This is a genomic window from Ignavibacteria bacterium (assembly GCA_013177855.1).
Lineage (GTDB): Bacteria > Bacteroidota > Ignavibacteria > Ch128b > Ch128b > Ch128b.
In genome coordinates this window covers 115,343-173,013 of sequence record JABLYA010000006.1, presented here as the reverse complement: position 1 = coordinate 173,013, position 57,671 = coordinate 115,343, and the positions used below count along the sequence as shown (strand labels likewise).

At 26.9% G+C, this 57,671-nt stretch carries 50 protein-coding genes, 5 tRNA genes and 1 pseudogene (2 of these 56 running past the window's edge); 33 read left to right on the top strand and 23 right to left on the bottom strand.

Translation table 11 applies throughout. The features are described from left to right. From HPY57_14615 to HPY57_14560, 12 genes are all read right to left on the bottom strand, one after another. On the bottom strand, positions 1–559 hold the 5' portion of the coding sequence (locus HPY57_14615; GenBank protein NPV12996.1) for a hypothetical protein. It extends 413 nt beyond the left edge of the window; 559 of the gene's 972 nt are visible here — the first part of the coding sequence; the start codon lies at positions 557–559; the stop codon falls past the left edge of the window. Between the two features lie 67 nt (positions 560–626). Further along, entirely contained in the window at positions 627–1,901 is a 1,275-nt protein-coding gene (locus tag HPY57_14610; protein ID NPV12995.1) for a CCA tRNA nucleotidyltransferase, read from the bottom strand. A gap of 1 nt (position 1,902) precedes the next feature. Beyond that, positions 1,903–2,112 carry a hypothetical protein gene (locus HPY57_14605; GenBank protein ID NPV12994.1) on the bottom strand — a complete coding sequence of 70 codons (210 nt, stop codon included), beginning with the start codon at positions 2,110–2,112 and terminating at the stop codon, positions 1,903–1,905. A 52-nt stretch (positions 2,113–2,164) separates the two neighbouring features. Continuing rightward, on the bottom strand, positions 2,165–4,360 hold the full coding sequence (locus HPY57_14600) for a hypothetical protein (protein NPV12993.1): 2,196 nt from the start codon (positions 4,358–4,360) through the stop codon (positions 2,165–2,167). Positions 4,361–4,487: 127 nt separating this feature from the next. After that, positions 4,488–5,285 carry a hypothetical protein gene (locus HPY57_14595; protein ID NPV12992.1) on the bottom strand — a complete coding sequence of 266 codons (798 nt, stop codon included), beginning with the start codon at positions 5,283–5,285 and terminating at the stop codon, positions 4,488–4,490. A 91-nt stretch (positions 5,286–5,376) separates the two neighbouring features. After that, on the bottom strand, positions 5,377–6,537 hold the full coding sequence (locus HPY57_14590; protein NPV12991.1) for a 30S ribosomal protein S1: 1,161 nt from the start codon (positions 6,535–6,537) through the stop codon (positions 5,377–5,379). A 215-nt stretch (positions 6,538–6,752) separates the two neighbouring features. Continuing rightward, positions 6,753–7,139 (bottom strand): hypothetical protein, encoded by a 387-nt coding sequence (locus tag HPY57_14585; GenBank protein NPV12990.1) that lies wholly within the window; start codon positions 7,137–7,139, stop codon positions 6,753–6,755. A gap of 25 nt (positions 7,140–7,164) precedes the next feature. Next, a complete protein-coding gene (locus tag HPY57_14580) occupies positions 7,165–7,701 on the bottom strand; it encodes a hypothetical protein (GenBank protein NPV12989.1) in 537 nt (178 codons plus the stop codon). 415 nt (positions 7,702–8,116) lie between these two features. After that, positions 8,117–10,225: a hypothetical protein gene (locus tag HPY57_14575; GenBank protein ID NPV12988.1), complete on the bottom strand. Its 2,109-nt coding sequence runs from the start codon at positions 10,223–10,225 to the stop codon at positions 8,117–8,119. Between the two features lie 48 nt (positions 10,226–10,273). Next, positions 10,274–11,032, bottom strand: coding sequence for a hypothetical protein (locus tag HPY57_14570; GenBank protein ID NPV12987.1), 759 nt, complete (start codon positions 11,030–11,032; stop codon positions 10,274–10,276). A 154-nt stretch (positions 11,033–11,186) separates the two neighbouring features. Further along, on the bottom strand, positions 11,187–11,702 hold the full coding sequence (locus HPY57_14565) for a hypothetical protein (GenBank protein NPV12986.1): 516 nt from the start codon (positions 11,700–11,702) through the stop codon (positions 11,187–11,189). Positions 11,703–11,726: 24 nt separating this feature from the next. Continuing rightward, positions 11,727–12,035: a hypothetical protein gene (locus HPY57_14560; protein ID NPV12985.1), complete on the bottom strand. Its 309-nt coding sequence runs from the start codon at positions 12,033–12,035 to the stop codon at positions 11,727–11,729. Positions 12,036–12,146: 111 nt separating this feature from the next. Between HPY57_14560 and HPY57_14555 the strand changes: the two genes are divergently transcribed. Further along, positions 12,147–15,443 carry a hypothetical protein gene (locus tag HPY57_14555; GenBank protein ID NPV12984.1) on the top strand — a complete coding sequence of 1,099 codons (3,297 nt, stop codon included), beginning with the start codon at positions 12,147–12,149 and terminating at the stop codon, positions 15,441–15,443. Positions 15,444–15,532: 89 nt separating this feature from the next. Further along, complete coding sequence (locus HPY57_14550; GenBank protein NPV12983.1) at positions 15,533–16,075, top strand: hypothetical protein; 543 nt, start codon at positions 15,533–15,535, stop codon at positions 16,073–16,075. Here HPY57_14550 and HPY57_14545 read toward each other — a convergent pair. Then, entirely contained in the window at positions 16,072–16,737 is a 666-nt protein-coding gene (locus tag HPY57_14545) for a hypothetical protein (protein ID NPV12982.1), read from the bottom strand. The genes HPY57_14550 and HPY57_14545 overlap by 4 nt on opposite strands. A 228-nt stretch (positions 16,738–16,965) precedes the next feature. Between HPY57_14545 and HPY57_14540 the strand changes: the two genes are divergently transcribed. The 10 genes from HPY57_14540 to HPY57_14495 all read left to right on the top strand — a co-directional run bounded on the left by HPY57_14540 (position 16,966) and on the right by HPY57_14495 (position 28,795). Continuing rightward, the gene (locus tag HPY57_14540; GenBank protein ID NPV12981.1) at positions 16,966–18,714 is read left to right on the top strand and encodes a hypothetical protein; all 1,749 of its coding nucleotides are present in this window, start codon (positions 16,966–16,968) and stop codon (positions 18,712–18,714) included. Continuing rightward, a complete protein-coding gene (locus tag HPY57_14535) occupies positions 18,714–19,265 on the top strand; it encodes a hypothetical protein (protein NPV12980.1) in 552 nt (183 codons plus the stop codon). The genes HPY57_14540 and HPY57_14535 overlap by 1 nt, the downstream gene beginning before the upstream one ends. Positions 19,266–19,276: 11 nt before the next feature. Continuing rightward, a complete protein-coding gene (locus HPY57_14530; protein NPV12979.1) occupies positions 19,277–19,513 on the top strand; it encodes a hypothetical protein in 237 nt (78 codons plus the stop codon). 251 nt (positions 19,514–19,764) lie between these two features. Beyond that, positions 19,765–20,058, top strand: a complete 294-nt coding sequence (locus HPY57_14525) for a hypothetical protein (protein ID NPV12978.1) — start codon at positions 19,765–19,767, stop codon at positions 20,056–20,058. 306 nt (positions 20,059–20,364) lie between these two features. Continuing rightward, entirely contained in the window at positions 20,365–21,762 is a 1,398-nt protein-coding gene (locus tag HPY57_14520; GenBank protein NPV12977.1) for a hypothetical protein, read from the top strand. Between the two features lie 206 nt (positions 21,763–21,968). Then, the gene (locus HPY57_14515) at positions 21,969–22,445 is read left to right on the top strand and encodes a hypothetical protein (GenBank protein NPV12976.1); all 477 of its coding nucleotides are present in this window, start codon (positions 21,969–21,971) and stop codon (positions 22,443–22,445) included. A gap of 306 nt (positions 22,446–22,751) precedes the next feature. Then, the gene (locus tag HPY57_14510; GenBank protein NPV12975.1) at positions 22,752–23,267 is read left to right on the top strand and encodes a hypothetical protein; all 516 of its coding nucleotides are present in this window, start codon (positions 22,752–22,754) and stop codon (positions 23,265–23,267) included. After that, a complete protein-coding gene (locus HPY57_14505) occupies positions 23,264–27,526 on the top strand; it encodes a T9SS type B sorting domain-containing protein (GenBank protein NPV12974.1) in 4,263 nt (1,420 codons plus the stop codon). Before HPY57_14510 ends, HPY57_14505 begins: the two co-directional genes overlap by 4 nt. Positions 27,527–27,595: 69 nt before the next feature. Continuing rightward, a complete protein-coding gene (locus HPY57_14500; GenBank protein ID NPV12973.1) occupies positions 27,596–28,396 on the top strand; it encodes a hypothetical protein in 801 nt (266 codons plus the stop codon). 144 nt (positions 28,397–28,540) lie between these two features. Continuing rightward, complete coding sequence (locus HPY57_14495) at positions 28,541–28,795, top strand: hypothetical protein (GenBank protein NPV12972.1); 255 nt, start codon at positions 28,541–28,543, stop codon at positions 28,793–28,795. 162 nt (positions 28,796–28,957) lie between these two features. Here HPY57_14495 and HPY57_14490 read toward each other — a convergent pair whose 3' ends face one another. The 8 genes from HPY57_14490 to HPY57_14455 all read right to left on the bottom strand — a co-directional run bounded on the left by HPY57_14490 (position 28,958) and on the right by HPY57_14455 (position 37,539). Further along, positions 28,958–29,371 carry a hypothetical protein gene (locus tag HPY57_14490; protein ID NPV12971.1) on the bottom strand — a complete coding sequence of 138 codons (414 nt, stop codon included), beginning with the start codon at positions 29,369–29,371 and terminating at the stop codon, positions 28,958–28,960. A 23-nt stretch (positions 29,372–29,394) separates the two neighbouring features. Further along, on the bottom strand, positions 29,395–29,748 hold the full coding sequence (locus HPY57_14485) for a hypothetical protein (GenBank protein NPV12970.1): 354 nt from the start codon (positions 29,746–29,748) through the stop codon (positions 29,395–29,397). A 161-nt stretch (positions 29,749–29,909) separates the two neighbouring features. Next, positions 29,910–31,730 carry a hypothetical protein gene (locus HPY57_14480; GenBank protein NPV12969.1) on the bottom strand — a complete coding sequence of 607 codons (1,821 nt, stop codon included), beginning with the start codon at positions 31,728–31,730 and terminating at the stop codon, positions 29,910–29,912. 15 nt (positions 31,731–31,745) lie between these two features. After that, positions 31,746–33,431, bottom strand: a complete 1,686-nt coding sequence (locus tag HPY57_14475; GenBank protein NPV12968.1) for a hypothetical protein — start codon at positions 33,429–33,431, stop codon at positions 31,746–31,748. 9 nt (positions 33,432–33,440) lie between these two features. Beyond that, a complete protein-coding gene (locus HPY57_14470) occupies positions 33,441–34,901 on the bottom strand; it encodes a hypothetical protein (GenBank protein ID NPV12967.1) in 1,461 nt (486 codons plus the stop codon). Further along, entirely contained in the window at positions 34,898–35,350 is a 453-nt protein-coding gene (locus tag HPY57_14465; GenBank protein NPV12966.1) for a hypothetical protein, read from the bottom strand. The genes HPY57_14470 and HPY57_14465 overlap by 4 nt, the downstream gene beginning before the upstream one ends. A gap of 43 nt (positions 35,351–35,393) precedes the next feature. Further along, positions 35,394–36,977, bottom strand: a complete 1,584-nt coding sequence (locus tag HPY57_14460; GenBank protein ID NPV12965.1) for a hypothetical protein — start codon at positions 36,975–36,977, stop codon at positions 35,394–35,396. A gap of 181 nt (positions 36,978–37,158) precedes the next feature. Beyond that, positions 37,159–37,539 carry a hypothetical protein gene (locus HPY57_14455; GenBank protein NPV12964.1) on the bottom strand — a complete coding sequence of 127 codons (381 nt, stop codon included), beginning with the start codon at positions 37,537–37,539 and terminating at the stop codon, positions 37,159–37,161. Positions 37,540–37,699: 160 nt separating this feature from the next. Here HPY57_14455 and HPY57_14450 point away from each other — a divergent pair, with 160 nt between their 5' ends. From HPY57_14450 to HPY57_14415, 8 genes are all read left to right on the top strand, one after another. Next, complete coding sequence (locus tag HPY57_14450) at positions 37,700–38,905, top strand: hypothetical protein (GenBank protein NPV12963.1); 1,206 nt, start codon at positions 37,700–37,702, stop codon at positions 38,903–38,905. Positions 38,906–38,934: 29 nt separating this feature from the next. Continuing rightward, positions 38,935–40,260 (top strand): hypothetical protein, encoded by a 1,326-nt coding sequence (locus tag HPY57_14445; protein NPV12962.1) that lies wholly within the window; start codon positions 38,935–38,937, stop codon positions 40,258–40,260. A gap of 19 nt (positions 40,261–40,279) precedes the next feature. Continuing rightward, on the top strand, positions 40,280–40,969 hold the full coding sequence (locus tag HPY57_14440) for a hypothetical protein (protein NPV12961.1): 690 nt from the start codon (positions 40,280–40,282) through the stop codon (positions 40,967–40,969). 45 nt (positions 40,970–41,014) lie between these two features. Continuing rightward, complete coding sequence (locus HPY57_14435) at positions 41,015–43,561, top strand: adenosylcobalamin-dependent ribonucleoside-diphosphate reductase (protein NPV12960.1); 2,547 nt, start codon at positions 41,015–41,017, stop codon at positions 43,559–43,561. A gap of 269 nt (positions 43,562–43,830) precedes the next feature. Then, a complete protein-coding gene (locus HPY57_14430) occupies positions 43,831–44,019 on the top strand; it encodes a histone H1 (GenBank protein NPV12959.1) in 189 nt (62 codons plus the stop codon). Positions 44,020–44,147: 128 nt separating this feature from the next. After that, positions 44,148–45,260 (top strand): hypothetical protein, encoded by a 1,113-nt coding sequence (locus HPY57_14425; protein ID NPV12958.1) that lies wholly within the window; start codon positions 44,148–44,150, stop codon positions 45,258–45,260. Positions 45,261–45,299: 39 nt separating this feature from the next. Then, positions 45,300–45,860 carry a hypothetical protein gene (locus HPY57_14420; GenBank protein NPV12957.1) on the top strand — a complete coding sequence of 187 codons (561 nt, stop codon included), beginning with the start codon at positions 45,300–45,302 and terminating at the stop codon, positions 45,858–45,860. Between the two features lie 93 nt (positions 45,861–45,953). After that, positions 45,954–46,256, top strand: a complete 303-nt coding sequence (locus HPY57_14415; GenBank protein ID NPV12956.1) for a hypothetical protein — start codon at positions 45,954–45,956, stop codon at positions 46,254–46,256. Between the two features lie 288 nt (positions 46,257–46,544). On the opposite strand, the gene HPY57_14410 is transcribed toward HPY57_14415, so the two are convergent. Next, on the bottom strand, positions 46,545–47,000 hold the full coding sequence (locus HPY57_14410; protein NPV12955.1) for a hypothetical protein: 456 nt from the start codon (positions 46,998–47,000) through the stop codon (positions 46,545–46,547). A gap of 1,429 nt (positions 47,001–48,429) precedes the next feature. Between HPY57_14410 and HPY57_14405 the strand changes: the two genes are divergently transcribed. The 10 genes and pseudogenes from HPY57_14405 to HPY57_14360 all read left to right on the top strand — a co-directional run bounded on the left by HPY57_14405 (position 48,430) and on the right by HPY57_14360 (position 52,915). Then, on the top strand, positions 48,430–48,735 hold the full coding sequence (locus HPY57_14405) for a GxxExxY protein (GenBank protein NPV12954.1): 306 nt from the start codon (positions 48,430–48,432) through the stop codon (positions 48,733–48,735). Between the two features lie 99 nt (positions 48,736–48,834). Further along, a pseudogene (locus HPY57_14400) lies at positions 48,835–49,441 on the top strand (hypothetical protein). 71 nt (positions 49,442–49,512) lie between these two features. After that, positions 49,513–49,583, top strand: a tRNA-Thr gene (locus HPY57_14395). A 228-nt stretch (positions 49,584–49,811) separates the two neighbouring features. Beyond that, positions 49,812–49,884: transfer RNA gene (locus tag HPY57_14390), tRNA-Arg, on the top strand. A gap of 7 nt (positions 49,885–49,891) precedes the next feature. Beyond that, positions 49,892–49,974 (top strand) — tRNA-Gly (locus HPY57_14385). Between the two features lie 5 nt (positions 49,975–49,979). Beyond that, positions 49,980–50,051: transfer RNA gene (locus HPY57_14380), tRNA-Gly, on the top strand. Positions 50,052–50,187: 136 nt separating this feature from the next. After that, positions 50,188–50,260, top strand: a tRNA-Val gene (locus HPY57_14375). 503 nt (positions 50,261–50,763) lie between these two features. Further along, positions 50,764–51,222, top strand: a complete 459-nt coding sequence (locus HPY57_14370; GenBank protein ID NPV12953.1) for a hypothetical protein — start codon at positions 50,764–50,766, stop codon at positions 51,220–51,222. Between the two features lie 275 nt (positions 51,223–51,497). Next, positions 51,498–51,899, top strand: a complete 402-nt coding sequence (locus HPY57_14365) for a hypothetical protein (protein ID NPV12952.1) — start codon at positions 51,498–51,500, stop codon at positions 51,897–51,899. A gap of 548 nt (positions 51,900–52,447) precedes the next feature. Next, complete coding sequence (locus tag HPY57_14360; protein NPV12951.1) at positions 52,448–52,915, top strand: hypothetical protein; 468 nt, start codon at positions 52,448–52,450, stop codon at positions 52,913–52,915. A 236-nt stretch (positions 52,916–53,151) separates the two neighbouring features. Here HPY57_14360 and HPY57_14355 read toward each other — a convergent pair whose 3' ends face one another. Continuing rightward, a complete protein-coding gene (locus tag HPY57_14355; GenBank protein ID NPV12950.1) occupies positions 53,152–53,922 on the bottom strand; it encodes a site-specific DNA-methyltransferase in 771 nt (256 codons plus the stop codon). Between the two features lie 352 nt (positions 53,923–54,274). On the opposite strand from HPY57_14355, the gene HPY57_14350 reads away from it, so the two are divergent. The 3 genes from HPY57_14350 to HPY57_14340 all read left to right on the top strand — a co-directional run. Next, positions 54,275–55,138: a hypothetical protein gene (locus HPY57_14350; GenBank protein ID NPV12949.1), complete on the top strand. Its 864-nt coding sequence runs from the start codon at positions 54,275–54,277 to the stop codon at positions 55,136–55,138. Positions 55,139–55,301: 163 nt separating this feature from the next. Then, positions 55,302–57,038 (top strand): AAA family ATPase, encoded by a 1,737-nt coding sequence (locus tag HPY57_14345; GenBank protein ID NPV12948.1) that lies wholly within the window; start codon positions 55,302–55,304, stop codon positions 57,036–57,038. Positions 57,039–57,441: 403 nt separating this feature from the next. Next, positions 57,442–57,671, top strand: the 5' end (the start) of a protein-coding gene (locus tag HPY57_14340) for an IS1595 family transposase (protein NPV12947.1). Its footprint extends 709 nt past the window's final position; only the first 230 of its 939 coding nucleotides appear in the window; it begins with the start codon at positions 57,442–57,444; its stop codon lies off the right edge, out of view.

The following is a 57,671-nucleotide window of genomic DNA, read 5'->3' as shown; positions in this document are numbered from 1 at the left end:
CTGCGTATATCTTATTTTTCTTAATAAAATCAATAGTATCATTTTCAGATTTATTTGCTTTATTTGTTAATCTTCTAACAAAATTCATCCAATCTAAAATATTTGTTTCATTAAAAATTTCATCTTTTTTATATAAAATTAAGCCAAGATGAATATAATTTTCAGAATATATTGTTAAATTTTCTCCTGATATTGGTCTAAACCATTTTTTCATAATCGAAATATTAGTTGGTATCTGAGTGAATATTCTTAGATTTTCATCAAATATATTTTCTTTAAGTTGTTTTTTTATTAATAATAAATCTTTTGAATTACCGTTATATTTAAATAACCAAGAAAATAATAATAATCTAACAAGTGTTGTATAATTTAACTCTGTCCATTTTCTTTTACTTATGTTTGTTAAAGATTCAGGAAAATTTTTATATTTTACAGCAATAACTAGCATTTTACCAGTTTTTTCATCTATTTTAATAAATGGTTGTTCTAATAACCATTTTTTAGCATTTTCGTTTCTAATATTATCATTTTCTTTTATATAATTATCATACTTTTTCATACTTTTTTATTATTTTATAATGTATACTTAAATCAATAGGTTTTTAAATAGTAAATTTTTAAGTATTTCACATCATTATATATTCATTTTTAAATCTAATTAATTCTCTACGTTCTTTTTCAGTTTCAATGGCTTTACCTTTAAAACCTTGGGCCATTAGATCGTTACCATCCACAATAAAACCGTCATTACAATATTTTAAAAACGCTTCCATAAATTTTATATTTAATCCATATTCATCAACAAAATCTCTTATCAATTGTTCGTCTATATGGAACTTCTCTTTTAATTTTGCCAATCTATAAACATCTTCTAGTTTAGAAATTTTATATGTTTCTAAGAAATCCAATTGATTTACTAAATCAATAGTAAACTTTAAATCTCTAACCATCATTTTCTTTTTACCAGCAATATCATCTTTGTTAAATAAACCATAAAATATAATAGCATTATTTAAAGATTCAACTTCAATAGTTGTATCAACTATCATACCAGGGAACATTTGTTTCCACATATCATATTCAGTTAATAAATCAATATAATTCTGCATCATTTTAGAACTGTTTGCCTTTTGAGCATGTTCTAACATTTTATTCCATTCTTCGTGTATTCTTTCTTGTGATACATCATCTTTTGGTCCAATACCTCTTAATCTATTATCCTCTTTAATTGCATTAGAAGTTGTCTGATCAATATTACCACCAGTTCTAGCAGCAAATCTTAACACTCTTAAAATTCTTAATCTATCTTCATCAAATCTTTCTTTTGGATCACCAACAGCTCTTATAACATTATTTTTTAAATCATTAACACCACCAACTAAATCTACGATTTCTTTTTTGTTAATATCATAAAATAAAGCATTTATAGTTAAGTCTCTACGCTTAACATCATCGTTAATTGTAATATGACTACCAATTTCTACTTTTTGTTCATCACCTTTTACATCACGACCTTTTGCAATGTCTTTTCTATATGTGGCAATCTCATAACCTTTTGGTTCATCTTTTGTGTAAATTCTAAGAACACCAAAATTTTTACCTTGTTCATCAGAAACATTCCAACCTTTAAGTATTTGTTTTGTTTCTTCTGGTTGCGCATTTGTAACAATGTCAAAATCGTGTGGTTGTTTACCTTGTAGAAAATCTCTAACGGCACCACCGACAACAAAAAGGTCTTTACCAGCATTGTGAAACAATCTGGCTATTTGCTCAATATCTTTAGGTATTGGCATATAAGTTGGTATATTCTTTTCTAATATAAATCTTTTATATGTTTTCATCAATTTTAATGCAGTATACATTACAATGTTACTATTTATAAAATTTTCAAAAGTTTTCATACTATTTATATTTTTGTCCATCGACTATAACATAATCGATATCCTCATACTCGATAATTTCAAGCTCAAATGTTTTTTCATTTGTTGCTAAAACCGCAGCAGGATTATAATATGGTCGTGGTCTTAAAAATAAGATTCTACCATCTTTTGTGTAAATTACAAATTGATTTTTAAAACTTTGAATCAATTTGTCAAATCTTTTGTATGTCATAACAATTTATTATTTTTTAAGATATAGTTTTGAATTAGGTCTACACTTTTGTTTATAAATTTTCTATATTTTTTTCATTTTCACTTTTTATTTTTAAATATTCTTCAAAATTATATATTTTGTTTTCACCATAAATTGCTTGTCTATACATTAATGGTGTATTTTTCTTGAATTTTTTTCTAAATAAATTATCACCACTTTTTTGACTATCTTCTAAGAAAGTAATACCAAGTTCTTTTAAAGGTATTGTTCTTGTAACTTTAACTTTATGTTTATATTCGTCTGTAATGATATATATATAATTACCAGTATCATATGACCAATCCGATAAATCATAATCTGCTTTTTCTATTTCTGTAACAATGTGTTGTATTAATTCAACATTATTTATAAGTGATACCCAAGTAGATAAAATTTTAATATCATATGGTTCCGTGTTTCCATTATGTGATGTTCTAAACCATAATCTACCTAGAAATAATTCATCGTATAAATAATTACCACCATTTTGAACTAGAAAAGGACAGTTTGAAAAATGACTTTCAGACCAATAACCAATCCATAATTCTCCTAAATCTTCTGGTTTTAATTTATATTTTGCTACTTTATCATTTTTAATAATAAATGCAAAAGGTTTTGCAACATCTTTATCATCATAAGATGAATATGTTGTATTTTTTCTATCTGGATCTAAAGTAGTTATATTATCAGGCGATTCAAATAATTTTTCAATATATTGATTTATTACTTTTTCTTTTATCATTTTAGCATGTTCTAATATTTCTTCTTCTGACTTTTCTTCGTGTTCATCTATATTACATAAATAATTAAATCTTAATTTAAAACCATTATATTCTGTAACAGATTGAACATCAGTTTCACATTTTACATCAAATACTATTTCATCACCTTCAATTCTTATATCTTCCACAGCATCATTTGTTGAATGTTGTTGTTTTAATTCATGGAGGGTTTCTACCAACTTAGGATCATAATTTTCATATTTACTCCATATACCTTTTTTATCATTCAATATATTTAGTTCGCCTTTGGCAATTTCTAATGCTTTCTTATATTCTTCATTTTCAGGATATTTATCAATTAACATTTGAATACTATCAATTATCATTTGTTGATTTTTTGCAGTTTTTATACCTTTACCAATTATAGTATAACTAAAACCATTTTTGATTTCTTTTGCTGTTAGATTAGGAAATTCACTAAATTCATTTAATTCTTCTTCAGTTGGAAGTCTATAAATAGTATATTGAAATATTGATGGTTTTGAAGTATCTATTTTTTCATCAGTCAAATTAACAATTCTTTTTAAATATTCTTTAGATTCTAGTTTTATTTCAAACCCATGTTCTTTTGCAACATTTTCTATTTTATCAAATGTTTCTTGATCTTCACTTGCGAGAAAGTATAGTTTATTATCCTTAATTTCAAAATTATGTCCATACCCAGAATCTTTTAATATATCTCGTAATTTATTTATTTCTTCACCTATACCTACATAGTATGACTCTTTTAAATTAAATCTATCAAAATTAATTTTTTCTATTTCAAACCTATGAAACTTATCTATTGGTAAATCATAAGCATCCATAAACCGATTTATTTTTGTCATTAATTCTATCAAATCACTTTTATAATTAATATCATTATAAGAACCTGCCCAAATTTGATAATGATTAAATAAATTATCCAATTTTCTTAAATATCTTTCTTCATCTTTAATTCTAGGATAATTATCATATGCTGCAAATCTCAATTTTCGATAAAGATCGATAATACCTAATTGTTTAACCACAGGATTTTCTAATGATTCTTTAACGTGTTTCCATTCATCAGCCAATCTATCAATTTCTTCTTTTGAAATGTCTTGCAACTCACCCATATCTCTATCGGCTTTATTATGTGCGCTAACATATTCAAAAAAATCTTCATTATCATATTCTGGATGTTCTTCCACAAATTTAGAAATATAATCACAACCAAAATCACAATAGTTATTGGATTCAGTTAAATAATATTTTTCTATTTCTTTTAATTCATCTAACGAATAAGAATATAAGGATCTTGGTGCTAAAAAATCAGTTTTTAATTTTTCATTCCAGTGTTGTGATAATCTTTCAATTATATCTAATTTTTGATTCTCTTCTGAAAGTTCTGGCTTTTTATCAGCAAAATACATTACTCCCTGACTTTCATTTAATGAATCTATATTAAATCTTTTAAGTTTCATAAAAATGCTTTTAGTTTTATTTATATATTAAAAATGAATATGAATAAATAAAAAAAAGACTTCCAAAGAAGTCTTTTTAAGTATTTTTGAATTATTTTATTTAACAATATTCTATATACAAACAATTTTATTTATATTTAAATAAAATTTTACTTATAATTGGATTTCTTACAATATCATAACTATCAAATCTAACTATTCCAATTTCTTCAAAATCTTTAAATTTATCTAATGCGTCTTGTAAACCATTATGATTTTTAATATCCGATTGTTCCAAGTCACCAGAAATAATAAACTTACTATTAAAACCTATACGAGTTATCATAGTTTTCATCTGAAGTGCTGTGGTATTTTGTGCTTCTTCACAAATTAGAATTGAGTTATCAATATTAACACCTCTCAAAAAACCAATAGCTAAAGGTTCAATTATTCCTAATTCTATTAATTTTTTTCTATTTTGTTTTCCAATAACTTTATCAATTAGATAAAAAGTTGAAAATAAATAATAACCTAACTTCTCCATTAAATCGCCAGGCATAAATCCTAAATGCGAACCATCTAATTCTACATTTGGTGTCACTATGTAGATTTTCTGATAGTTATTTTCAGAATGTGCCAAAAGTTCAAGAGCTTTTGCAACAGATATGTAAGATTTACCAACACCTGCAGGACCGACTGCTATTGTGATTTCTTTTGTTCCAATACTTGTTAATAATTCTTTTTGTTTTTTATTTTTACCTCTAATTTGTAATTTTGTACCGTATAAAATTTCTGCTATTTGCTTATTGTTTAATGGTATATTTTTTTCTTGTCCGTTTTCTATAATGGTTATTAACTTCTTTTCAAAATTAATTGTTTCTTTTTTACCATTTCCATTATTGTTTCCGTTACTATTACCATTACCATTAGACTTTTTTTTAGCCATAAAATATATTTGTTTTTTATTATATATTTTCATATGTTTGAACCAATGAAAAATATGTAATAAAAACCCACCGAAGTGGGTTTTTTATTTATTAATCGTGAAAGTCAAGATAAATTTTTCTATCATCTTTTATGACTGAAACAACCTTAACTTTAACAGTATCACCTTTATTAAAGTCTTTTTTACCAGCCTTTTCAATATAGGTGTTTTGAATAAGACCTGTCGTTTCGTCATCAAGTGCAACCAATAAACCGAAAGGTTTTACCGACTTAATAACACCTTCTTTCACTTGACCTACTCTAATAGTATCCCATAAACTTTCACGTAGAATTTGTGTGAGAATTATTTTATCTCCTTTTAAAATATCTCTTATATAAAAATCTATAAGCATACCAGGTTTGATTTCTGAGATCCTTTCTTGCCAATCTGTGGCGACATTTACCTTATGAATCATACCTGTAAGACATTCATTGAATTCAACAAAAATTCCAAAATCTTTCGTACCGGTAACAGTACCAGTGTAAACTTTCTCAGGATTTTCCTTTTTTTGTTTTTTCAGTTTTTTGATTTCATCTGAAATTAAAGAATTTAGATACTTTTTACGAGATACAACATAAACGCCTTTTTCTTGTTGTAATGTTTCAAGCATTACATTAATATCTTGTCCAACTAATCCCTGTGATTGTTCAGGTGTAAGTTTATTAACACCTGCCAATGTATTTGGCATAAATGCTGTGATTAAAATGTTGTCCATTTCGATATCAAGCATGAAACCAGCAGGTATAATCTCTGATACGTGAGCAAGTAATGCTTTGTTTTCATTGTAATAATGACGTAATTTATTAGCAACATCTATTTTGATAAGTTCTGTAATAGAACCTTTAATTTCATAAGGATTATCTTTAATTGATGTAATCATCACATTAATTTCATCACCTAATTTAAGGTTTTGAACGATTTTTAAATCTGATGATTTTAAATCAACATAAATAGAATCCTTGTAATTAATGTCAATTACAATTTCTCTTTTTGAAATTTTGGAAATTAAACCTGTTATAACATCACCAACATTAATTTGTGGTAATTGTGGCATATCATGAAGTGCATCTAAAAACCGTTTGTAAGGTGGAGTAAAAGTTTTGTTGTATTTTCCACTTTGGTTAAATTTTAAAATTCCATACATTTCATTTTCTAAATTTACCCAAAAATTCTCATCAACTAATCCTTCTTTTTTTCTTAATGTTTTACTCATAAATTATTTTTTTTTAAGTTAATAAATTTGTTTAATTCTAAGTTTTTTATTCTTTATTTTTAAAAAAGTTTTATTTTAAATTTTACTTAATCTTTTATTTTATAATATATCTAACTTTTTCATATATTTATACTATTTTTTTAAATAAGTTTAAATAAAAAACCAGTGTTTTTAGACACTGGTTTATAAAATATTAATGTTATTTTTTAGATTAACTACTCATATTTCAAGTCAATAGTTTTGAAATAATTTTTTAGCATTTGAGCTTTTTCATATTCTTCTTGTAAAATGTAGTTATTCATTTTTTCAACTAATTCATCTTCAGAATCTAAGTATGAAAAGACATCATTTTTGGTTATATCTACTGAAATCTTTTTGGTCTTTTTATTATAAATGATTTCATAATGTAGTCTTTTTCTAATTTCTTTTACATCTAAATCTTTATCAAAGTCTTTAATTTTATTCAGATAATCTGATTCGGTTATTTCCATAACGAATTGTTCATTAAATGCTTTCTTTTTTGTTAAGAAATCTACTAAATCCTTTGAATTTTCAAATAAATTTACTAAATAAATTAAATTCTGTTTAAACTTTTTTGTCATAACTTTAACATTTATTTTTTGGAAATTAAATGCCATTATTATCAAGTTTACCAGGTTTGAAATTAATGGGTACATCAAAAATAGATTTACTTGTTTTGATGTCATCATCATCTAACTCCCAACGAATGTCAATAAAGTTGTATCTAAATGATACTGTAAAAGTTTTTTCAGCAATATCATACTGTTGATATCCAAGACGAATTTCGCTAATACTCTTTAAAAGAACCTCTTCAAATATAATAGTATATATTAAATTACCATCTTTGTCTATTATTTCTAATGTAAACATTGGTATTTGATTCTTATCATTATTCAAATAAAATTCCATTAAAATCTGAAGCATTATAAAATAATTTAACCAAGAATCTACAGAACGAAAAGTTATTTCTAATTCATTTGTAAATGTATCAAATACTGACTTTGAATCTTTCCAACCAACTATCTTACCTCTTCTTAATCTCTGTTCTTTGTTTTCAAATGAAGCACTTGGAAAAACAACTTCTTTTATAGTTGAGTTAATGTAATCAATTACAGAATCATAAGGAATAAAATTCTTATCCATTAACTTTTGAAATTGATCATATAACCAAGGTTCAATAAAATCTACGGGAAAATTAAATATAAATTGCGAATTTTGACTTGATATTCTCATTATTAATTAATTATATATTTGAATTTTTATTTCTACTATAAAATTAAAAATGAACTTTTATATTTATATATAAAATAAAACAAACTAAAAAAAAAAATATAATTTTATAAAAAAATAAATAGAAACTCTTTCTTGAATAAAAACTCGAAATTGAAATATCGAGTTTCATTATATGAACGTTTACATAAATTTAATTTTTTATGATTAATTATTTAGTTTATTGAATTTTGTATTTTATAATATTTACCAAAAAGGTTATTAAAATTATAATAGTGTATAGTAAGTATTGTAATAATGGAAAATTTATCAATATAGTTAAATTTTATTACTGATTAAATCTATTTTGTTGTTGATTTATTCTATCAGCAGTTGCACAATTAAAGCCTAAAACTCTATCCTTAATATTTTGTAAATTAACTGAACTAGTTCCAGTTGTATCAGCACCAACACAAAAAGGAATAGGTATAACTTCAGATACACTATTTTGTGTCTTTATATCTTCTATAATCGCAGGTGATACATTTAATAAGAAATAGAAATATGTTAAAGTACTTGAATTACCAGCAGGTTTTTTAAGATAAATATTAACAGCTAAACCTTTTAAATAATTTTCAAAAATTCCTACATTAGCGTCTGGTTTTAAGAATATAATTAAATTTGAGTTTGGAGAAGTCATAGATATTGCACCAAAATTTGATGTATTATTTATCATTTGTTGCAATTCTTGTGTTGTTAAACCAAGGTCTGAAAAATCACCGTAATCAAATCCAGTTGATTTTGCAGCAGTTGTATCAACAAATGTTACTTTCTCAAAATCAACCCACTTACCAGAATATAACATTGATCTAATACCAGTTTTATTTGAATTTATTGTTATATAAAAATTTTGATTTGATTTTGACATTTTTTTAAGAGTTATAACATCAGATTGTTCAATTCTAAAAACTATAACACCATTTTCAAAATCATTTTGATCAGTATCTTGCCATATTTCTTTTTCTAAAAATTCTGTATCAGTTTTAAAAGATAATGTTATTTTAGAATTTTCTGTTATTTTAGTCAAATCATACGGTGTTGCAGTTCCATTTGCATCAACAGAAGATGCAATATTAAATTTTACAACATTACCAAAAGGATTTATAATTATTTCTGTTAAACCCATTGGTTTGTATTCTGACGTAATAGAAGGACTTGAACTTACCAATATATTAAATCTATCTGAAATTACAGGATAGTTTACTTTTGTAATATCAATATCCGACACTTTATTTGAAGTTAAAATTTGTGTTTGACTTGGTGCTTTTAAATTGTATATCTTTGGTTTAAAAACATTATTCATATTTAATCGTGTCAAAGTCTTACCATACTTTAATACTTGTGTGGTTAAACTAATTGATGCAAATCTTTCAATTTGTGATTTATCAACTAAATCAATAACTCTCATTGTAACATCTATTGAAGCGGTTGTGTTTGTAAAACTTAAAACTGGACGATACCATAGTTTTTTTGTAAAGTTTTCCTCTACAACAAATGTTTGAGTGTGCATCAGTATATTTTCTTCAAATAAACTTACTTCGTATTCTAATTTAACCTTTCTACCTTTTGCTGTCAGTTCATCAATAAATTCATCCATACTTTCATTAGAACCACCATAAGAACCATATATTTCAAAATAATCTCCATCTTTCGCTTCAACAATATTTGCTGCTAAGTCCATATATTCAGGAACTTTGGCAATACTCTTTTTAAATAATTCAGATAAATAATAATATGTGTTACCTAATACAGTTTCTTTACTTACAACAAAAGCAAATTCAATAAATATCGGTGATTCTTGACTGATACCAACACCTTTTGTCAAGTTATAGTTTATGCTATTTGTAGTTGGTAAATTTGTACCAACACTTGATGTTCTTTGTTTAGAAACCGCATCAATAGATGGGATATCATATGTTATATATTTACCCCAACTTTGTTCATCATAAAAGAATTCTTTATTTAATACCAAAATACTATCGGCACCAATTTCAGTATCATTGTATAAAAATGAACTAAACTCCACTATATTTTTATTATTATAATCATAGGAATATATTTTAATCCAAAGACCAATATATCCATTGTCTGAGAAAGAATAAGTTGTAGGTAGATGTAATCTCAATTTATCAAATTGTACATATGGTGTAGTATAATTTTCTAATTTAAGATAGTTATATTTAGTAGTATCAATTTTTGCGTATTTTTTAATAATTGGATCTATTGCAAATATAGTATTATTAATATTATTTAACCCAGATTTAGACATATAACCTCTTTTATTAGAGATTAAGTCTGTCACAACTTGATAATCATCTGTTTTTAGATTGTCTGAATCATAAATCCATTCTAATAATACATTCTGATGTATTTTTATAAATTTTGATGATGTTGCCATTTTAATATATTAGATTTTACTGTATATATTAAACCAATGCAACTGAAATTAATTTTTAATTTTGATTTTAGAATTTGAGCTTGATTTTGAATCTTTTAATACACCATCATATACTATTGTTGACATGTTATTAGAATATAAGTATAATTCTTCTGATTTGATATATACAGAACTACTATCGTATGAGTTTATTGTTGAAACTCCACAATTTGCCGATGAATTGTCAAATGATGTAAAATCATAAATATTTAAAAATAAATATTGTATTGTACCATACAATACAAATTCAACATCATCTTTTATTGTGATATTTATTTTAAAACATTTTAAACCAGCCAATATATATGATGAGTTAGAACATTTTATATTTATTGTATCTATCTCACCTGATATAAATAAATTTCCATCACCTTTGATGTCAAGATTAAATGTTTGTGATGTAACAAATATAGTAGCATTGACTTTTTCAGTAAAATCAAGTTTCAAACTTTCTAAAAATAAATTGGTTGGTGTTTTAATAGTAACATTACCACTTGCCTTTATAGATTTAAGATTTCTCACAACCAAATAAACTTCAACTGGTTTACTACTTTCTTTCGTATTTTCTAAAAAATAAACACCATCCCTGTAGTCTGTTTTTATGCTTTTTGTCAACCATATAGGTGCATGTATATACATATCATCTGAATCACCTTGAAATATAGATATTTCAAAATTTCCTTTGATAACCAAATCTGTTATAGTATTGCCTTGACAATAAGATAAAAAACTATAAAGAATTAATAATATAGTAAATAAGTATTTCATGGAGATTTTCTCTGTTTTCAATTATTTCAAAAACCCAAATTTAAAATACAAAATTCAATAAACTAAATAATTAATCATAAAAAGTATAATTTAGAACTAAACTTTTATGACTTGAATTTTGCCTGAAAACATTTAATTCTGTTTGAAAGTCTTCTTACTTTTCGACTTTTTCGCCTTTCTCGGCTTTTTTCTTCTTTTGTTCTTCACGCCATCTTTTTAGTCCAGCACCTTTTTCTTCTTTTACTTCTTTGCCAAATTCATCAAACTTTTTAATTTTTTCTTTCTTTTCCTTTTTAGGACCTAGTGCTGGTCTTTCTTTCTTTATATTTTTTTCTTTACCATCAGGATCTTTTGCCTTATCACCTATAAAATAGAATGCTGCAGAATATTTATCGGCACCAGTGCCAATCCAGAATGATTCACTTTCAACTTTTTCTTTCTTTGATAGAGGTTCATGAGTAATATCATCAATCACATCTCTACAGATTTTCGAAATATCTTTTTCATCTTTGAATTTATTTTCAATTTTCTTAATCATATCAGCTCTTGATAACTTATTTTTTGTAAGTTCATCTTTAAGAAAATCTAATATCTTTTTTTCTAATTCAACCTTTTCAGATTTCTTAGCAGCTTCGTTAAGGTCAAAATTATTAAATCTTGCTAGTTTCATTTTAATTCTTATTATTTTTTTTAATTATATATTAATTTTTAAGTTTATTTTTTTTGGTGAAGTATAAAGTGGTATCCATTCCGAACCATATCCTTTTATTCCATTCCAACCTTCTTTTTTCCAATTCGTTAATTCTTTAAGTATGTGGAAAAGTTCTAATTCTATATTTAGTGAAAATATTGTACCAGGAATTTTTATATCATCTTCATCATATAAAGATTGCAATTCATTTAATACTTCATTCAAATCATATTCACCATACAACATTAATGTTGAAGGATTAACTTTTAATCCTTCATTTAATTTAATTTCATTAAATTTTTGTATTTTCATAATTTTTGTTTATTTTTTTTTAACTTATCTAATCATTTATTATTTATATATAAAAATTCTCAAACAAAATAATAAATTTGAAGTAAAAAGTTAAAATCTTATTGATAATATATGACAAATAAAACGATTGAACAACGTTATAAAAAATTATCACAAAGAGAACATGTTTTACAAAGACCAGAAACTTATATAGGTTCTATAAATACAGAATTAAAAAAATCATTTATTATAGATGATATTGAAAATGTTGATAATATAAAAATAATTAATAAAATAGTTAAATATAATCCTGGTTTCATAAAAATATTTGATGAAATTGTTACAAATGCATCAGATCATTATATTAGAACAGGAAAAGTAAAATATATTAAAATAAATATTTATACAGATCACATTGTTGTTGAAAATGATGGTCCTGGTGTACCTGTTGAAATACACAAAGAACATAAAATTTATATACCAGAAATGATTTTTGGTAATTTATTAGCTGGTGAAAATTTTGATGATATTGAAGATAGAGTTGTTGGTGGTCGTAATGGTATTGGTGCTAAAGCAACAAATATATTTTCAAAACGATTTATTGTTGAAACATCTGATGGTAAAAATAATTATTATCAAGAATTTTCTGATAATTTAAATGTTATAAAAAAACCACAAATATCAAAATCATCTAAAAATTATACAAGAATTACATATTATCCTGATTTTGAAAAATTTGGATTAGAATCTATTACACCAGAATTAGAACAAATTCTAATGAAAAGGGTAGTGGATATTTCAGTATATTGTCCTAAAGTTAAAGTTTATTATAATGATAAACTGATACCTATGAAAACATTTAAAGACTACATGAAAATGTATCTTACCCCAGAAATGGAAATGTTTTATGAAAGATTAAATAATGATTGGGAAGTTGGTATATCTTTATCATCAGATGATATGTTTCAGCAAGTATCAATGGTTAATGGTATATCAACTATTAATGGTGGTTCTCATGTTAATTATATTACAAATCAAATAGTTTCAAAACTAATAGAAACACTTGAAAAAAAGAATAAAAAAATTAAAATAAAATCAAATGATGTTAAAAATAAATTATTTATATTTTTAAATAGTAAAGTTATAAATCCTACATTTGATTCTCAAACAAAAGAAACATTAACAAATAAATTAACACAAAAAGATATAGGTAATGTAAATGTTTCTGATAAACTTATTAAACAACTTGCACAATCCAATATAGTTGAAGATATTTTAAATTATATTCAATTAAAAGAAAATGCAGAACTAAAGAAACTTAATAAAGGTAAAATTTCAAAAGTAAAAATAAAAAAACTTGATGATGCAAATTTTGCTGGTACATCTCAATCTGAAAAATGTATGTTATTTTTAGCAGAAGGTGATTCTGCTGCAGGTACAGTTCTTACAGGTTTTGCTTCAACAGGTAGAGATTATTTTGGTTGTTTTCCATTAAAAGGTAAACCATTAAATGTTAGAGATATACCTTTAAGTAAAATTACAAGTAAAGATTCAAAAGAAGGTGAAGAAATAAGGTATATTGTTGATGCTCTTGGATTAGAATTTGGTAAAAAATATACAAGCACGAAAGAATTAAGATATGGAAAACTTGTAATTATGTCTGATGCAGATAATGATGGTAGTCATATTAAAGGTCTTATTATTAATATGTTTGAAACATTTTGGAAAGAATTATTAGAATTAGATTTTCTTTATGAGTTTGTTACACCTATTGTAAAAATTGAGAAAGGAAAACAATCTAAATTCTTTTATAAGTTGGATGAATATGAGAAATGGAAAAAAACAAAACAGAGTGATTGGTTTGTAACATATTATAAAGGTCTTGGTACTATTGAACCAAATGAAGCAAAATATTTTTTTAAAAATATTAATAAACACCTTATTAAATTTCATTACGATAAACCAGAAGAAACAAAAGAAATTATTGATTTAGTATTTAGGAAGAAAAGATCAGATGATAGAAAAAATTGGTTATTAAACTATAAACCTGGTCTTAAAATTGATAAGTTTGTTGATAAAACAACTTTTGTATCTTTCTTTAACAAAGAGTTTATTGAATTTTCAATGGCTGATAATATTCGTTCCATTCCATCTGTTGTTGATGGTTTAAAACCTTCACAAAGAAAGGTTCTTTATACAATGCTAAAAAACAATTATAAAAATAAAATAAAAGTATCAAACCTTTCTGGTGCTGTAATGGAAAAATCTTCTTATCATCATGGGCCTCAATCACTTGAAGATACTATTATAAAAATGGCTCAAAATATCGTAGGTACAAATAATATAAATCTTTTACAACCATTAGGAAATTTTGGTACTAGATTAAAAGGTGGTAGTGATGCTGCAAGCTCAAGGTATATTTTTACAATACTTTCCGATATAACAAGAAATATTTTTATAGATAAAGATGATAATATATTGAATTATTTAGAAGATGATGGTTTTCCAATTGAACCACAATGGTACATACCAATAATACCAATGGTATTGGTTAATGGTGCGGAAGGTATTGGTACTGGTTGGTCAACAAAAATACCAAATTATGATCCTAATGATATAATTAAATATTTAGTTTTAAAAATAAAAGATAAAGAGACTGAACAACTTTATCCTAAATATAAAGGTTTTAAAGGTAAAATAATATTTGACGCTGATAATAATAGATATATTACAAGAGGTATTATTAATAAAATTAATATGAGTACATTAAATATTAGCGAATTACCTATTGGTATGTGGAATGATAAATATTATGAAATCTTGGATAAATTAATAGAAGATAAGGTTATAAAAGATTATACTAAAAATGATACAGATATAAAAGTCGATATAACTATCAATATCGCAAGAGAAACACTTAAAAAAATTGAAGATGATAATAGTTTAATGGATGTTTTTAAATTAGAAACATATATTAATTTATCAAATATGCACTTATTCAATAAAGATGGTCAGATACATAAATATGAAAGTATTGACGAAATCATAAATGAATTTATTGAAGTAAGATTAGAATATTATCAAAAAAGAAAAGATTATATACTATCTCAATTAGAAAAAGATAGAAAAATATTATTCAATAAAATGAAATTTATCAATGAAATATTAAAAGGAACTATTGAATTAAATAATAAGAAAAAAGATGAGATTGAAAAAAAGATGGAAGAACTTGAAATATCTAAAATAGATAATTCATATTCTTATTTATTGAATATGTCATTAATTTCTTTAACAACAGAAAAATTATCTGAATTGAAAAAAATTTACACAGAAAAAAAGGAAGAAATTGAAACATTAACAAAAACTTCTATTAAACAATTATGGTTGAAAGATTTGAATGATTTGTATAATAAGTTGCAGATGATTTAAAAATAATATAATAAGTTATATTTTAATATGAAACTTTTAAACAAATATTTTTACTTATTATATTTAATAATAAAAATTAGTAAATAATAATGATTATAGGGATTAGTGGAAAAATTTGTAGTGGTAAAACAGAGGTAGCAAAATATATTCAAAAAACATTTCCTAAACATAACTTTCAAATAAGATCCTTTGGATATGACGTTAAATTTATAGCATCTTATATAACAGGTATTGATATAAACTTAATACAATCAAGAGAAATTAAATCAAAATATTTACCAGAATGGGGTATGACACTTGGTGAAATGTACCAAAAGATAGGAACAGATTGTATGAGAATAGGATTACATCCTGATACTTGGGTTTTTTCTTTAATGTCAAAATACACACTAAACCAAAATTGGGTTATAGATGATGTTAGGTTTAGGAATGAAGCAGATGCAATTAAACAAGCTGGCGGTCTTATGATTAGACTTGAAGGAGATCCACTCAATATAAGAAATAAAGACCCAAGAGATATGAATCATGTATCTGAAACAGCATTAGATAATTATGAAAAATTTGACATTATATATAATAATGTACCACCTATTGAAAGTATAGATAATTTGATTAAATTATTGAAAATCTAATATATACTATATTTATTATTAAGCCAATCACTTATTTTATAAATAGTATTCAAATCTAAATAATCATTAAATACCATAAACTCAGTTATATAACCAAATAAACCATAAGAACCATTATATCTTGAACCTAAATTCAGATTATCTAATTTATTTAAATTACCAGGATTATTTGTTGATACGTTAGATAATAATGCAATAGATTTATTTATAATTAGTCTATGTCCATAATGTGTACCATCATATTGATGTACTATGATTTTCCATGAATTACCTGATGTCAACCAATTACTTGTATAATTTTTAGAAGTTGTTAATAATGTTGAACCTGAAAAAGTTGTTTTTATAGCATTTGTATTACCATTAAGATAAAAACCAGTGTTTGTTGTTGCATCATTACTAAATTCATAAATATAATTATTATTTAATGCACTTACAACAGTAAATGTTGTATAATAATTTAAATAAAGTGGTATGTTTAAACATTGTGAACCCTGAAAAAATAAAGCAGGATAACCATTTTTAATATTATCTACTACTGATGGTTTTCTAATATCGATTATTTGTATAGCATTGTTTAGGTTACCGCTATTATCACGCCACATGTGAATACGACCGTTTGATTGATTGATATTTTTATTACTTGCATCAGACCAAAAAATCATATTAGACAATCTACCAGGATTCCAAGGTGTTTGAAAGACTTTATTGTTATAAGAAAATATATTATTATTATAAGAAAATATAGGCATTTTTTATTTTGGTATATTTTTGTTATCTTTGTATTATATATTAAAAACTAAAAGTGTAATATACTATATAAAAAGTTGAAAAATTTTTTTTATTATTATAAAATTATTTAACTTTGTAATTTAAATAGAAATCTAAAAATTATGGATAACAAACAACTCAAAAAGATTGTTGATGAACACTTTGGAGCTAAACCATTGGCTAATATTGAATTGAGACCTCTTATTCAACGTGAAGATATTCATAAATCACTTTCAAGTTGTATTATTGAAATGATTACATCATATAACTTGCCTTATTATGGTGAGTTTTGTCAGTTTATTAATTTCTTTGAAGCTAAGATTGGTACTTGTGGTGTTAATGTTGGACCTAATGGTATGAATTTTTATTGGGATAGAGAGTGGATTGAGTCACTTACTCGTAAAGAAATTATATTTACTATTGTTCATGAAGTATTTCACTTATTATTTGACCATCAAAAACGTGGTGTTGGTTATGATAAAAAGATTGCCAACCTTGCAGCTGATATGATTATCAATTCTATTATCCATGGTGATCTTATGATTGGTGAAGGTCTTACAAAAATGATTGAAATTCCAAAAGATAAATACGGAAATAATACCGTTGTTTTCCTTCCAAAAAATTACAAAGGTGAACCTCTTTTTGAAGAAGTTTATCATTGGTTGAATAAAGAATTCAATAATTGGAGAAATAAAAATTCTCATAAACTTCAAGGTAAGAAACAAATTAGCTTTGATAAAGACGGTAATGTAACTATTGATGGTAAGAAATATTGTGGTAAGTGCGGTCAGGAAATGAAAGATGATAAATGTCAGAATGGTCAGAATGGTCAGAATGGTCAGAATGGTCAGAATGGTCAGAATGGTCAACAAAAACAGAATGGTCATTCAGGACAGGATCAGAATCAGCAACCACAGAGTGGTCAGTCTGGAAACCAAGATGGAAATGGTGATGGTGATGGAAATGGTAATGGTAATACTTGTCCGCAATGTGGTCAGCAAAAACCTCAGGGTGGAAAATCTCAGCAAGGTCAAGGACAACCTCAGGATGGTGATTGTGAAGGTGAAGGCGAAGGTGAAGGTAACGGTAATGGTAATCCTACTGAAGGTTACGGTAAAAATGGTAAATCTGGTGACAAAGGACAGAATGATGTTGATATGTACCCTATTGAAAAATTTTTTGAAAATATTGAAGCAAACAAGGGTCAGTCATTTGACATTCACTTTGATGATGATGTTCCTGAAGCAGCAAAAAAACAGTTTATTGAATCAACCATGGAAAAACTTAAAAACCGTGGTCTTGTCGGTGGTAACATTGAAAAGATTCTTAACAAACTTAGAAAATCTGAAAAGGACTATCTGAAAGAAATTAAAAGAAATCTATCAAATGATATATTTGGTAATAAAAAACAGAAATCTATTACTAAACCTAACCGTAGAGGTATCTGGGGTATTAAAGGACATAGAAAATTCAAGACTCGTATCAACTGTATTCTTGATACATCAGGTTCTATGGATGGTGAATTTGAAAGAGTTCTATCATATATCTTCCAAAATGATATTGAAATAAATCTTATTCAGTGTGACACTGAAGTAAAAAACTTTATTCATATCAAGCATAAGAATGAACTTGAAAAGATGCCTATTAAAGGTCTTGGTGGTACAACTCTTACACCAGGTTTGCAATATATAGCTACAAACAAAGAATTGAACAAGTATAATACTGTTATTCTTACTGACGGTTATACAGATGCTCTTGATATTACTGGTGTAAAAGGTAATGTTCTTGTACTTTCAACAAGCACAAAATGTCCTACTGTTCAGAATAGTAAGAAACTGAAACAGATTATTATTGATAAAGGAAAAAAATAATGTATAACTTTTTATTAAAATATTTTTATTCTTGGTATATCCTGCCAATCGTATTACTTCACGAAGGATGTCATATATTGGCTGGATATTTCCTTGGATTTAAGATACTTGATAAGAAATTATACAAACAAACTAACCCACCAATATTTAACAGTTATGTTAGTTTCAAATTTAGAAAATATGATTGGAAATGGAATGTAGTATTGTATTCGCCTATATTACTAACATTACCAATTATATTTTTCTTTTTACACCCTATTTTAATGTATATTGGTATTTACTTTTTAAGTACCATTATGTATTTTGATAAAAGATTTATTTGTATTTTTTTACCAAGTAAACCTGATATGATATATAAAAGAAAAATAGAATACTACTCATACCTTGTAGAAAATAGTTCAGAAAATGAATTTAATTATTTTTTTAAAAGAAATAAATTGAATGAACTTGTATTAAATAAACACCTTTTAAATGAAAATGAATTTTTTTTTCAAAAAAAGTTAAACAACAACAAAAATAAAACATATAAATGTAAACCATTTAAAAAATAAAGTTTATGACAATGATTGAAACATTAAAAACTGTAGAAATCGAAAAACTTTCCAAAGAAGAAGTTTTAGAACACATAAAAAATGTTCTTACTCTTGATGAAAAAGAGATTATAGAATACTTAAAATATGCTATTGATAATCAGTACAAAGAAGAAGATGAAAACTCAGAAATAGTTGAATTTTTCTTCAAAACAGAAGAATTTAAACCATATTATAATATAATTCTTAATGCAGAAAATGAAAAATAATTGTTTAGATATTAAATTTCTATCATACTTAAAACAAAGCGATTTTACACTTATTATTTCTAGTTTTAAGGACTCGAAAATTGGGCAATTCTATCATTATTTGATGTGCAACTCGCATATCATTTATGAAAGTGAGGAACATAAAATATTAAACATTCTGGAAAATTGTAAAAACCAGAATGTTTTTATTTATAAACCGATAAATCAATGGATTTTTAGATATACCTAAATATACTAATGGTGAAAGTATGATGATAAAATCAAAACACTATTCGTCTCTCATTCGTAAAATAAGAAATTTTACATTTGATAATGGTGTTAAAATAGTAATAAAATCAGAATCATATAAATCATCCTTGAGTGGTTCTTATACATCAATTGTAGGCAATTCAAGTCCTATTTATAGTGCAGACCTTGTTCTTAAATATGATAATGGTACATTCTTAATAACAAAGAATAGATTTGGTGACAATAATATTTTTATAAATATTAAAGAACTAAATTTCTTATATAGAGAAGAAAAATTAAAAAGAATATTAAAATAATTTTTTAATTCAAAAATAGATGATACTTTTGTATTCTTAAATGTAATTAAAAAAAATAAATTATGTTTTTATTATTACTTAAATGGGATTGGAGTATGATATGGGTGTTAATTAAATATAAACTTATATGGGGATGAAAATTTCTTTTACTTGCACAAAGGCTATTGATAGGGAGGAATATTTAATTCAGTTCTTTGCAGAATAAATTTTATTACCTATAACACTTACAAATATATTTATAAAAATATTTTTTATTTCATAAATTGTTTCTAATTTTGTAAAAGAAATTAATAAAATAATTCAGTTATGAATAAAACAAAAGATTTAACTCAAAACATAAATGTGATGAAAAATACAAAGAAAACTGAAAAATCATTTAAGGAGAAACTTGAATCTGGATTTATTAATATTAATACTGGTTTTGATATATCAGAATTGAATGAGAAGGAAATTAAGTATTTTCGTATGATGCTTCCTAAATCTGGTGTGCTTTTCTTAACATCAGCACCAGGTCTTGCTAAGTCCGCTATTATGCGGTCTATAGCAAAAAAGATTAAGAAAGTTGAAATTGTTAGGAAACCTAACGGTGAAATCGATGTAGATAAAAGTGGTAAAGTTGTCGCTTCATCAATGTTCTATATCGATCTTCGTCTTGCTATGCTTGATGAAACTGACGTTGGACTTTTCCCTGACAAGAAAGAAATGAAGATTACTGAAAATGGAGAAGAAGTTCTTAAAGCTTTCCTTGACCATATTGTTCCAAAGTGGGCATATCTTAGTAATAATCCACCTGCTAAGAAAGATAAAACTGACAAACTTCCTTACGCTGGAACCATTATTCACTTTGAAGAATTGAACCGTGCACCTCTTGCAGTTCGTAATGCTGCTCTTCAGATTCTTCTTGAAAGATGTATTGGATTTGAATTTGAATTCAATGATAATGTTTTTATGGTATCCACTGGTAACCTCGGTGAAGAAGACGGTACAGACGTTGAAGAATTCGATGCTGCTCTTAATGGTCGTCTTATTCATATTGAACACACTCTTACTCTTGAAGAGTGGATTAATTACTATGCCAATGAACATATTAACAATATCATTGTAAGATTCTTGACTGCTCACCCTGACATGTATTATATTGGTAAAAAATCCCATGATGAAAAAGACAAGTCCTACGCTTCTCCAAGAACTTGGACATTCCTTAGCGATTACATCACTGAAAACTACGGATTTAACGCAAATCCTCAGTTGTGGATCAATGATATTCCTAATATCGGACACGGTTACATCGGTGCCGCTTGTAACACCAAATTTATGCGTTATGTACGTGACGTCCTTAAAATTTCTATTAAGGATATTATCAACAGATATGCTCAACTTCAGGCCGAAGGCGTTCAGTTCACTAGAGATAAGAAATCTGAATTACTGGGTGACCTTAGGACTCAGGACTTCTCAAAATTCAAACCTGAACAAATTGAAAACGTTAAATTGTTTATGCTTGACTTATCAGAAGATGAAATCTCTGCATTCTTAATCAAGTTAATTGATGAAGATTATGATTATGAAGAAGATGAAACACTGGATGAAAAGAAGAATAACTTTATTTTGACCTTCCTTAGAGATAAGAGATTCAAAAAATATAACCAAGTTATGCTTAACTATGTTAAGACTAATAATGATGACAAAGACAACAATGAATGGTAAACATCCAAAATGAATCTAACCTTTATATAGCAAAATATCTTAGTTTTAAAAATAACAACAATTTGTGGCGAATTAAATCAAACAGGCAATAATAATATTGTCTGTTTTTTTTATATTATATACGAAAGAAATTTGAATAAAAATAAATAAAAAATCTTTATTTGGACCAAATTGGTTCAATATATAAAAATAAAAATATATAAAATATGAAAAATAAAGATATTTTAACTTTTAGAGAAGCATTAAATGAAGTAGATTACATTAGAAATAAAACATTTGCGTATGCTGTTTTTCGTAATAAAGATATTCTTGATAAAGAAATTGAAACTATTAATAAATTAAAAAGAGAGCCACATCCTGATTATATTAATTTTGAAAACGAAAGAACTCTTTTGTGTAGAACACATTGTGAGAAAGATGAAAATGGAAATCCTCAACTTCAATATAATCCTGATGGAACACAATCATTTAAGATCATTGATATGGCTAAATTTAATGATGAATACCAAATTTTAGCAAAGAAATACGAAGATGTATTAAAAGATATGCAAGATGCTAAAAAAGATTTTGATGAATTTATGGAAAAAGAATCGGATGTAGAACTTAAAAAAGTTCGTCTTGAAGATTTACCAGATGATATTAGTGCTAATTTCTTAGAAAAAATCAAATTCATGTTAGAGTAATAAATATTTTTAGTAATTTTCAAAACATACTTATCATCAGAAAATATCTGTTAAAAATAATTTTTTAACAGATATTTTTTTTAATTAAAATTAAAAATATATAAGATGTTAAAAACTTAAAAGCAATTTATTGATAAAATATAAACTAAAAAATTTTTTGAATTTACTAAAAATTAAAAGCAACCAACAGTTTTTAATTACGTCTTTAAAAATGATATGAAATATTTATTTTATTTACTACTCTTTTTCACAATAGGCAGTCTCTGTGCTCAGATCAAGAGTATAGACACAACCAAGATTAAAACGATGAAGCTTGTAAAAAACAAGCAAGAGTTTAAGGAACATTTCAAGGACTCGAATTCGTATCTTATTTTACAACCTTCTACTGCTTTCCCTCAAACCGACGTTTGGATTTCGCCGCCAAAAAATTTTAAAGCGGTTGAAAATATTCGTGGTTTTATACATTTGGCAACTACTACATCCATTACATGTACCGAAATTAAGGGGTATCACTACAGTCAACTTTCAGATCAACTGACTTCTGAATATATAGCAAACCAAAATGCAGTTCTTAATTCAACCGAAGACATTGTAACTGATAACGGCATGACAGGAAAACTTTTAATTATTTCGTTTATTATTCCGGCAAAAGATTCTTTACACAAAGATATTCCTTTTGAGCGATTGATGCTCTTTACCGGCAATTTGGAGACAACTGTTTGGATAAATGCAACCTATCCCCAGTCGGTTAAGCATTTTGTATCCAAAATTGTTCGTAAAAGTTTATTGTCTGTTAAACTAAATAATTCCAACAAACAATGAAAATAAAAACAGCCATATTATCTTTAGTTTTGTTTTTCATATTAACAACATCACTACGGTTAAAATCTCAAACTTATACGATAAGCCACGATATACCTTGGCATACCGAAAACCAAAACATGTGGGGACCCAATGGAACTCCTTTTAATCTAAATTTTAATTACGAACTCTTTCACATTGAATTTGACACAACTATTTCTATTGGTTATATGGAAGAAATTTTAGGAGAACAAGTAGGAGCGATGTTTAACATCAATACCCATATGCTTTTAGGTTCAACTTTTGACATGCATGGATGGACAACAGGCTGGATAGATGTTGATTATCCGGTTCGTGTAAATTACGAAATTCCTAATAATTACACATTTAATCCGGGCGAAGTGGTTACCATTCATACCGATTATGAAGTTCTTCCTGGATGGGATCTGTATAGCCATTTCCCTCAAGCAGGAGTTATTTCACTCGATTTAGATTATGGTTTTGGTTTGGATATTAACGCTGATGTTTGCTTGTTTGGTTGTGACAATATTCAAATTGTAGATGTTAATATGCCTGATGATTCCATTGCTATTTTTTATCTTAATGGACAAACAGGTGAGGTAGCATATCCTTGTGTAGATCCAAATAGCTTGTTTGGATTTACAATTTGCCATGATGATATATTACCCATTACTTTTAATAATCTTTTTGGTATTGGTTTGAGTGGTTGGATAACTTTACCTTATATCGAAACTACTGACTGGTTAGACGATAGCGACCCATGTCACCAAATATTGGGTGCAAATGGTGATAGTGCATATGCAGGTATAGATTTAGATATTATTCAATTTTTACATTTTTTGGCCGGCTTTATCCCACCACCACAAGGTCCTGCCATTCAACAATTCTTAGATATGCTTCATGGCACATATAATTTTAGTATTATTTCAGTAGAATATAATTTGCTTTCGGCTCATTTAGGTATGAGTAATACATTGCAACAAGATTTAACTTTCACACCGACTGTTTATTCAATATTTACTTTTCCTACTCCTGTTGAGTATTGGATAACTGATCCTCACAATGGCGACCAAGTGGTCAATCAGGGGGTGTCGGATAGTATCTCGTTCCCAACATGTATGGATTTTAAGTATCGATATCCATGTTACAACTGGCCCCAAATGCCAATTGGTATGGCAGCACATTTAGGAAACGATTTTAACAACCACGTTTGGGACAGCATTGCTTTTAATTTCATTGTTCAAGCGTTAGAATTTACAATAACGATAGACCTGCCCTTTAAATCGGCCATCGTTGTTCCCGAGTTTTGCATTCCTCTTCCAGATAGTTCTCAAACCGAAAACACAAATAATGAAGTATGCTCTCCTGCTATTACTGGTGAAGAACTTAGCCAATTGAAGCAATTAAGTGAAAACGGAAATACAGGAACTTACGATGATGGTAACAATGGAACAGATCCTCATATTTTAGATTGGTCATTTCATATAGGACCGTTAATTGACATAAACTTACCTTTAGGTTATATACCTCTAACTTGGTATGACAACACTTGGGAATTAGCCGGATTTCAAGATACTACATTCCAAGGCATTGTAATGATACCAAATCCAGAATTTGAACTTGTTTCTATTACTCACAGCGACAACGTATGTGCTGGTGACAGTATTGGTACTATTACAGTTACGGTGGCCAATGGAACCTTGCCATATATTTATACATGGTCAAACGGAGTTGTTGACACAACCAATGCTACTTCTGACAGCATTACCGGCTTATTAAGCGGAACATATAGCGTAACTGTAAGTGATATAAACGGTTGTACTCATACCGCATCGGCTACCATAATTGAAACCAATCCACCTATTTTTATGCAATTGATTCCGGTAAATGTATTATGCCATGGTGATAGTACAGGTATAATATATTCACAAGTTACAGGCGGAACACCGCCATATACATATCAGTGGACTCCATTGGGAGGTAATGGACCCAATGCTACCAATTTACCCGCCGGAATCTATACGCTATCTATAACGGATGCTGTTGGTTGTCCTAAAGTGGACAGTACTACGATAACAGAACCGGCAACATCTCTTTCGGTTGTGCTCGATTCGTTAGAACATGTATTATGTTATGGCGGGAATAATGGTTTTTTAGCAATTACAGCAAGTGGAGGAACGCCTCCATATAGTTATATTTGGTCAAATGGCTCAACTAATGAAGATATATCTAATTTATATGCTAATACATATACTGTAACGGTTTCTGATGCTCATCATTGTACAATTACACTATCAGAAACAATTAATCAACCTACATTACTATCAGGTGTTATCATACCAACTCATGTAACCTGTTATGGATTATTAAACGGAAGTGCAAATTTAATTGTTGCAGGTGGCACACCTCCATATCAATATTTATGGAGTACAGGTGATACGACTGAAGATATTGCTAATTTACCAACAGGAACGTATTCGGTAACGATAACAGATAGTCATCTGTGTACGGCAAGTGCTGAAGTCTTTATACAACAACCTTTTGCTCCGTTGTCGGCCACATATGAAACAACTGATGTTTTGTGTCATGGATACTCAACCGGTGCTATAAATCTTTCGCCAACTGGTGGTACACCTGCATATAGTTATCAGTGGAGTAGCGGACAAACAACGCAAGATTTGAATAATATTCCTGCTGGTAGCTATTTTGTTACTATAACTGACTTTAACGGTTGTACAGAGACGTATTCTATAACAATTAATGAGCCTCCAACCTATGTAAGCACACAACTTCAAGTAACGGATGTGCGTTGTCATGGTGAAGTTAATGGATCAATTAATTTGACCGTATCGGGTGGGGTTCCTCCCTACCAAATTCAATGGTCAAATGGTTCATCTAATGAAGATATTGGTACATTATTGTCAGATTGGTATTTTGTTACCGTTGTTGATGCTCATGGTTGTATAATTGTTGATTCGGCATTTATTCGTGAACCTGGTAAATTATATGCTGACGTTACACAAAATACAGTAATTTGTATTAATGATACAGCTCACATCTATGTTTCAGCAACTGGTGGAACACCTGGTTATACATTTAATTGGAATAATGGTTTGCACGACACTTTGATTCATATATGGCCTACAGTAAATACTAACTATTCTGTAACCGTTACTGATACGCATGGCTGTATTTCTACAGTTGGTACAACGGTTCAAGTAAGACCACCATTATCAGGTATTATTACAATTAACGATAGTATTATATGTAATGGAGAACTGATAATTTTCTCTGGCTTAATCAATGGTGGTAATGGTCATCATATTATTATTTTAAATGATACGTTGTCTATTGCATCATTGCCTTATACGATTTATCCTGAATCATCGGCTTCGTATGTAATTAAAGTAGAAGACGACTGCAATACACCGCCTATATATTACTACTTCAATGTTTTAGTTATACCATCACCACCCAATAACCTACAAGCTGACATAATTTCAGGGTGTGCTCCTTTAACGGTTCATTTCATAGAATCGTCGCCTGATGAAAATCAAACTTACTGGTGGAATTTTGGAGACTCGAATTCAGCTAACGTTAGCGAAAGTAAAATTCCTATACACACTTTTGTAAATCCTGGCAATTATACTGTTTCTTTAACAACAACCAATATATATGGTTGTCAAACTCAACAAATTATTCCCAATTTAATACATGTATATGCTAATCCTGAAGCAAAATTTGTTACAGATCCATATACTATAACCATGCTAAATACGAATATTAACTTTATCAATTTATCAACAGGTGCCACATCATATTATTGGAATTTTGGTGATGGTGATTCTTCATCTTTTGAAAACCCATATCATCAGTATCCAAGTATTCCGGCTCAATATAATGCCTATTTAGTAGCTATAAGCGAACATGGTTGTCTCGATACATCATGGCAAAGAATCGAAGTAATGGGTGAATATACTTTCTATACTCCTACTGCATTTTCACCAGATAACGATAGTAAAAATGAAGTATGGCGAGTATATGCTACTAATATTAATTTTAGCACTTTCGAATTGGTAATTATAGATAGATGGGGCGAGGTGATTTTTGAAACAAAAGATATAGAAAAGACGTGGGATGGTAGAGCTAAAAATGGAGATAAATTAGTTCCGGTTGGGACATACACATGGATTGCTAAGTTCAAAGATAATCATAATATTACACGAATTAAAACTGGACCTATTACTATAATACACTAGTATAAATTAATTAAGCATTTAATTTTTTTTAATAACAAAAATATATTATATTTGTAAAAAAATAATAAAATGATAAAATCTTTACTACCAATTTATTGTCCTGCTTGTGGTTTTAAATTAACTATTGAAAAAGGTGACAAAGATGATATACTCAAACTTATGTGTAAGAATCCAAACTGTTTTGGTTCTGCATTAAAGAAATTACAAAAAGGTATTATAGCATTAGAAATAAAAGCTCTTGGTCCAAAAATTATTGAAAAACTTTTTAATGCTGGTATAATATCTTCTATTGATCTTTTTAATCCTGATAAATTTAATGAAAAAGTTTTAATTGAATCAGGTGAATTTCAAAAAGGACGAGCTCTTGAAAAGATTATAACATCTGTAAAATCTACAAAATCTATACCTATTCATAAAGCTATCTTATCACTTCAGTTAGATAAAATTGGTAGAACATTTTCTGAAAAAATTGCTCAAAAACTATCTGGTTTACCTTATGATTTTAGTGGTTTAGAACTTGATATTAGAGAAAAATTGGAAGATGAAAATTCAGAATTAAACAAAATTATTAAAGAATCTCTTGAAATGTTTAAAAAATATGGTGTTGAAATCAAATATATGGAATCGCCTAAACTTGTTTCTGTCTCAGATATAAAGAAAATCACTAAAAAAGTGGCTATTGAACAGAAAGCAACACAAGAAATTAAAGACATTATTGCAAAATTAGATTGGGAAATTGTTCCAGTTTGTGCAGAAGGTTGTGATTTTCTTATTGTTGAAGATAAAAACAACATTGAAAATTTTGATTTGATTAAACAAATTGGTGTTAAAATAATGACTATAAAACAAATTAAATTGTTATTCTTATGAAACAATGTAAAAACAATATAGTCAAGTAACACCTAATTTTATATGTGAGACTAAAAATAAAAATGAGGAAAATATTGTAGAAAATAATTTTTTATTTTAAAACTTTTCCATATTTTTGTATATAATTAATAAAAATAATTTTTTATGGCAAAAATAATTTGTATGACTGGTTCACCAAAAACATCTGGCTTTAGTACTAAGGCAGTATTTCTTAATAAATTAGCACCATATGGTTATTCAGAAGGTAAAATGACTAAAAAGAATAACAAGGTTGATATTCTTGTAACTGACGACCTCAATTCTAAAACAAATAAAATGTCTCTAGCAAAAGAACTTGGTGTAGAGATTATGACCTACGCTGAACTTGCTGAAGCATTTGATCTTGAAGGTGATATTTAAGATGCTAAATACTACAATTATTACCTGACGAAGATATGATTGTTTCGCCAGCATTACAGACTATTAAACTTGTATCGCTGTTCCATCAAACAACACCGATTATTAAAAAGAAAGCCACTCATTGAGTGGCTTTCTTTATGATTTGTTCTTCTTGTGGTTTTTCTAACCTTCTTTAAATATTTCTGTTTGTAAAATCTTTAAACATTCAAGAACTGCGAATTTTGTACCTTCAGTTATAAAATTGTATAGACTGAATATATTATTTTCTACTGGTATTTTATCAAAATATTTTTTATCTACACATATTTCATCAACATTACTTTGATATTTCAAATAGAAATCAAATATTTCTGCATCATCTACAAAACCTACCAAAATTTTACTATTAGGATCTTCTATGTATTCACTGATAAAATTTTGAACATTAACTAATTCATCTGGATTTTCAATTGAATTATCTAATAATAAAAGTATTCCTCTTTTAAGTGATTTATATTTATCTGTTATTTTATCCTTAAACTTATTGTCTAAGGTTTCAAACATAAAATCTTTATATTTTACTGTAAATTTTTCCATACCATATATATTAAAATTATTATCTATTTTATATGTATGCTTGAAACATCATTATGAGAAGATGTTGGTTCCATTCTTGGTGCAAATGTAATCAAATCATCATCAGTTTGAAAATCCATAAGCTTTGCAATTCTTGCTTCTTTTGAATATTTCTTTCTTCTGTTTTCACGTTCTTGTTGTTTCTTCTTAGCATTATTACCTTTTTGAAGAATTGGTTTATCTATGGTTTCTTTAAATTTTCTTGGTATTTCAGTCGCACTATTACCATCACCACCATCAAATTGTTTACCTTGATATGTAGTGAAATCATAATTTATATTATAATTCAATGCTAGATTAGGTCCATTAAATTCTTCATATGTTTTGATGTGTTTCATATAAGTATATATTAAAAATTAACAATAATTTAACATAAAAATCATAAAAAAATAATTTTCTTTAATATATAAGGAAATATATTTTATGTGGTTCAAACAGAATTAACTCAAATTATATTTTTTATGATTAATTATTTAGTTTATTGAATTTTGTATTTTAATTATACATATAATTTTGCTGAATTAGAATCAACAGATATTAAATATTTACCTGTATGGTTCATAGGTGCTGAATAAACATTATCATTCACATACCTTAATGCTTGTAATCTATTATTATTTCTTCTATATGATAGATGTATCCAGCAAGATTTTTCACTTCTTGTTTCAAATAATAATTGATCATAACCAACTGGGTGAGTTTTATAAAATTCTAATAAAGCATTGAATAATTTTAAATTAGCATCATTTAGTTTTTTCCAACTAGAAGTATCTAATATCTGAAAATCAACAGCTTGGCCTTTAAAATGTTGTGATGTTGTTGAACCACCTGATGGAATAAATGCTCTTGTAGCACCATTAATATACCATTTTTTATAAAGTTCAGGATATTTGTTTTTTAAATATGTAGCAAAAGGTCCCAACACATCATTGATAAATTCATTCATGCATCTAACAACATCATCACCTTTTATAATTAGTTTACCTTTTTTGGTATTAAAAGTTACATCTCTTGGATCTTGATATTTATTACCTAAACTTTGTTTTGTTAAAATATAAGAATTTCCTACACCTCTTAAATCGTCTGTTAGTATAATTTTATCTTTTGAAACCGAACCAGTAACTGTTATTGAGTTTGACGAGCCAACTTCTAATATTCCAGAAGTAGAAGTCGTTTGGTTTTCCGAATAATATGAACCATAACCTTCTGTTGTATTAGTTGTCGTTGAAGCTTCTTCGGTAATTGCATTTCTACCTTTTCTACCAGACCAAAAACCTGCATATGGGTCTTCGTTTAAAGCTGTATTTACTTCTTTTTCAAATGTTGTTTCTCTTTCAATTACTTCTTCCTCATCTAAATCATCAAGATGATCAAAGTCATAATTAGGTCGAATTGTTGTACCCGTTGCCTCATTTTCTTTTAATTCAATCAAATCTTTTTTTCTTTCTTCCATAACCTTTTCAGGCAATGTTTCTTTCTTATCTTCTATTATAGGTTCGCCTTTAATATCTTCTGATTTAGTTTCTTGTTTTGGATATTGAGCATCTAAAATTTTAACATCATTTATTTTTGTAGCATCATCCTTAACTGGTGTTTTCAATCTATTTTTATCATAGTCATCTTGTGATATTTTATTATTATCTACTATTTTAACATTATTGGAAACAAAAGTTTCTCGTAATAATTTATATTCATTGATTTTTTGGTCAAGTTGTGGTCTTAAAATAGGAGCACCCAAATTGCCTATTAATGTTGATGGTATTAATAATGTGTCCATAAAACTATCCATCCATTTGAAAAAATTTGTTCCTAAGACAGCATCTTGATCACATAAACTATGACCTATATTTAATAATTGATTATTATTTTTTAATTTAATATCAATACTTTCTTTTTTTACTCTAATTGCATTACCAAAATAATCAAGTGTTAGAGCATTATCATCAGAATATAATTGTGTTCTATGGTCGAATAATAAAGATATAAAATTTATATACTCATCGTCTGATAATTCTTCTAATTTATCTTGTAAATTTATATTATAATTTTCTGAATAAATATATTGTGGATCATATAAATTTCCCTGTGGAAAAATTACATTAACTATTTTACCTATAGCTGGAACACAAAAAGATTTACCATCTAAACTTCTAAAAGGGGATGCCCAAGGTATATGTTCTAATTCAATGTCATTAAAAACGCCTTGTACTCTTACCTTAATTCTACCTTTTCTCTTTTTATCCTTATTATCTTCAACTATACCAACAAATATTTTATTGTTCAAATAATCTTGATTTTTCTGTAATATTGGCGAAAACATATTATCACTTTATTTTTATCCACCAAGTAACGAATTTAATTCATTTCTTGCAGCATTTTCTCCTTCATTAAGTATATCTGAACCTAATCCTCTTACAAAATTTTCTAAAGATAATTTTCTAAAATCAGGATTATACACATTGTCAGGATATATATTAGGCATTTGAAATGGTTTTCTTACTTGTCTTAGTATTTCATTAATTAATGAACCTCTAATTTGAGTGAATCTACTAATCATTTTTTCTTTTGCAACATCGATATTATTCTCTGCTATTTGCTTAAGATTTTCCAAAAAGTCTTTTTTATCACTACCATAAATACTTTGCGCTGTCTTTAATTTATCAATTGTTGTTGAAAATGTATTAGTCTTTGTATGGTCATGTGATTTTACATCTTTTGTTCTAATAATATGGTATGGATTTTCTTCTTGTTGGACATAACCTTCAATAGTTTTTGATACAGCAATATTATAACCTATATTAGTTTTAATATGAGGTATTTGACCTATATCATTTTTCATTGCATTTCTTCTTTTTTCATCAATTACTGATGGTTGTACCAATTTTTCATTAGGATTTGAAAGTTCACCAGTTGCTGATTTAAGTGATTCAGATGATGAAAACTTTTCTTGTTCTTTTTTAATATTAATTTTATTATCCGAAAATATATCAGTAGAAAAATATTTAGCATTTGATAATATAGTATTATTAATAATTTTACTTGATTTATTAAGAAGTGTATAAGAATTATTTATCAAAGGTGAAATAAACTCTCTTGTTATTGATTTATATTTTATATCAAATGTTAAATTTCTTGGAGTTTTATCAGCAGTACTACCAAATCCAGCCATAGAAATTGCTTCAGCAAATGGCTTTGTATTTGAAAAATCAAAATTACAATCGTGTAATCTATAAATTATTTTAGGCGGATTTGAATTTATATTATAAAATATATTTCCATTATCATCTGTACCTATATTTCTAAAAATTCTTATATCAGTTATTTCAACCAATAAATCAAATCTTAAACAGTTTTCAGGTATAACATATCTTTGGTAATTATATGAATACGATAAATTATTATATAATTCAGCTATATATGTTGCTAATAATGAAACATTTTCAGATAATGTTACAGTCAATTTATCTTCAGGATATTTTACCATTTTTGCCATAAGTTTATCTAATCCTGAAATAGTTTCAATATAATATGACTTATACTTATCTGTATTATTAAGTAGTGTTCTTCCAAATAGATTTTCAAATCTTGATATAAATTCAAATAAGATTGGTTTTCTTTGTCCTATTTCACCAATTGTTTTACCATATTTGTTTATAAAGTATAAAGCCGTTCCAGTTTCACCTATTTGTGTTTCATCAAGACCATATCCATAATTCCATAAAGGTGAGTCTTCAATTGCAATTTTTACATTATATCCAAGGTATGTGGGATCATCAAAGAAGGTTGATATGTCAGTACTATATCTAAAATCATTATCAACATTTGTATACATCATACCTTTTCTAATAGCATCTTGGTCATAAGTGTGTAATTCTTTCTTATTTTCTTTTTCCCAATCTGCTTGCCATTGTTTCGCACCTTTATCTAAATGTGTCTTTGTTTTAGCAATTTCTTTATCAAGATCGCTAAGTTCGGTATAACCTCTTAGATAAGCACTTTTTTTATCATCTGACCATTTCATATTATTATATTAATTTCTATTTGGAAAATCATATTTTTCTGTTAATTCCCTTTTAACCAATGTTATTTCCTGTATATTACCTTCTTTTTTATCAAAAATGAAATTGATTGCTGTTATTAACCATTCTCCTGATAATTTATGAATTATTGTTTCTTCAAATCTATCTGGATTTTTATCAATACTGTTTTTTTCACGGGCATTTTTCCTACTAGGATCTTTAGCAGTTGCTTCGGTTTTTGTAGTTGTTTTTCCCAAATTATACAATTCTACATTAACCTTTTGAAAACGGTATAAACCATAATTTATTTTTTGCATTCTTACTTTCATTTTTAATTTCTGTAAAAATTTAAGATTCATTTTATTCTGTAACTGACTATGTAAGAAATTTGCATGAACATTGTCTGTATCTAATTTCCCCATCCAAGTGTTGTTTGTTTGATTGTTGTATAATTCATCACTTTCTGTGTCGTTTCCTTTCATAACAATTTTATTTGCACCTGCATCTGATATAGAATCAAGAGCATAATTTTTTACATTGTCATCTAGTTTATCATAGTAAATAGCATAATGTCTATATCCATATGTTAAATTAACATTTGTACTACTATTTTCTATTGTATATTTGTCTATTTTAAGGTTGGTATTATCTCTATCAGGATGATTTGTTAAAATAAGAGGTATCTCATATTCTTCACCTTCTTTAAGCATCTGTTTATTTTCAACTAACGTTTTTTGTTCTGATATATCTTCTGTTAATTGTTTTTCAATATCAACATAATTAAAATTATAATAGAAATCAACATAACCAAATAAAAATGTTTCATCACTAATATATGATGCATCAACCATATTTCTTATAAACTCTATTTTATAGTTTCCTGGATTTATCCAAACTTGATCGTCATTCGTATTTACTATATTTGTTGCAAAACCAAGTCCCATGTCAGTAGAAACTTTTTTAATAACTTCAAATGTAGTACCTTTATAACTTTCCCAATCTATTAAATAAAAATCATCAACATTTAATGCTCCATCTATTACATAGGTGATGTGTTCATTTGATTTAGCACCTTTTATAATAGTAAAATCAGTAACTTTAAAGTCCATTTTTATACCCATAAAAGATGTATTTGTAGAATCTTTAAAAACACTTATTATAGAATTATCAATAGGAAAATTTTCATCAAGTAGTTTGTTTGTAGGATCTGAAAATTCTAATCTTAATCTAGGTAAAAATTCATCATTAAATAAATATAATTTTGTAATATTTGTACTTTCTATCGTAACATTATTAAGATAGACAACAGGATATTTTGCCAAATCATCAACATTCCTTTGAACATCATCATCACTCTTTTCAGGTAATTCAATATTATTCTTTTCTGCTATCTTAACTAAATCAGGATTATTTGCATAATTTAATTCATATGCTTTAGTTATTATTGTTGATCTTTGTAAAACTTCTATCATGACAATTTAGTATTTAGTTTTATAGTTTTATTCTTTTTATCAACCAATATCTGTTGAAAATCAACGGGTTTTATAGTTGGTGGAACACCTTTTTGTCTTGTTGGATCTATTCTTGTTTCTTTTTTCTTTTTTGGATTTGCAACATTATCAGCAACTGTATCATCTCTTTCAATTTCTCTTAAAGATTGCAAGCCTTGTGCATAATATATAATATTACCAGATTGAACCGACCATGGATTAACTATATCATTTAAAACCATAAATTCTTCTAAATTATATGAACTGGAATATAAACGCATCATTACTTTATCCAACCTACATTCTTCATCATCTTTAACAAAATTATAGTAAAGGTCAAGTGGTTTTTCTATGATAGTTTGTCTAAAAATATCATATAAAAAATCTTGATTTTCATCTCTTGTTATTGTATCAAATGTAAAACTATACATAATATTTAAATAACTTTATTATTTTTATACCAGATGGATTTCCTTAATTAGTTGTAACTGTGTTCGATTCGGTTGGTTTATTTTTTGGTGTTGGTTTATTTACTTCTTCTGGTAAATTTGGAATAGGTGTTTTTTCATTATTGTTACTAGCACTTTCACTAGGAGTCGCATATGCTCTTTGATAACCATTATTAAACATCCCGAATATTTCTTGTGCACCAAGATTTCTACCTAACGCTACTTGTATTTCTACATCTAATCTTGTTGGTATATCATTATAACCAAATTCATTATTAAAATTCATAGTTATAGATTTAACAACTATATTACCAACTGATAAAAATGGTGAATATGGATTGCCTAAAGTTAAATGCCAAGGTGTTGAATTCTCACCTGTCATTAATGCAATAGAACCCATCATTGCATATCTCCATTTCATAACAGTACTTGCTAAAATTGTTTGAACTAAACCATCAGTCCATCCACCTAATAAACTATCAGCACTACTAAGTAATTTATTTTTGGCTGCTGCAGCTGGTATTTTTTCATCCTTATCTGGTGTTTGCTCTTTATTTCCACCAATATCTGTAAACAATTCTTTAATAGCATTTACAAAAGCACTAACAACTGCGTTTATGAATTCCCACCAAGCTGATAAATTAGTACCAGCAGCATTAGCCGCTCTTAATTTATCCAAAATCCCACCAGATGCAGGACCATTCAATACAAATTCTGTATTTCTAGTTCCCATATAAATACAATTGTGAATTAAATCCAACATAGCATTACCTGGATCAACATCTCCTATGTATTTTTGTTCATATGATGTTTTAAGCGTAAGTGACATCTCAGAAACGTTACCGTAACCTGGGTTTGCATCTTTCGCTCTTGCTGCTGCTTCTTGAAGCACAGATGGATTACCTTGAGGTATGTTTTTTGAATTGTATCCTGTAATATCCATCTTATTTAAAAAACCAAATAATAAACCCTGCGACCAACCTGGTAAAGAAAGTATATTACCAGCTTTCAATTTAAATTCTTCTTCTAATATTTTAAAAATAACTTGATCTAATCTTTCATTAATTACCGTCCATGTTTCATTAAAAGTTATTCCAAAAAATTTATCATCTTCTGGTTTTATCCAACCAACCATTGTATATCTTGGTTCTGGTGGTGTTCCACTCCATTCTTGTAGATTAGTCTTTGGAACTGTTGTGGCATCAGTAAAACGTCTTAAAACCCACATCCTATTCATCGGATATACACCTAAATCTGTCAGATAAGCAAAATGAGCCGCTTCAAATTTCATTGCATTAAATGATGGGTCGCTAAAATCTCTTATTAATTTTAAGTATGGATTCAAATCACTTTCCTTATTAGGTAAAGAATATTTATAAACAGTATCTTTATAGTAATTTTTTAAACTGTTAGTATCTGCCGCACTTTTATTTTTATAAACAACACTCCTCGAAGTATCTCTACCTTGAGTATTAATATCTAAATTTCCTTTTTCATCAAAATCAAAACCTCCTCTAACCCAATTAAAAATACTATCCCTATTATCATCATTATTTAATATAGGAATATGTAGTAAAAAATCTAATTCATTAAACCCACCTAAAGCCATAACAGAATTTTAATATTTTTTTATTATATATTAAAATGCTGTTACTAAAATGGAAATAAAATTAAATATTCTCTATCTTCTGAATCGATTTAAAATGTGATTCGGTAATTTTTACCTACTTTCTTCGGAACCTAAAAAATTCCTCACTATCTGTATTACTGTTAAAATAATCGTCTAAGTTTTAGTAGTCTTTTATAATTTGTGATGTATTGAATTTTGACATATTTTCAAATATATCATTAATAATTTCTTTATTATTTATAAATTCTTCGTAAAATAATAGTACATTAAAATTAATGTTAAATTCTAATATTTCTTTAAGTTTGAATAATTCATTAACTGAGATATTTTTATTTTTGAAATCAGGTATATAATATATATCTTTACCTTTTCTTAAAGAATGGTTTATTCTTGTATAGACCATAAGATTAAAATAATCTTTATGTTTATTAATATCTATATCATAATCATTTATGAGTTCTTGTATATCTACTATTACTTTATTTTTAATTCTATTAATTTTGATGTATTTATCAAATTTTCTTCTAGTTTTACAAAACACAATAAAAAAATTCATATATAAATTAACAACATTTTTCATTATATATAATCAATTTTATGTCCCCTATGTTAATTGATATAAATTTTTTAAACTTTTATTACACATGTATATAAAATAAAAATAGGAGAGCAATCGCTCTAAAAAAATAATAGATTCCTATATGGCAAAAAAGTCAGGAACTCCTAATCTCTCATTTAAAGAAATGCGAGAGATGATGGAAACTATCTCACAAAAAACTTCCATTGTAATAGAAAAACAAACAAAAGAAAGAACATATATAGATACCAACATCTATATACTTAATGCTCTGTTGTCTAAGTCTATTTTACATGGTGGTATTTCAAAAAATCGACTCACCATATTTGCAGGTGAAGAATCTGTTGGAAAATCTTATTTGTGTTATAACATTGCAAAATCTGCTCAAAAAGAAGGATATAATGTTATTTATATTGATACAGAATTTTCAATAGAATTAGATCAACTTGAAGAATTTGGTTTAGATATTTCACCAAATAGATTTATGTTGATTCGTTCCAATAAAGTTGAAGATATTAAAATTATGTTGGCACAATTTTTAGATCAATTAAAAGAAAAGAAACAAAATGGCATTGATATTGATAAAACTATTCTCTTTTTAGATTCAATTGGTCAATTAGCTTCGTCTAAAGAAATAGAAGATGCAATAGAAGGAAAAAATAAAACAGATATGTCAAGAGCAAAAGCAATCAAATCTCTTTTTAGAATTATTACAGCTGATCTCGGGTATCTTGAAATTCCATTTGTTGCTACAAACCATATTTATATGTCACAAGATTTATTTCCAGTCGCTATTCAATCTGGTGGTAAAGGTGTAGATTATTCGGCATCAACAATTGTTTATTTAACAAAAGCCAAATTAAAAACTGGCGAAGAAGATGAATTAGATTTAAATGCATCAGGTATTGTAGTTACAGCAATAGCAAGAAAAAATAGAAATGCTAAACCAAAGAAAATTAAATTTGAAATTAATCATACAACTGGTACAAATAAATTTAAAGGATTAGAATTTTTCTGTACACCAGAAAATTTTGATAAAGTTGGTATTGCAAAAGTTAAAGAAGAAGTTGATAAAAAAACAGGTCAAATCGTTTATAAACCAGGTGGTACAAAATGGTTCGTAAAACATCTTAATAAATCATTATATGAAAAACAAATTTATAATTCGAAAGTTTTTACAGATGAAGTATTAAAGGCACTAGATCCAATTATCGCAGATTATTTTGCATATGCAAATCAAGCTGAAATTGATAAAATTCAAAATGAAATGGACGAAATGTACCAAGAATTTGAATCAGATCCAGATTTCGATATTGATAATGGTGATTAAAAAATACATAAACCAGTATGGGTGAAAAGATGAATGTTGGAATGGAAAAGGTTTTTTTCCATCATATATTAAATAATCCTGAACAATTTCTAAAAGTAGAACCGTATTTCTTTAAAAATGAGGATATACAATTTATTTATAGTGTTGTGAAAAATGAGTATATGGTAAGTAAAACAAAATCTGTTCCAACACCTGCCCAAATTTTAGCATTAGTTAAACTAAATGATATTGAAAAGAAAATTTCAGATAATCTTGTTAAAATGTTATTAAAGGGTGACAATTCTGAATTTGGTGAAGAAGAATGGATTGTACAAAGATTTAAAGCTTGGAAGTTATCTAATATTACAAAGAATAATGTTTTAAAAAGCGTTGAACTTATAAGAGGCTTGGAAGAAATTAATTATGACAATGTTACCGATGTTGCGTCAAAAATCAGACAGATGTATAATGAATCAGCAATTATTGATAATGATGATGATGATTTGGGTGATGATTTTGATGATCCTGAAACTCACAAAGTTACAGAGACTACAAAAAAAATAACCACAGGTTGGGGTTGTCTTGATAAGATTCTATCAGGTGGTTGGGATCAAGCATCTATGAATGTTTTGATGGGGGAAACAAATGTTGGTAAATCTATGTGGATGCAAAACATTGCAGTTAAAGCCGCAAATCAAGGTGCAAATGTTGTTTATGTTACACTTGAAATGAGTTCTCAAAAGTGTATGAAACGTATGGGTTCTATGCGTTTAAGAATACCTATTAAAGAATATGATGATAAAGCAAGAGATGTTATCTTCATGAAGAATAAAATCAATTCACTAAAGAATATGAATAGTGGATTATTCAATGCAAAACCAGGAAAGATAATCGTAAAAAAATATAATACAAGTGATTGTACTATAACAGATTTAGACAATTATATAATCAAACTAGAACAATCAAAAGGTATTAAAATAAATATGGTTATTGTAGATTATATTAATATTATGGCTATTGAAAAAGGTTTAGACTTTGCAAATATGTTATTCTTAAAAGGTAAACATTTGGCTGAAGGTTTACGTTATATTGCTGACAAACACAATCTTTGTGTTATAACAGCAACACAAACTGATAAAGCTGTATGGGGCGCAAATGACATAGATTTAAAAAATATGCCAGAATCAAAAGCTATAGCTGAAACCGCTGATTCTGTATGGGCAATTATCAGGAATCCTGAAATGAAGAAAAATAATGTTTATAGATTGAAAATCCTAAAATTAAGGGATGGTGAACATAAAGGCGAACAAGTACGTTTTAATTTTAATACAGAATATTTATTAATGGAAAACGATGAATTTGTTGGCGTAGCATAAAAATAAATAATCTTAAATAATGTCAAAGAAGAAGCATATAGAAGATGATAACGAAGAAATATTAGATAATACAGAAGAAAATAGTGAAAAATCACTATTTGAAGAAGAAGGAGAAGATTCAATTGATCTTAACATAGATATAGATGAAGAAAACTATAACAAAGAAGAACTTTGTATTCTTGAAGAAGAAGATACGGAATTTGACAAAATATTTAAAGGCACAGTTAACAAACACAAATTAGAAGGTATTCATACTCTTAAAAGAGATACTATATTTATGGGTAAAGAAGAACAACAAACTGAAGAAATAGAAACATTATCCATGTATATAGACTTACAAAATGAAAGTTATGAAATTGAAAAAGGTTCTGATTATGAATTAGAATCAAGACATTATGAAGACTACTATTATAGAAAAGAATTAGTGAAAGATGTATATGAGATATTGAAAGAAAATACTGATATCGATTTTGTAATGAATAGAAGAAAACCTAATAAACAAACTTTTAATGATTATTATGTAATGTGTGTGACAAAATTAAATACAAAATATTCAAAATCAGAAATTTTTGTAGAATTATCGTATTATTTTACTGATAACATATTTAATATGTTCAAATTATTAAATAAAAAGAATGCCACAGGTATTATACTAGAATTAAAAGAAAAAGGTTACCTAACTGATATAGGAAATATAAACTTTATTTAATTTATCATATATAAAATAATACTTAAAAAATAATAATTATGGTTAATGAGCGAAAAAATATACAGTAGAGAAGAAGTATTGAAAAAAACGCTTGAGTATTTTAATGGAGATTCATTAGCAGCAAATGTTTGGATTAACAAATATGCTTTGAAAGATTCAAAAGGCAATATTTATGAAGAAACTCCAAATGACATGCATCGCAGGATAGCGAAAGAAATCATAAGAATTGAAAAGAACTATCCAAATCCAATGACAGAAGATGAAGTATTTGATGTACTAAAAAATTTCAAATACATTGTACCACAAGGAGGACCTATGAGTGGTATAGGTAATACAAAACAAATTGTTTCTCTTTCAAATTGTTTTGTTATAGGTAATAATTATGATTCATATGGTTCAATTATGCTTACAGATCAAGAGCAAGTTCAACTTATGAAGCGTAGAGGTGGTGTAGGTCATGATATTTCACATTTGCGTCCAAGTTTTAGTCCAGTTAAAAATTCAGCATTAACTTCAACAGGAATAGTCTCTTTTATGGAGCGTTATTCTAATTCAACAAGAGAAGTAGGACAAGATGGTAGAAGAGGTGCACTTATGTTATCTTGTTCAATACATCATCCAGATGCGGAAAAATTTATAGATGCAAAATTAGAAGAAGGAAAAATAACAGGTGCAAATATATCATTGAGAATTACAGATGATTTTATGAAATCTGTTATTGATAATAAAACTTATATTCAACAATTTCCTGTTGATTCAAAGTCTCCAATTATTAAAAAAGAAGTTGAGGCAAAACCAATATTTGATAAAATTATTCATAATGCTTGGAAATCAGCAGAACCAGGTATTCTTTTCTGGGATACTATTCAGAGAGAATCTGTTGCAGACTGTTATTCAGATTATGGGTTTAAGACAACTTCGACCAACCCTTGTGGTGAGATACCTTTATGTCCATATGACTCTTGTCGTTTAATTGCTATAAACTTGCTATCATACGTTAATAATCCATTCACTAATAAAGCAAACTTTGATTTCAAATTGTTTGAAAAACACGCAAAGATTGCACAAAGAATGATGGATGATATTATTGACCTTGAATTAGAAAAGATAGACCAAATACTCGAAAAAATAGAAACAGATCCTGAACCAGATTTCATAAAGCAAGTTGAAATAGAATTATGGCAAAAGATTCGTGATATGTGTATAAAAGGTCGTAGGACTGGTATAGGCGTTACTGCTGAAGGTGATATGTTAGCCGCTCTAAATCTGACATACGGTACAAAAGAAGCAACAGATTTTGCAATAAAAGTTCATAAAACATTAGCAATCAGTGTTTATAAAAGTTCTTGTTTATTGGCAAAAGAAAGGGGATCATTTGAAATTTTTAATGCAGAACTTGAAAAGAATAATCCTTTTATAAAAAGATTGGCAGAAGCAGATACAGAATTATCTGAGCTTTTAAAACAAGGTAGAAGAAATATATCTCTATTAACAATTGCGCCAACAGGCACAGTTAGTTTGATGACTCAAACAACATCAGGCATTGAACCTGTTTTCTTACCTGCTTATAAAAGAAAGAGAAAAATCAATCCTAATGATAAGGATGTGAGAATTGATGAAGTTGATGAAAATGGTGATTCTTGGGAACATTACACTGTATTACATCACGGTTTCATTAAATGGTTAAACATCAATAACTATGACATTAAAAACGTAATGAATTTATCACAAGAAGAACTTAATAAGTTAGTTGAAAAATCACCTTATTATAAAGCAACATCAAACGATGTTGATTGGGTTGAGAAAGTTAGAATGCAAGGTGAAATCCAAAAATGGGTTGACCATTCAATTTCAGTAACAGTTAATTTGCCTGCAAATGTAACTGAAGAAATTGTTCACAAAGTATATTTGACAGCTTGGAAATCAGGATGTAAAGGTGTGACAGTATATCGTGATGGTTCAAGAGGTGGTGTACTCGGTTCATTGGATAAGAAAGAAAAACAACAAATAGAGGATATTATTATGGAATCACACGCACCTAAACGTCCAAAAATGTTAAAGTGTGATATTCTAAGATTCCAAAATAATAAAGAAAAATGGATTGGTTTTGTTGGATTATTGAATGATAAGCCATATGAAATCTTTACTGGTCTTTTGGATTCTTTCCAAGTTCCTACTTTCGTTGAAAATGGTTGGATTAAAAAAGTGAAAGAAATTAAAAAGGATGAAGGAAAAGATGTAAAAGTTTCAAGATATGACTTTGTTTACATAGATAAAGATGGTTATGAACAAGAAATAAGAGGTTTAAGCCGTGCATTTGATAGAGAATATTGGAATTATGCCAAATTAATGAGTGGTATTCTACGACACGGTATGCCATTACCAAATGTTATTTCTCTTATTGATTCGCTAAACTTAAAAGGCGATTCAATTGTATCTTGGAAAGTAGGTGTCAAACGTATGCTCAAACGTTATTTGAAAGATGGTGAAATAGTGAAAGGACAAACTTGTCCAGATTGTGGAAATGATCATTTAAAATTTGAATCTGGTTGTGTTATTTGCTCATCGTGCGGGTGGAGTAAGTGTAGTTAAAGGTATATTTGAAATAAATGTTAAATTGACTTTTTAATTTTAATATAAATTAAAAAGTCAATTTTTTATTTATGAAATATTTAACACAAGATTATCACGATGAAAATAAAGATGTTATTAAAACAGAAGTCTATTAAATTTATATAAAAATGGTTATGTATGGAAATTTAAAAAAAAAAATAAGACATTTGGACCATACCAACAATATATATAAATAAGTAATAAATGCTATCCTACCTGGTTAAGGTTTAAAAAATAAATTAGTTTTTATGAATGAATTAGAAAAAATTTATGCACAAATTGAAGAACAAATGGCAATTGTAAAAGAAAGACATGCAAAATTTGTAGAAAAAGGTAATAAAACTGCTGAAAGTGATGTTAGAAAAGCACTCGGTGAAATTAAGAAACTTGTTACTCCTTACAGAAAAGCTTCCGTAGATGCAACAAAGAAAGTTTAAAATAATTTTTTTTTTAATTTTTAAAACTCTCTAAACCAAAAGTTTAGAGAGTTTTTTATTTTAGTAATGATAAAAATGACATTTTTGACATTTTCCATTTAATATATAAAAAGAAAAAACAAATTATTATGATGGAAAAAACAACAACTAAAACATTTTCAATCGACTCTAAATTATATGAAAGATTTGAAACATTATGCAAATCAAAAAATCTAAATAAATCAGCAGTTATTCAATCTGCTATAAAAAATTTTGTTGCGGAAAACTATGACATTGATAAAAATTCTTATTACAGATTGAAATCATTACCTGAATCTGAATTAGTAAAAATAGAAACTAAGGAGTCAGAATTTATCGTTTTATCAAATGGTAACAAATTAAATATTTTTGATTTTGAAGTATTGTATGAGATGCAAGATCCAAGAGTTGATAAAGTTCTTAATAGTCTAATAGGACAAAAAGGAGTTATTAGTAATGTAAAAGAAAGTGTAAAAATAGATGATGGTGAAATAGTTGATCCATCTTTTTTAGAAAAACCAAGTATTGATCCTGTGATTTGTGAACAAGTTAAAAAAGCTTGTATGACAGTTGATGTATCTGATAATAGAACAACGCCAAAAACTATTGTTCGTGAAATTACAAATGATGAGATAGTCATAGAAAAGACTAAAGATGATATGATAAACGAATTAAAAGAAAAATATCAAATTGAAAACAAAACAGAAATCGTTAAAAGAATAAAAGAGAAAAGATCTGAAATATCTGAACTTATCAAAAAAATCGGTAGTGATATCTCAAAACAATATGATATATCTAATTTAGAAAAACATTTATCTTATATTTATGAAACTGATGTTATAATAGATTATAAAGACAAATATTATATTAACATACCTAAAAAATATGTTGATAATAATTTTAAAAATCTTTTGAACGGATTTGAATATGAAGTAGTTGATACTAAAGAAAAAACGACAATAGAAAAAATTCATGAATCATTAAAAAACTTTGTTAATCAAGATTATTCATATGTGCAAGAAAAATGTAATCATATTGCCGACAATTTAGCAAAGATTATCAAACCAGCTCTTTATGGTAAAGATAGTTCAATTGATATTAAATATGATACACCTTTATATACAATAGTTATGGATAAAAAATTTGTATGCCAAGAATTAATAGATTTTATCTCTAAATCATATGGTATAAAAAAAGATTATATTATACTAAAAGGTATATAAAATATTAATAGATAATATTATAAAAACAATCAACTAATTATGGATGAAGAATATTTAAAATTGTTTAAACATAATCAAGAAGATGAAAATCTTAATGAAACTAAACAAAACCAACAATGGGAAAATTTAAATAAACCTAAACAAAATCAATGGCAAAAATTGAATGAAATTGATAAAAGTGCTCAGCAATATAACGTAAATGAAAATGCAAACGATGGTTGGGGAACTCTTGATTTTCAAATTGAAACAAGAATAAATGGAGTACCTCAACAGCAACAAAATCATCCGTTTCTTCATTTAAAACAAAATAGAAAGGCTAATGATCCTAACGGTTTAAATCAATACATTAATGATGATTATGATTTAAGAGAAGTTGTGAAACAACCAAACGTTCAACAAGTTCAACAAGGTCCAATAGAAATACTAATACCACCTGTTGTACAAGATATTAAAAACATTGATGTTGTATCAATTGAAATGTTTGAAAATATGAATTCAAATGCTATGCTTACTTTAGCAAATAAGAAAATAAATCAGATAGATTTAAGTAAAGTGACAAATCAACAAGAAGATAGACAAGTAAGATTTTTAGATTCATAATAAATTAAAAAAATATAGTTAAAAGTGATAATTTTTTTTATTACTCTTTTTTTGTATATTTGTAAAATGGAGTGGAAAACATATTAAATAAGTATGAACGATCTTAATGTAAACTATTTAGACCACAAAGGAAAATATATTTATTGTGTCAGAAATGATAAAGGATATGGTATTCGTAAAGGTAAAGGATATAAAATTATTGATGTAAAAGAAGATAAAGGTGATTATTTTTATCATATTATGACTGAGAAAATATTACAATTTCCTGATGGTATAGCGTTTAGTGTTAATAGCAAGTCATTTCTTTCTGTTCAAGAAAGTATGGTAAAATTAAGAACTTTAAAATGGGAAAGAATTCTTGGTGGTAGTGAAGAACAAGGATTTTTAACTGATTAATATTACCAGGTTTTAATATAAACCACTGAACTACAATATGTTAAAACTATAAGTAATACATAATATGTTCAACGAAATTAATAATAAAATATTAAATGAAAACACTCAACAAAATTTAACAATTAATTGAAGAAACAATTTATACAAATACTACTGATATAATACTTTCTTAGTTCATTGAAAAGATTTGCACTTACTTATGACTCTATCCAAGAGTTCCAAACAACTACATTTGTATTTCAATTATAGTTCTATGTAAAAACTTTTTAAAAATTCCACCGCTCATAATTAAAAAATTTCAATAGATTTTGGTGGATTTAATGTATTGTGAATAATTTCATTCATTTGTTGATTAAATACATCACTCTGTTCAGTTAATTTAATTATATTTCCATGTTTATCATACAAACGTTTATATTGTGGTAAGTAGATATATCTTTTACCATTATAATATATAAAGAAAAAATCTAAATTTTTAATCGCACTTTGATATTTTTCTTCATCATTTTTACCATAATATCTAATTATTTTGTTAATTAATGTATTATCGGTATTTATATTCCAATATTTTACACTTGATGGTACATAAGAAAAATCGTCATTTGTTAGTTTGTATAAAACCTTAATTTGATTATATTGAGTTCCCATCATTGGTGGTTTATCATTTTTGATTAATAATTGTTCATTCAAGTTTTTCTTGTTAAACTCGTTAAACGTATCTATTATGTGTTTATTATTTTTCATCGTGTTAAATTATTTTAGTTTATATATTAAAAATTAAAACCTAAATATATCTGAGCATCGCTATATTCAATTAATTTGATTTTTTGAATATAGTATTATTAATGTTTTTTTCAAACCTTTCTCTTATTTCATTAAAATTTCTAAAAAAAAATATTTGGTCAGTGTCAATATAAATAATATGTCCATCAATTTTCTGAAAATTCTATACAGATATATGTAGTTTTTATTAAATTAATATTGTTATTACTAAAACCTATGAATATCAATAACTTGTAAAATAATTTTAAAATATTTTTTTATTTTTAAAACTTTATAGTAATTTTGTAATATAATTAAAAAGACAAAAATTTTAAAAATAGAAAAAAACGACTTTTTTTAGTTAATATATAACTTTTGAAAACGACTTAAATTATGATGACACGCAGAGGATATATGGTAACAACTACACCAACCACTACAGTTGGAACAGCAGGTAGACCCACAGGCAGACCAGCCAGTGTCCAAGGCGTGTTGATTTTGTAGCACTTCAACCAACATATATATCCACATTACAAAAGAAAATACGCCTTGGACAATCAAACGATGTTCAGGGCGTTTTTCTTTTTATGGATATTGTTCGACTCTCACCACTTATACACGTTCATAACAATGAACAAACGGTCTTTGACATATTGGGAAAACGAGGGTGTGGTGTAACCTGGTAACACACAATATTTGGGATATTGAGTTGGCGTTCAAATCGCACACCTTCGACTTTTTTAGACATCACAGGTAGTTCTGAAAGTGAAGAACTGAAAGACAAAAATCCTGACACATATCCTTGTGATGTGTTGGCAAGGCAGTGAAATTCTGCAGATGTCCACTAATGCCGACATAGTTTAGTAGGGAAAACGTATCCATAAATCACCAGATCGTAACTGGTTGTTGGCTCAAATAATGCCGTTGTGGGACAAGTTGGAAGTAGGGCATGTATTACAAATCGAAATCGTCCGAAACGGCAAAAAAGAACTGAAACAGATTCAGTTGTAAGCAAGATGCATATTTAAATTTCTGTAATTTTTAACCTATTCTATTTTACAGGAGGCACAGCAGCCTAAAAGTAATTATAGCGGTTTAAAAATTGGTCTGAAGACAAGAAAATATTTAAAGAAAATTCATAGTAGTTATTATATAAAGATATATTTTTGCTCAAAAAGAATATATTTATCATAAATAATTTTAAGAAAAACTAAATGCTGATTTATGTTGCTTTTACAACTCAAAATAGAAATAAGACACTATAAAGTAGCGGGCATAAAGGAATTGAGAGCAAATGTTAAGAATGATTAGTAAATGGCACATTTAGTTTTGTCAACGAGCTTATAACAATAATGCAACTATAAAACTTAACTTAGCAGACATTAAAAATTTTAAATATTGACACCTGAAAATGGCGAAACAAAAGAAAGAAAACGAGAACGGAGGTTCGCAAAAACCTTTGAAAAACAAAACAAAGCGTGAACAAATAAAAGAAAAAGCTATAGAAGTTACCCTGCGAGTTGATTTTTTTGTAGAAGGGGAAGTTATGGTAGAAATAAAAGCCATTGAAAAATTAGAAGACTTGCACAAAGCACAAGCCATTAACTATTGCAAAGCATATGGCATCGCAGATGATTTGTTAATCAATTTTTGGGGCAAAAGTTTAGATTTTAAAAGGGTTTACAATAAAAATCATGTTATTCCTAAAATCAAGTAATTGTGTTCAGACAATTTTCAAACTTATCAAATTTCAAAATGTCCAGTTTATTTACTAATATACTGGACAATATAACTATCTTTGAACTGCAAAAAAAGAATGAAAATAGCTGAAAAAATAGCATTTATAATTGACAGGCTGCCCAAGGGATATGTATTCACCTATGCTGACTTTACAACAGAGGTGAGCCAAAAAGAGGCAGTAATAAAAGCCCTGAACCGTATGGTTGCTTCGGGCAAGATTGCCAAGCTATCCAAAGGGAAATACTACAAACCCGAAATCACCCCTTTTGGTAATCTGCAACCCACTCAGGCACAAGTAGTAAAAGACCTGTTGGAAGAAAACGGAAAAATTACAGGTTATCTTACGGGTTATAGTATTTATAACCAATTGGGTTTAACTACACAGGTAAGCAATATTATACAAATAGGCAAAAATCAAATTCGCCCTAATTTTAAACGAGGACTCTATACTATTGCTTTTGTAAAACAAAAAAAATACCATTACAAGAGAAAATATTCCTTTGTTGCAGTTGCTGGATGCCATTCGCTACATCAAAAAAATACCTGATGCTAGTATTGAATCATCCTGCAAGCGTTTTTTAGCCCTTATCAAAAATTTTACAGACAGAGAAGTCAAAACATTGGTTCGCCTATCTTTAAAATATCCACCAGCTACACGAGCTTTATTGGGTGCTATGTTGGAGCTCCACTTGACTTGTAATCAAGATCCCGTAAGGGTTTTAATCGGGGTTCGAATCCCTCCAACGGCTCAACTGCCTTCTTAGTATAGTGGTATTATATCGGATTTGTAACCCGAAGACATCAGTTCAATTCTGATAGAAGGCTCAAATGCACTTATAGTTTAATTGGCAAAATATCAGTTTCGTAAACTGACGTTCCAGAATCGTTGTCTGGTAAGTGCTCAAGATTACTAACAGCAATTTTTAAAACTTTCAGGTTAAGAAAAACAAAAACAGTAATCTGTTATTGCCCTTGTAACCAGTTTTGTCTTCGAAACAGTTATCTGTAATCGGATGTTGGAAATGCGGGTTCGAATCCTGTCAAGGGTACAATGGCTCTGTAGCTCAACTGAATAGAGCACCTGGCTACGAACCAGGAGGTTGGGGTTTGAGTCCCTTCAGAGTCACAAAAATGCGGGTATCGTATAATGGAGCTGAGAAGCAGATTATATTGGTCTTCCAAACCGAGGATGAGAGTTCGATTCTCTCTACCCGCTCAAAAGCAACATTGGTGTTAATGGTAGCATATGACCCTTCCAAGGTTGAGGTGTCGGTTCGAATCCGATATGTTGCTCAGTACATTAATAAAGCAAAATCCGCACAATAAAGCAATCAACTTTAGTAGACAAAATCTACTTTATTGTATTAATTATCAATATAATATCATCGAAAATGCACAATATTATTAGTAATGATATTATTCGAAACATAGTCCTGTAGCTCAGTTGGGAGAGCGTTTCCGTGACATGGAAAAGGTCGCAGGTTCAATTCCTGTCGGGACTACTAAAATAAAATCATCAAATTATGAAAACTAATAAACAAAAAATGCTGGAAGCACAAAAGGTCGGATAGTACCGACCAGACAACACAGAAGAAGAAAAAAAATATACTGATAATTTCAATATAATTTTTTCATTTTTTCTTAAATCATACCGTTGTGGTATTTTAACATTTTGTGGTTCTGATGTTCTAGTTAATTTTGACATCAATAGCGAAGAAGGAAAATTTGTATTTCGCTCATTTGAAAATGGTGAATACAAAGTAACAACACCCACAACCAGACACCCAAATATTGTTAAAGGTGTTATAATAGGTAAAAAGAGTTGGGGGTTGTGGTTAAATCAATGGACTGATGGTATTTCAGAAGGTTCATTTACAAAAGATGAAATTTTTTCAGAATTTGAAAAGCATAGTATAATTATTCCTGAACCATTATTAAACGATTTTTACAATGTTTTGAACAAAAAAATACTAAACAAGATCCGTCAAATATAATATATATGTTTATGGAAAAAACATTAGAAAAATTCGGCTTTATAAAGAATGGATTGTATAGTTGGTCTAACGAACCATTTCATGTATCAATTTATTTTGATGGATTAACAATAACACAAATAGAAGATGATAAAAGCTCAGTTCTATATGATGGTGTTATTCCAAAAAATGAAAAGGATGAAATAGAATTAATAGAACATTACACAAAGCTTAAAATAGTAAATAAATATGTAGAAGAATTATTAGATTCAACAAAGTCTACAAGAATATTTTCCAATACGTCACTGTATATATCCAATTTACTTATAAATTATTTTAAGTATAATGGTGAAACGGAAGAAGATGTTTGTAAAAAATTAAACATAGATAAAAATACTTTGAAATTATATTTAACTGGTTCTTATGATTTTAAATTATCAGAAATTTCAAACATCTCAGTCCTGGTAGGAAAGGTAATTTATATAAAATAAAACCTCTTCAAATGAGAGGTTTTTTATTTTAGAAAAGAACGGAAAATGAAAGAAAATTTATTTAAGAAAGTTAGTGGTGAAAAAATTGAAAACATTGTTGATTACATTGTTGATTACACCAAAAGAAATGGTCATGGAACTTTGCATTCAAATATTCAAATATGTTAGGTTGTGACTCTCAGCCACACCGTAAGAATCTTACATATGCCTTAACTATTGTTATGTATGATAATTTTAAACATAATGGTGCTCACTGTATTTTTAAAAGATTAAAAATGCCAAAATCTTATTTGAAAAAAAGAAAGAGAGTATCACAATGGCATTATGATGTTATTGAAAATTATAAAGACAATAACTTAATGCCTTTAAATGATTACATTACAGTTAAATTATGGAATGAAGTAGAATACTTAATGGAATTAGGTATTTGGTTAGATGAAAAATTAAAAGGTAAATATTTCGTTAAGCATGAAAAGAATGAATATGATGGTTCGGTTCCTTATAGATTGCCTATAATCCATTTGGATTTCAATTCAAATGAAGGTGATAAGCAAAAAAACAAGTCTAACAAACTTTATAATGCTGCTATGGGTATGTTTTGTAGTATGGGATTTAAAGTTGTTGGTAAACCTAAAGCTTACGCAAGTTCAAGTGCTGCAGATTCACTTTGTAAGTAAAATAAAAGCCAGAAGAAATTCTGGTTTTTATTTTCATATTATTAAAATAAACCATAGCAGATGTATCATTGGTATCGGTTTATATTTTGCAAACTTACATCCCAACTATTAAAAATTAACAATAATTTAACATAAAAATCATAAAAAAATAATTTTCTTTAATATATAAGGAAATATATTTTATGTGGTTAAAATCTAAAGAAGGGAAAAACTTTCAAACAGAATTAACTCAAGACTTAATTTCAATTATCCATTTTTTTATGAAAATGTATTCAAACTGAAGAAAAGAATTAAACACTTTAAAAAAGTGAAGATAATTAAATTACGAAATATCGAGTTTCATTAAATGAATGTTTATATAAATTTAATGTTTTTAAGCAAAATTCAAGTCATAAAAGTTTAGTTTTAAATTATGTTTTTTATGATTAATTATTTAGTTTATTGAATTTTGTATTTTATAGCAAAAAATTGGTTTGTAAAACATAAAAATAAAAAAAAATGAGTTTTTTTAATTAATATATAACATTAGAAAAAACAATTAAATTAATATGGAATATTTAAAAAATTATAGTCAATTCTCACAAATAGAACAGATAGATGAAGGTTTATTTTCATCAACAGAACAAAAAGGTTGGGAAAGACTTGACACCAACTCTTTGACACATTTTATTGTTCAATCATGGAAAAAATCTTACACACATGAAACAAACTTTAAGAAAATTAAAGTTAATTTAGCTGACATTACAAAAGAAGATTGGCAAAGATGGGCAGAAATTTGCAAACAAAATAACCAAGATTATAAAAAGGTTGCCAATGCTGTTAAAAATGATGAAAAATTGAATAAAATAAATAATTATATTATTTTTAGAGCATCTAAATCAGCGATGGCTAAAAGTTCTGGTTCACATACTTTTGGTGGTGTTGTTGTTGTTCCACCAGAAAAGAAAGAATTTGATCCAATTGTAGCGGTAAAGAATGCTTTTAAACAAATACCTGATGAAAATACAGAAGGATAAAAACCATCTTAATTTTTTAAATATCAAAATAAAAAAGGATTTGGGTTTGTTCATATGATGACTGCAAGTATCATGTATTGATATTATGTCATTGTACAAAATATCCATAATCAAAATATTTTAACGATCCTTAAATCGTTAAATACATTTTAACGATCCTTAAATCGTTAATATTAAAAAAAATAACACATAATAGTTCATTTTTATTTACAAATGATAATTTTCTATTGATTGTTTTAAAGTAAAGTTTTTTCTTTTATTTTTTCTTCTACTCTATTTAAAGCAATTTCATAATGTTTTTTTATCAATTCACTACCAATATAATCACATTCATTTTCAATACAACTTAATTGTGTTGTTCCTATACCAGTAAAAGGATCATAGATCAAACTACCTTTTGGAAAGTAAATGTTTATGAGTTGATTTACTAAATCTTGTGAAAACGATGCTTTCAATTGACATTTGTATCCATCATTATTTCTTGCTTCAATATAATTTACATAGTTTTTGTAAAATTTTTGTCCTGTTTTTTTATTTACCTTACTTACTTCTTTGTTAGTTTTAAATGTGTGTAAATGTTCTTTCTTTACAAAAACATAAATCAATTCAGTAATTCTACTCAATTTAGTTGGAGAAGTTTGAAAAGGTATTGCATTTGACTTTTTCCAACAAATAATATCGGCAATAGTTAAATCTGTTTCGTTATGAATTTTAGCAACTAATAATATCGGTAAAATTGGATTATCTTTTGCATAAGATATGTTATAGCAAATTACTCCTTTATCCTTTATCACTCTTGAAAATTCTTTAAATTCATTGGTTCTTATTTCAAGATAATCATTCTCACTTAATCCATCTAATTCAGAATACCCATTATTGTAATAACAATCACTTCTTTCTGTGTTGATGTTATATGGTGGTGATGTAATTATCCCATCAATAAATTTATCTTGAAATCTTTTTAATGTAATCTTACAATCTTCGTTATAAATTATATTTCGTTCCATACTATTTCTAACATTAGATATATTCAAGTTTTATGTTCAATTATTGTAGTATTGAAATAATAATCCATCGCATTTACCTACTATATTCAGTTTTCATTTTTTGTTTTTTATTATATTCAAATATTTAATAAAAGTTTTCCTACTATAGTTTAATTGTATCATCATTCACAAGAACATATAAATAATTAGATGATATATGTGTTATAATTTATGGTAAAAAATATTACGACAATAAAAAAATTATCAACATGGATTAAACAATTTAATATAACACATATATAATCCTACAACAAAAGAATATTGATTTTAAATGTTGAACAAACACATTTAAATAGAAATCAAATTATAAAGAATGAGGTTAAGTAAATCAGAAGAAAATACTTTAAGAAAAGGACGTTGTTGGCTTTATCTTGATAACAACTATAATAAAACCATAGGTGTAGAATGGATTTTTAAACCATTTCATATATTTAATTGTAGTTTAAATATAGATGGTGTAGAACATGATTATACATTCAATTTCTGGTTTCTTTTCTTTGAGTTTTATATTACATTTTCTGGTATTTTTAAATGGTATCCAAAAGAATGGAATTCTTACGCCAATGAAGGTAAAGGTGGTTATTTAAATTGTGCTAGAAGAATAGGTATATCTCAATATGGTTGGTTTTTCACATTTTATCTGTGGCATGATGGTAAAGATTCTTGGTATCCAGATAAATGTGATAAAATATTTTATAAGTATTTTAATATGAGAGATTTTATAGTAGGTTCCCACAAATACCATACTATTGAAGAAGATGAATTTGAACAAGAAGTAGAAATGCTAGAAAATACATATAAAGTAAAAGTAACATATAGATACTGGCACTTGAAACACAAAAGATGGATTTTCAGATTTTTGAATAAAAAAGGGAAAGGGTTTTCTTTTGATGAAAGTGAAATAAGATATCCAATCAAAAAATTAACTGACTTAGATAAAAAAATGATAAAAGAGAACGGTTGGAGTTATAAAAATTATGAAAGAAATATGTCAAGAGAACATTATATATTAAAAAAAGATCAAAATATAAATGATGCTGTTAGAATGTACAAAGATAAAGTATTAAAATTAAGAATGTTGGAAAGCAAAGATTGGGTTCCTTTTGATTTTAGGAAAAATTATTATAGAGAACAAAAATTAAAAAGAGTATTAAATAATGAAATACAAACAATATAAAGAAATATATTCTGATTACCAGAAAGAAATAAACTAAATGAAAAGCCATTACATTTTTTCTTTATTAATGAAAATGATTTTAAACAAATACCTAAAATTTTGACTATCATTAAAAAAGAATACTCTATGTTTTTTAGAGATGAAAAATTAAATAGGATATTGGATGTTCATTAAGAAATTAGAGTTCAAAAATATAAATTCTTACGGTAATAATCTTCAAACATTGGAATTTGATAATAAAGGTGGTTTGATTTTATTGGTTGGTCATAATGGTACAGGTAAATCAACTATAAAACAATCTTTAGAACTATGTTTATTTGGAAAAGTTCAGGGTAAATCTGGTAAAAGATTGGCTCTAACAAAACTTCCTAACAGAAGGAATGGAAATTTATATACAGGTGTGTTTTTTAAAAATCAATTAGGTCAAGATATAATAATGAAAAGATATATACAACCTAATAATTTTGAAATGTTTGTTAATGAAGAACCTTACACCGAAAGATTTAAAATTATGTCTGAAAAAGACAGAGAGAAACTTATAGGATATAGTTTTGAAATTTTTAAGTCATTTATATCACTTAATATGAATGATTTTAAGAACTTTATATCCTTGTCAAAAGAAGATAAAGAAAATTTATTGAACAAATTATTTAATTTAAACGATTTAGATACATTATATTCTATTACAAAAGATTTAGATATTTCAAATCAAAAACTTATTACTGATTTAAATAATGAAATATATCATAATGAACAATCTATATTAGAATATAGACAAACAATTCAAAATATAAAACTTACACAACAGAAAACAAGAAATGAAAGATTAACTGAATTAAAAGAACAAATAATTTCAAAAAAACCAACATATATCGAATATGAAGAAGAAATAAAATCTCTTGATAAACAAAAAGAAGATACTAATAAAAAACTTAGCAAATTATATCAAATCAAATCTGATAAACAAAAAGAAAAAACAAAACTTGAAGTTGAAATTGAATCACTTGAAGAAAAAATAAAGGTTTTTGAAAGTGGTATTTGTCCTGTGTGTGATACAGATTTGAGTGAAGGACATGATGCACATTTAACAGAAATGCACGATCAAATTAAATTAAAAAAACAACAAATTCAAGAATGTGACAAGTTCTTAGAAAGATGTATTTTGGAAGATACTAAAATTAGAAATACTTTTGATTCAATTTATAATAAAAAGAATGATGTTCAGAATAAACTAACTGAATTAAAAACAGAACTTGCTCTATTAAATAAAGAATATAAAAATTTGAAAAACCAAAGTGAAGATAATACAACAGAAAACCTTGAAACGAAGATAAATATTTTGAAAGAGACAAACAAACAAAAATCAGAATTACTAAAATCTTTGAACAAGAAATCAGAAATTTACGAAGAATTGAAAAAAATGTTTTCTGTAGATGGTGTCAGAAAATCTATGATTAAGAATGCTTTGATACCTATAAATAAATATCTTAACAATTATTTAACAAAGTTAAATTCAGAATATCATGCACAATTAAATGAGAATTTTGATGCTAATATATTTGAACTTGGTATATTAAATATTGATCCAGAAACATTATCAAAGGGTGAAGATAAAAAAATAAATATAGCGATTGCTTTGTCTTATTTGAATTTAGTATTGGAATTGAAACAATCAAATATAATGTTTTTGGATGAAATATTTGATGGTGTTGATGTTAATAATATAAATCTGACGTTAAATGTTTTAAGAGAAATAGCTTTAGAACACAAGATTAATATAATTATAGTAAATCATGGTATGGAACAAATTGTTGATCTTAGTATATTTGATAAAATTATACGTACAAGTAAAGATATATTTTCAAATGTTGAAATAATTGATAATGATAATATTACATAGGTTCTGAACTTCTTGTTCTATCTTTTGTTAATTTTTTACTTCTATTTTTATAATCATCCCAATAATTTTTTTTAATATTTTTTTTGATCTTTTTTCACGGTGTTAATCCTTGGTTTCATTTTATAATAAGAACCGCAATATTCACATCTATCCTTTTTAGGATTTAATGGTGCGCCACAACTATTACATCTATCCTCTTCTGAACAATTTCCTGAAAAGGTATCCTGTTCTGAAAAATTTCCTGAAAAGGTTTTAAGAAACTTCATATTATATAATTTTTGGGAACTATATACTTGTTTAACCTAATTCCTATTAATTATATAAATAAAATTAGGAAAGTTTAATTATTTTATTTACATTTGTAAAAACTTTTCCGTGATTTTATCATATAATATGTATGATAATCTTACAGAAATTCAATAATTTAGTCCAACTTTTCACATACTTTAATAATGAACGAGTATGTAGAGAATACTTGGAACAAATTAGATGGAATGGTAATATAACCTGTCCTTATGAAGATTGTAAGCACGATAAAGTTTTCAAATATAGTAATGGTAAAGTTTATAAGTGTGATAAATGTAAGAAACAATTTTCAGTAAGAGTTGGAACAATGTTTGAAGGAAGTAAAAT

Bases quoted from the DNA above. Each gene is read 5' to 3' on its own strand.
- HPY57_14415 (NPV12956.1), top strand. From the start codon at position 45,954: ATGAACGATCTTAATGTAAACTATTTAGACCACAAAGGAAAATATATT.
- HPY57_14470 (NPV12967.1), bottom strand. From the start codon at position 34,901: ATGATAGAAGTTTTACAAAGATCAACAATAATAACTAAAGCATATGAA.
- HPY57_14465 (NPV12966.1), bottom strand. From the start codon at position 35,350: ATGTATAGTTTTACATTTGATACAATAACAAGAGATGAAAATCAAGAT.
- HPY57_14430 (NPV12959.1), top strand. From the start codon at position 43,831: ATGAATGAATTAGAAAAAATTTATGCACAAATTGAAGAACAAATGGCA.
- HPY57_14420 (NPV12957.1), top strand. From the start codon at position 45,300: ATGGATGAAGAATATTTAAAATTGTTTAAACATAATCAAGAAGATGAA.
- HPY57_14410 (NPV12955.1), bottom strand. From the start codon at position 47,000: ATGAAAAATAATAAACACATAATAGATACGTTTAACGAGTTTAACAAG.
- HPY57_14370 (NPV12953.1), top strand. From the start codon at position 50,764: ATGGAAAAAACATTAGAAAAATTCGGCTTTATAAAGAATGGATTGTAT.
- HPY57_14480 (NPV12969.1), bottom strand. From the start codon at position 31,730: ATGTTTTCGCCAATATTACAGAAAAATCAAGATTATTTGAACAATAAA.
- HPY57_14495 (NPV12972.1), top strand. From the start codon at position 28,541: ATGGCAAAAATAATTTGTATGACTGGTTCACCAAAAACATCTGGCTTT.
- HPY57_14475 (NPV12968.1), bottom strand. From the start codon at position 33,431: ATGAAATGGTCAGATGATAAAAAAAGTGCTTATCTAAGAGGTTATACC.
- HPY57_14570 (NPV12987.1), bottom strand. From the start codon at position 11,032: ATGAAATACTTATTTACTATATTATTAATTCTTTATAGTTTTTTATCT.
- HPY57_14535 (NPV12980.1), top strand. From the start codon at position 18,714: ATGTATAACTTTTTATTAAAATATTTTTATTCTTGGTATATCCTGCCA.
- HPY57_14450 (NPV12963.1), top strand. From the start codon at position 37,700: ATGGCAAAAAAGTCAGGAACTCCTAATCTCTCATTTAAAGAAATGCGA.
- HPY57_14405 (NPV12954.1), top strand. From the start codon at position 48,430: ATGGCGAAACAAAAGAAAGAAAACGAGAACGGAGGTTCGCAAAAACCT.
- HPY57_14585 (NPV12990.1), bottom strand. From the start codon at position 7,139: ATGACAAAAAAGTTTAAACAGAATTTAATTTATTTAGTAAATTTATTT.
- HPY57_14500 (NPV12973.1), top strand. From the start codon at position 27,596: ATGATAAAATCTTTACTACCAATTTATTGTCCTGCTTGTGGTTTTAAA.
- HPY57_14545 (NPV12982.1), bottom strand. From the start codon at position 16,737: ATGATTTTTTGGTCTGATGCAAGTAATAAAAATATCAATCAATCAAAC.
- HPY57_14605 (NPV12994.1), bottom strand. From the start codon at position 2,112: ATGACATACAAAAGATTTGACAAATTGATTCAAAGTTTTAAAAATCAA.
- HPY57_14530 (NPV12979.1), top strand. From the start codon at position 19,277: ATGATTGAAACATTAAAAACTGTAGAAATCGAAAAACTTTCCAAAGAA.
- HPY57_14345 (NPV12948.1), top strand. From the start codon at position 55,302: ATGTTCATTAAGAAATTAGAGTTCAAAAATATAAATTCTTACGGTAAT.
- HPY57_14580 (NPV12989.1), bottom strand. From the start codon at position 7,701: ATGGATAAGAATTTTATTCCTTATGATTCTGTAATTGATTACATTAAC.
- HPY57_14520 (NPV12977.1), top strand. From the start codon at position 20,365: ATGAATAAAACAAAAGATTTAACTCAAAACATAAATGTGATGAAAAAT.
- HPY57_14360 (NPV12951.1), top strand. From the start codon at position 52,448: ATGGAATATTTAAAAAATTATAGTCAATTCTCACAAATAGAACAGATA.
- HPY57_14355 (NPV12950.1), bottom strand. From the start codon at position 53,922: ATGGAACGAAATATAATTTATAACGAAGATTGTAAGATTACATTAAAA.
- HPY57_14525 (NPV12978.1), top strand. From the start codon at position 19,765: ATGATAAAATCAAAACACTATTCGTCTCTCATTCGTAAAATAAGAAAT.
- HPY57_14365 (NPV12952.1), top strand. From the start codon at position 51,498: ATGCCAAAATCTTATTTGAAAAAAAGAAAGAGAGTATCACAATGGCAT.
- HPY57_14550 (NPV12983.1), top strand. From the start codon at position 15,533: ATGATTATAGGGATTAGTGGAAAAATTTGTAGTGGTAAAACAGAGGTA.
- HPY57_14505 (NPV12974.1), top strand. From the start codon at position 23,264: ATGAAAATAAAAACAGCCATATTATCTTTAGTTTTGTTTTTCATATTA.
- HPY57_14560 (NPV12985.1), bottom strand. From the start codon at position 12,035: ATGAAAATACAAAAATTTAATGAAATTAAATTAAATGAAGGATTAAAA.
- HPY57_14590 (NPV12991.1), bottom strand. From the start codon at position 6,537: ATGAGTAAAACATTAAGAAAAAAAGAAGGATTAGTTGATGAGAATTTT.
- HPY57_14565 (NPV12986.1), bottom strand. From the start codon at position 11,702: ATGAAACTAGCAAGATTTAATAATTTTGACCTTAACGAAGCTGCTAAG.
- HPY57_14485 (NPV12970.1), bottom strand. From the start codon at position 29,748: ATGAAACACATCAAAACATATGAAGAATTTAATGGACCTAATCTAGCA.
- HPY57_14555 (NPV12984.1), top strand. From the start codon at position 12,147: ATGACAAATAAAACGATTGAACAACGTTATAAAAAATTATCACAAAGA.
- HPY57_14445 (NPV12962.1), top strand. From the start codon at position 38,935: ATGAATGTTGGAATGGAAAAGGTTTTTTTCCATCATATATTAAATAAT.
- HPY57_14435 (NPV12960.1), top strand. From the start codon at position 41,015: ATGAGCGAAAAAATATACAGTAGAGAAGAAGTATTGAAAAAAACGCTT.
- HPY57_14350 (NPV12949.1), top strand. From the start codon at position 54,275: ATGAGGTTAAGTAAATCAGAAGAAAATACTTTAAGAAAAGGACGTTGT.
- HPY57_14460 (NPV12965.1), bottom strand. From the start codon at position 36,977: ATGGCTTTAGGTGGGTTTAATGAATTAGATTTTTTACTACATATTCCT.
- HPY57_14575 (NPV12988.1), bottom strand. From the start codon at position 10,225: ATGGCAACATCATCAAAATTTATAAAAATACATCAGAATGTATTATTA.
- HPY57_14600 (NPV12993.1), bottom strand. From the start codon at position 4,360: ATGAAACTTAAAAGATTTAATATAGATTCATTAAATGAAAGTCAGGGA.
- HPY57_14440 (NPV12961.1), top strand. From the start codon at position 40,280: ATGTCAAAGAAGAAGCATATAGAAGATGATAACGAAGAAATATTAGAT.
- HPY57_14610 (NPV12995.1), bottom strand. From the start codon at position 1,901: ATGAAAACTTTTGAAAATTTTATAAATAGTAACATTGTAATGTATACT.
- HPY57_14540 (NPV12981.1), top strand. From the start codon at position 16,966: ATGGATAACAAACAACTCAAAAAGATTGTTGATGAACACTTTGGAGCT.
- HPY57_14510 (NPV12975.1), top strand. From the start codon at position 22,752: ATGAAGCTTGTAAAAAACAAGCAAGAGTTTAAGGAACATTTCAAGGAC.
- HPY57_14515 (NPV12976.1), top strand. From the start codon at position 21,969: ATGAAAAATAAAGATATTTTAACTTTTAGAGAAGCATTAAATGAAGTA.
- HPY57_14490 (NPV12971.1), bottom strand. From the start codon at position 29,371: ATGGAAAAATTTACAGTAAAATATAAAGATTTTATGTTTGAAACCTTA.
- HPY57_14595 (NPV12992.1), bottom strand. From the start codon at position 5,285: ATGGCTAAAAAAAAGTCTAATGGTAATGGTAATAGTAACGGAAACAAT.
- HPY57_14425 (NPV12958.1), top strand. From the start codon at position 44,148: ATGATGGAAAAAACAACAACTAAAACATTTTCAATCGACTCTAAATTA.